This is a genomic window from Pseudomonas sp. AB6 (assembly GCF_034314105.1).
Classification (GTDB): Bacteria; Pseudomonadota; Gammaproteobacteria; order Pseudomonadales; family Pseudomonadaceae; genus Aquipseudomonas.
Genome location: NZ_JAVIWJ010000001.1, coordinates 57,880 through 113,571 on the forward strand (window position 1 = coordinate 57,880; position 55,692 = coordinate 113,571).

57 protein-coding genes, 1 tRNA gene, 2 pseudogenes and 1 riboswitch (2 of these 61 cut by a window edge) are annotated in these 55,692 nt (G+C 55.0%); of the genes and pseudogenes, 26 read left to right on the forward strand and 34 right to left on the reverse strand.

Annotated features, from left to right (window positions below):
• From ychF to RGW60_RS00365, 8 genes are all read right to left on the reverse strand, one after another.
• On the reverse strand, positions 1-999 hold the 5' portion of the coding sequence (gene ychF / locus RGW60_RS00330) for a redox-regulated ATPase YchF (protein WP_322201080.1). 102 nt of this gene lie to the left of the window's left edge; the window shows 999 of its 1,101 coding nt (coding positions 1-999); the start codon lies at positions 997-999; its stop codon lies beyond the left edge, outside the window.
• A gap of 21 nt (positions 1,000-1,020) precedes the next feature.
• A complete protein-coding gene (pth, locus tag RGW60_RS00335) occupies positions 1,021-1,605 on the reverse strand; it encodes an aminoacyl-tRNA hydrolase (protein WP_322201082.1) in 585 nt (194 codons plus the stop codon).
• 165 nt (positions 1,606-1,770) lie between these two features.
• Positions 1,771-2,370 (reverse strand): 50S ribosomal protein L25/general stress protein Ctc, encoded by a 600-nt coding sequence (locus RGW60_RS00340; protein WP_322201084.1) that lies wholly within the window; start codon positions 2,368-2,370, stop codon positions 1,771-1,773.
• A gap of 137 nt (positions 2,371-2,507) precedes the next feature.
• Positions 2,508-3,449, reverse strand: a complete 942-nt coding sequence (locus RGW60_RS00345) for a ribose-phosphate pyrophosphokinase (RefSeq protein WP_297840316.1) — start codon at positions 3,447-3,449, stop codon at positions 2,508-2,510.
• Positions 3,450-3,495: 46 nt separating this feature from the next.
• A tRNA-Gln gene (locus RGW60_RS00350) sits at positions 3,496-3,570 on the reverse strand.
• 35 nt (positions 3,571-3,605) lie between these two features.
• On the reverse strand, positions 3,606-4,454 hold the full coding sequence (gene ispE, locus RGW60_RS00355; RefSeq protein WP_322206814.1) for a 4-(cytidine 5'-diphospho)-2-C-methyl-D-erythritol kinase: 849 nt from the start codon (positions 4,452-4,454) through the stop codon (positions 3,606-3,608).
• A 5-nt stretch (positions 4,455-4,459) separates the two neighbouring features.
• On the reverse strand, positions 4,460-5,077 hold the full coding sequence (lolB, locus tag RGW60_RS00360; protein ID WP_322201086.1) for a lipoprotein insertase outer membrane protein LolB: 618 nt from the start codon (positions 5,075-5,077) through the stop codon (positions 4,460-4,462).
• Positions 5,078-5,081: 4 nt separating this feature from the next.
• Positions 5,082-6,809 (reverse strand): tetratricopeptide repeat protein, encoded by a 1,728-nt coding sequence (locus RGW60_RS00365; protein ID WP_322201087.1) that lies wholly within the window; start codon positions 6,807-6,809, stop codon positions 5,082-5,084.
• Between the two features lie 228 nt (positions 6,810-7,037).
• Between RGW60_RS00365 and hemA the strand changes: the two genes are divergently transcribed.
• The 6 genes from hemA (at position 7,038) to RGW60_RS00395 (ending at position 12,411) form a co-directional block, all read left to right on the forward strand.
• Positions 7,038-8,315, forward strand: a complete 1,278-nt coding sequence (hemA, locus tag RGW60_RS00370; protein ID WP_322201089.1) for a glutamyl-tRNA reductase — start codon at positions 7,038-7,040, stop codon at positions 8,313-8,315.
• Positions 8,312-9,394, forward strand: coding sequence for a peptide chain release factor 1 (gene prfA / locus RGW60_RS00375; protein WP_322201091.1), 1,083 nt, complete (start codon positions 8,312-8,314; stop codon positions 9,392-9,394). The genes hemA and prfA overlap by 4 nt, the downstream gene beginning before the upstream one ends.
• Positions 9,395-10,237 (forward strand): peptide chain release factor N(5)-glutamine methyltransferase, encoded by an 843-nt coding sequence (gene prmC, locus RGW60_RS00380; RefSeq protein WP_322201093.1) that lies wholly within the window; start codon positions 9,395-9,397, stop codon positions 10,235-10,237.
• Positions 10,231-10,986 carry a molybdopterin-synthase adenylyltransferase MoeB gene (locus RGW60_RS00385; RefSeq protein WP_322201095.1) on the forward strand — a complete coding sequence of 252 codons (756 nt, stop codon included), beginning with the start codon at positions 10,231-10,233 and terminating at the stop codon, positions 10,984-10,986. Before prmC ends, RGW60_RS00385 begins: the two co-directional genes overlap by 7 nt.
• Positions 10,979-11,779 (forward strand): glutamate racemase, encoded by an 801-nt coding sequence (gene murI, locus RGW60_RS00390; RefSeq protein WP_322201097.1) that lies wholly within the window; start codon positions 10,979-10,981, stop codon positions 11,777-11,779. Before RGW60_RS00385 ends, murI begins: the two co-directional genes overlap by 8 nt.
• Positions 11,780-11,892: 113 nt before the next feature.
• On the forward strand, positions 11,893-12,411 hold the full coding sequence (locus RGW60_RS00395; protein ID WP_322201099.1) for an acyloxyacyl hydrolase: 519 nt from the start codon (positions 11,893-11,895) through the stop codon (positions 12,409-12,411).
• 247 nt (positions 12,412-12,658) lie between these two features.
• Here the strand turns inward: RGW60_RS00395 and RGW60_RS00400 are convergent, their stop codons facing one another.
• The 12 genes from RGW60_RS00400 to RGW60_RS00455 form a co-directional block, all read right to left on the reverse strand.
• On the reverse strand, positions 12,659-12,973 hold the full coding sequence (locus tag RGW60_RS00400; protein WP_322201101.1) for a YkgJ family cysteine cluster protein: 315 nt from the start codon (positions 12,971-12,973) through the stop codon (positions 12,659-12,661).
• 60 nt (positions 12,974-13,033) lie between these two features.
• A complete protein-coding gene (locus tag RGW60_RS00405; RefSeq protein ID WP_322201103.1) occupies positions 13,034-13,537 on the reverse strand; it encodes a DUF2878 domain-containing protein in 504 nt (167 codons plus the stop codon).
• Entirely contained in the window at positions 13,530-14,792 is a 1,263-nt protein-coding gene (locus tag RGW60_RS00410) for a cyclopropane-fatty-acyl-phospholipid synthase family protein (protein ID WP_322201105.1), read from the reverse strand. The genes RGW60_RS00405 and RGW60_RS00410 overlap by 8 nt, the downstream gene beginning before the upstream one ends.
• Positions 14,782-15,579 (reverse strand): DUF1365 domain-containing protein, encoded by a 798-nt coding sequence (locus RGW60_RS00415; protein WP_322201107.1) that lies wholly within the window; start codon positions 15,577-15,579, stop codon positions 14,782-14,784. The genes RGW60_RS00410 and RGW60_RS00415 overlap by 11 nt, the downstream gene beginning before the upstream one ends.
• The gene (locus RGW60_RS00420) at positions 15,576-16,823 is read right to left on the reverse strand and encodes an NAD(P)/FAD-dependent oxidoreductase (RefSeq protein WP_322201109.1); all 1,248 of its coding nucleotides are present in this window, start codon (positions 16,821-16,823) and stop codon (positions 15,576-15,578) included. Before RGW60_RS00420 ends, RGW60_RS00415 begins: the two co-directional genes overlap by 4 nt.
• Complete coding sequence (locus RGW60_RS00425; RefSeq protein WP_322201111.1) at positions 16,820-17,611, reverse strand: SDR family NAD(P)-dependent oxidoreductase; 792 nt, start codon at positions 17,609-17,611, stop codon at positions 16,820-16,822. The genes RGW60_RS00420 and RGW60_RS00425 overlap by 4 nt, the downstream gene beginning before the upstream one ends.
• Entirely contained in the window at positions 17,608-18,030 is a 423-nt protein-coding gene (locus RGW60_RS00430) for a nuclear transport factor 2 family protein (protein ID WP_322201113.1), read from the reverse strand. The genes RGW60_RS00425 and RGW60_RS00430 overlap by 4 nt, the downstream gene beginning before the upstream one ends.
• Positions 18,023-19,468: a deoxyribodipyrimidine photo-lyase gene (gene phrB / locus RGW60_RS00435; protein ID WP_322201115.1), complete on the reverse strand. Its 1,446-nt coding sequence runs from the start codon at positions 19,466-19,468 to the stop codon at positions 18,023-18,025. Before phrB ends, RGW60_RS00430 begins: the two co-directional genes overlap by 8 nt.
• A 9-nt stretch (positions 19,469-19,477) precedes the next feature.
• A complete protein-coding gene (locus RGW60_RS00440) occupies positions 19,478-20,428 on the reverse strand; it encodes a MerR family transcriptional regulator (RefSeq protein WP_322201117.1) in 951 nt (316 codons plus the stop codon).
• A gap of 3 nt (positions 20,429-20,431) precedes the next feature.
• On the reverse strand, positions 20,432-21,394 hold the full coding sequence (locus RGW60_RS00445; protein WP_322201119.1) for a DUF523 and DUF1722 domain-containing protein: 963 nt from the start codon (positions 21,392-21,394) through the stop codon (positions 20,432-20,434).
• A gap of 170 nt (positions 21,395-21,564) precedes the next feature.
• Positions 21,565-21,780 carry a TIGR02450 family Trp-rich protein gene (locus RGW60_RS00450; protein WP_322201121.1) on the reverse strand — a complete coding sequence of 72 codons (216 nt, stop codon included), beginning with the start codon at positions 21,778-21,780 and terminating at the stop codon, positions 21,565-21,567.
• Positions 21,777-22,763 carry an NAD(P)/FAD-dependent oxidoreductase gene (locus RGW60_RS00455; RefSeq protein WP_322201123.1) on the reverse strand — a complete coding sequence of 329 codons (987 nt, stop codon included), beginning with the start codon at positions 22,761-22,763 and terminating at the stop codon, positions 21,777-21,779. Before RGW60_RS00455 ends, RGW60_RS00450 begins: the two co-directional genes overlap by 4 nt.
• Before the next feature lie 310 nt (positions 22,764-23,073).
• On the opposite strand from RGW60_RS00455, the gene RGW60_RS00460 reads away from it, so the two are divergent.
• Positions 23,074-23,976: a TIGR01777 family oxidoreductase gene (locus tag RGW60_RS00460; RefSeq protein ID WP_322201125.1), complete on the forward strand. Its 903-nt coding sequence runs from the start codon at positions 23,074-23,076 to the stop codon at positions 23,974-23,976.
• Positions 23,977-23,989: 13 nt separating this feature from the next.
• Positions 23,990-25,015, forward strand: coding sequence for a ferrochelatase (gene hemH, locus RGW60_RS00465; RefSeq protein WP_322201127.1), 1,026 nt, complete (start codon positions 23,990-23,992; stop codon positions 25,013-25,015).
• A 62-nt stretch (positions 25,016-25,077) separates the two neighbouring features.
• Here the strand turns inward: hemH and RGW60_RS00470 are convergent, their stop codons facing one another.
• Together RGW60_RS00470 and upp are read right to left on the reverse strand one after the other, a co-directional pair.
• A complete protein-coding gene (locus tag RGW60_RS00470; RefSeq protein WP_322201129.1) occupies positions 25,078-26,355 on the reverse strand; it encodes a uracil-xanthine permease family protein in 1,278 nt (425 codons plus the stop codon).
• The gene (gene upp / locus RGW60_RS00475) at positions 26,355-26,993 is read right to left on the reverse strand and encodes a uracil phosphoribosyltransferase (RefSeq protein WP_322201131.1); all 639 of its coding nucleotides are present in this window, start codon (positions 26,991-26,993) and stop codon (positions 26,355-26,357) included. Before upp ends, RGW60_RS00470 begins: the two co-directional genes overlap by 1 nt.
• A gap of 150 nt (positions 26,994-27,143) precedes the next feature.
• Between upp and RGW60_RS00480 the strand changes: the two genes are divergently transcribed.
• Together RGW60_RS00480 and RGW60_RS00485 are read left to right on the forward strand one after the other, a co-directional pair.
• Entirely contained in the window at positions 27,144-27,701 is a 558-nt protein-coding gene (locus RGW60_RS00480; protein WP_322201133.1) for a hypoxanthine-guanine phosphoribosyltransferase, read from the forward strand.
• A gap of 218 nt (positions 27,702-27,919) precedes the next feature.
• Complete coding sequence (locus RGW60_RS00485) at positions 27,920-28,207, forward strand: PA4642 family protein (protein ID WP_322201135.1); 288 nt, start codon at positions 27,920-27,922, stop codon at positions 28,205-28,207.
• A 58-nt stretch (positions 28,208-28,265) separates the two neighbouring features.
• Here RGW60_RS00485 and mqo read toward each other — a convergent pair whose 3' ends face one another.
• A complete protein-coding gene (mqo, locus tag RGW60_RS00490) occupies positions 28,266-29,774 on the reverse strand; it encodes a malate dehydrogenase (quinone) (protein ID WP_322201137.1) in 1,509 nt (502 codons plus the stop codon).
• 1,106 nt (positions 29,775-30,880) lie between these two features.
• On the opposite strand from mqo, the gene RGW60_RS00495 reads away from it, so the two are divergent.
• On the forward strand, positions 30,881-31,465 hold the full coding sequence (locus tag RGW60_RS00495) for a YajG family lipoprotein (RefSeq protein WP_322201138.1): 585 nt from the start codon (positions 30,881-30,883) through the stop codon (positions 31,463-31,465).
• A gap of 45 nt (positions 31,466-31,510) precedes the next feature.
• Here the strand turns inward: RGW60_RS00495 and RGW60_RS00500 are convergent, their stop codons facing one another.
• Both RGW60_RS00500 and RGW60_RS00505 read right to left on the reverse strand, forming a co-directional pair.
• The gene (locus RGW60_RS00500; RefSeq protein ID WP_322167752.1) at positions 31,511-31,717 is read right to left on the reverse strand and encodes a hypothetical protein; all 207 of its coding nucleotides are present in this window, start codon (positions 31,715-31,717) and stop codon (positions 31,511-31,513) included.
• A gap of 267 nt (positions 31,718-31,984) precedes the next feature.
• Positions 31,985-33,148 (reverse strand): 1-acyl-sn-glycerol-3-phosphate acyltransferase, encoded by a 1,164-nt coding sequence (locus tag RGW60_RS00505; protein WP_322201140.1) that lies wholly within the window; start codon positions 33,146-33,148, stop codon positions 31,985-31,987.
• A gap of 131 nt (positions 33,149-33,279) precedes the next feature.
• On the opposite strand from RGW60_RS00505, the gene RGW60_RS00510 reads away from it, so the two are divergent.
• From RGW60_RS00510 to RGW60_RS00520, 3 genes are all read left to right on the forward strand, one after another.
• On the forward strand, positions 33,280-33,462 hold the full coding sequence (locus RGW60_RS00510) for a CPXCG motif-containing cysteine-rich protein (protein ID WP_322201143.1): 183 nt from the start codon (positions 33,280-33,282) through the stop codon (positions 33,460-33,462).
• A complete protein-coding gene (locus RGW60_RS00515) occupies positions 33,462-33,722 on the forward strand; it encodes a DUF2007 domain-containing protein (protein ID WP_322201145.1) in 261 nt (86 codons plus the stop codon). The genes RGW60_RS00510 and RGW60_RS00515 overlap by 1 nt, the downstream gene beginning before the upstream one ends.
• A gap of 71 nt (positions 33,723-33,793) precedes the next feature.
• Positions 33,794-34,414 (forward strand): SOS response-associated peptidase, encoded by a 621-nt coding sequence (locus RGW60_RS00520; RefSeq protein ID WP_322201147.1) that lies wholly within the window; start codon positions 33,794-33,796, stop codon positions 34,412-34,414.
• A gap of 103 nt (positions 34,415-34,517) precedes the next feature.
• Here RGW60_RS00520 and RGW60_RS23620 read toward each other — a convergent pair whose 3' ends face one another.
• The 5 genes and pseudogenes from RGW60_RS23620 to RGW60_RS00540 all read right to left on the reverse strand — a co-directional run bounded on the left by RGW60_RS23620 (position 34,518) and on the right by RGW60_RS00540 (position 39,718).
• The gene (locus RGW60_RS23620; RefSeq protein ID WP_407074081.1) at positions 34,518-35,363 is read right to left on the reverse strand and encodes a methyl-accepting chemotaxis protein; all 846 of its coding nucleotides are present in this window, start codon (positions 35,361-35,363) and stop codon (positions 34,518-34,520) included.
• Between the two features lie 12 nt (positions 35,364-35,375).
• Positions 35,376-36,707 (reverse strand): annotated as a pseudogene (locus RGW60_RS23625) (HAMP domain-containing protein); the annotation flags it as partial.
• Positions 36,708-36,870: 163 nt separating this feature from the next.
• A complete protein-coding gene (locus tag RGW60_RS00530; RefSeq protein ID WP_322201151.1) occupies positions 36,871-37,455 on the reverse strand; it encodes a TMEM165/GDT1 family protein in 585 nt (194 codons plus the stop codon).
• Positions 37,456-37,475: 20 nt separating this feature from the next.
• Positions 37,476-37,663, reverse strand: a riboswitch (yybP-ykoY riboswitch).
• Between the two features lie 39 nt (positions 37,664-37,702).
• Positions 37,703-38,701 (reverse strand): class I SAM-dependent methyltransferase, encoded by a 999-nt coding sequence (locus tag RGW60_RS00535; RefSeq protein ID WP_322201153.1) that lies wholly within the window; start codon positions 38,699-38,701, stop codon positions 37,703-37,705.
• Between the two features lie 51 nt (positions 38,702-38,752).
• The gene (locus tag RGW60_RS00540) at positions 38,753-39,718 is read right to left on the reverse strand and encodes a 2-hydroxyacid dehydrogenase (RefSeq protein ID WP_322201155.1); all 966 of its coding nucleotides are present in this window, start codon (positions 39,716-39,718) and stop codon (positions 38,753-38,755) included.
• A 422-nt stretch (positions 39,719-40,140) separates the two neighbouring features.
• Here RGW60_RS00540 and RGW60_RS00545 point away from each other — a divergent pair, with 422 nt between their 5' ends.
• The 7 genes from RGW60_RS00545 to RGW60_RS00575 all read left to right on the forward strand — a co-directional run bounded on the left by RGW60_RS00545 (position 40,141) and on the right by RGW60_RS00575 (position 46,795).
• Positions 40,141-40,998 carry a transporter substrate-binding domain-containing protein gene (locus tag RGW60_RS00545; protein ID WP_322201157.1) on the forward strand — a complete coding sequence of 286 codons (858 nt, stop codon included), beginning with the start codon at positions 40,141-40,143 and terminating at the stop codon, positions 40,996-40,998.
• Positions 40,999-41,062: 64 nt separating this feature from the next.
• Positions 41,063-41,785, forward strand: coding sequence for an ABC transporter permease (locus RGW60_RS00550; RefSeq protein WP_322201158.1), 723 nt, complete (start codon positions 41,063-41,065; stop codon positions 41,783-41,785).
• A 16-nt stretch (positions 41,786-41,801) separates the two neighbouring features.
• Entirely contained in the window at positions 41,802-42,545 is a 744-nt protein-coding gene (locus RGW60_RS00555; RefSeq protein ID WP_322201160.1) for an ABC transporter permease, read from the forward strand.
• 17 nt (positions 42,546-42,562) lie between these two features.
• A complete protein-coding gene (locus RGW60_RS00560) occupies positions 42,563-43,354 on the forward strand; it encodes an ABC transporter ATP-binding protein (protein WP_322201162.1) in 792 nt (263 codons plus the stop codon).
• A 150-nt stretch (positions 43,355-43,504) separates the two neighbouring features.
• Positions 43,505-44,134 (forward strand): LysE family translocator, encoded by a 630-nt coding sequence (locus RGW60_RS00565; protein ID WP_322201164.1) that lies wholly within the window; start codon positions 43,505-43,507, stop codon positions 44,132-44,134.
• 233 nt (positions 44,135-44,367) lie between these two features.
• On the forward strand, positions 44,368-44,907 hold the full coding sequence (locus tag RGW60_RS00570) for a hypothetical protein (RefSeq protein WP_322201166.1): 540 nt from the start codon (positions 44,368-44,370) through the stop codon (positions 44,905-44,907).
• A 205-nt stretch (positions 44,908-45,112) separates the two neighbouring features.
• A complete protein-coding gene (locus RGW60_RS00575) occupies positions 45,113-46,795 on the forward strand; it encodes a fatty acid--CoA ligase (protein ID WP_322201168.1) in 1,683 nt (560 codons plus the stop codon).
• Positions 46,796-46,966: 171 nt separating this feature from the next.
• Here the strand turns inward: RGW60_RS00575 and RGW60_RS00580 are convergent, their stop codons facing one another.
• Positions 46,967-48,169, reverse strand: coding sequence for an HD-GYP domain-containing protein (locus RGW60_RS00580; protein WP_322201170.1), 1,203 nt, complete (start codon positions 48,167-48,169; stop codon positions 46,967-46,969).
• A gap of 435 nt (positions 48,170-48,604) precedes the next feature.
• On the opposite strand from RGW60_RS00580, the gene RGW60_RS00585 reads away from it, so the two are divergent.
• On the forward strand, positions 48,605-49,300 hold the full coding sequence (locus tag RGW60_RS00585; RefSeq protein ID WP_322201172.1) for an OmpA family protein: 696 nt from the start codon (positions 48,605-48,607) through the stop codon (positions 49,298-49,300).
• Between the two features lie 104 nt (positions 49,301-49,404).
• Here RGW60_RS00585 and RGW60_RS00590 read toward each other — a convergent pair whose 3' ends face one another.
• The 3 genes and pseudogenes from RGW60_RS00590 to RGW60_RS00600 form a co-directional block, all read right to left on the reverse strand.
• Positions 49,405-50,313: an acyltransferase gene (locus RGW60_RS00590; protein ID WP_322201174.1), complete on the reverse strand. Its 909-nt coding sequence runs from the start codon at positions 50,311-50,313 to the stop codon at positions 49,405-49,407.
• 76 nt (positions 50,314-50,389) lie between these two features.
• The gene (gene pta / locus RGW60_RS00595) at positions 50,390-52,480 is read right to left on the reverse strand and encodes a phosphate acetyltransferase (protein ID WP_322201176.1); all 2,091 of its coding nucleotides are present in this window, start codon (positions 52,478-52,480) and stop codon (positions 50,390-50,392) included.
• A gap of 112 nt (positions 52,481-52,592) precedes the next feature.
• Positions 52,593-52,902, reverse strand: a pseudogene (locus RGW60_RS00600) (DUF3565 domain-containing protein).
• On the opposite strand from RGW60_RS00600, the gene RGW60_RS00605 reads away from it, so the two are divergent.
• The 4 genes from RGW60_RS00605 to RGW60_RS00620 all read left to right on the forward strand — a co-directional run.
• Positions 52,901-53,386, forward strand: coding sequence for a peptidylprolyl isomerase (locus RGW60_RS00605; RefSeq protein ID WP_322201178.1), 486 nt, complete (start codon positions 52,901-52,903; stop codon positions 53,384-53,386). The pseudogene RGW60_RS00600 and the gene RGW60_RS00605 sit on opposite strands and share 2 nt — an antisense overlap.
• A 121-nt stretch (positions 53,387-53,507) precedes the next feature.
• The gene (locus RGW60_RS00610; RefSeq protein ID WP_322201180.1) at positions 53,508-53,990 is read left to right on the forward strand and encodes a glutathione peroxidase; all 483 of its coding nucleotides are present in this window, start codon (positions 53,508-53,510) and stop codon (positions 53,988-53,990) included.
• A 158-nt stretch (positions 53,991-54,148) separates the two neighbouring features.
• Positions 54,149-54,787 (forward strand): TetR/AcrR family transcriptional regulator, encoded by a 639-nt coding sequence (locus RGW60_RS00615; protein WP_407074080.1) that lies wholly within the window; start codon positions 54,149-54,151, stop codon positions 54,785-54,787.
• Positions 54,777-55,692 carry the 5' portion of an NADH:flavin oxidoreductase gene (locus RGW60_RS00620; RefSeq protein ID WP_322201184.1) on the forward strand. Its footprint extends 188 nt past the window's final position, so 916 of the gene's 1,104 nt are visible here — the first part of the coding sequence; the start codon lies at positions 54,777-54,779; the stop codon falls past the right edge of the window. Before RGW60_RS00615 ends, RGW60_RS00620 begins: the two co-directional genes overlap by 11 nt.

Here is a 55,692-nt window from a genome sequence, read left to right on the forward strand (position 1 = left end):
GTACTGAATGAAGTCGTCATAGGCGATGACTTCGGCGCGGATGAAGCCTTTTTCGAAGTCGGTGTGAATTACGCCTGCAGCTTGAGGACCGGTGGCGCCGACGCGGACGGTCCACGCACGGACTTCTTCAACGCCAGCGGTGAAGTAGGTTTGCAGGTGCAGCATCTCGTAACCAGCACGAATTACCCTGTTCAAACCGGGTTCTTCAAGGCCTAGGGCTTCGAGAAACATGTCTTTTTCTTCGCCATCATCAAGTTCGGCAATTTCTGCTTCGATCTTGTTACAAACCGGCACCACAATCGCGCCTTCTTCTTTGGCAATGGCGCGAACCACGTCCAGCAGCGGGTTGTTTTCGAAGCCGTCTTCGGCAACGTTGGCGATGTACATGACTGGCTTCGTGGTCAACAGGTGGAAGCCGCGAATGGCTGCCTTCTCATCGGTGCTCATGTTCTTCATCAGGCTGCGCGCTGGCTTGCCTTCGGTGAAGTGAGTGATGAGTTGTTCCAGCAAGCCTTTCTGAATGACTGCGTCCTTGTCACCGCCTTTGGCATTGCGCGTGACTTTCTGCAGTTGTTTTTCACAGCTGTCGAGGTCGGCGAAGATCAATTCCAGGTCAATGATCTCGATATCACGTTTGGGGTCAACGCTGTTGGAAACGTGAATAACGTTCTCGTCTTCGAAGCAGCGGACGACGTGAGCGATTGCATCGGTTTCACGGATGTTGGCGAGGAACTTGTTGCCCAGCCCTTCACCTTTCGATGCGCCCGCGACTAGGCCAGCGATATCGACGAACTCCATGGTAGTCGGCAAGATACGCTTTGGTTTGACAATGGCTGCCAAGGCATCAAGGCGTACGTCAGGCATCGCCACAATGCCGGTGTTCGGCTCAATGGTGCAGAAGGGAAAGTTCTCTGCCGCAATGCCGGATTTAGTCAGGGCGTTGAAAAGAGTGGACTTGCCGACGTTAGGTAGGCCGACGATGCCGCAGTTAAATCCCATGATATTTCCCCTCGGAGTTAGTCAAGCCTTCTGGCTGTGCAGGTTCTTCATCGCACGGTTCCATTCACCGGCGAAGATATCCGGCAGCACGCCGAGGGCAAAATCGATACTGGTGTCCAGTTTTTCCTGCTCGGCGCGAGGCGCTCGACTCAAGACAAATCCAGAGACCTTACTGGCATCACCCGGGTGGCCAATGCCAAGCCGCAGGCGGTGGAATGTATTTTGATTGCCGAGTTGCGCGATGATGTCGCGTAACCCGTTATGACCGCCATGGCCGCCGCCTTGCTTGAGCTTGGCAACGCCGGGTGGCAGATCAAGTTCATCGTGAGCCACCAGTATGGCGTCTACCGGGATACGATAAAAGCCAGCAAGCGCCGCGACTGATTGTCCGCTGCGGTTCATGAACGTGGTGGGAATCAGCAGACGAACATCCTGACCCAAGTGACTAAAGCGCCCGGTCAGGCCAAAAAATTTGCGCTCGGCAACTAGATTGATGTGGTGTGCCGCAGCAATGCGCTCAACAAAAAAAGCCCCTGCGTTATGCCGGGTCTGTTCGTATTCGGCGCCTGGATTTCCCAGGCCAACGATCAGTTGTATGGCAGTCACGACAGGGGCTCTTCCTTGGAGTTGTGGATAACACCGATATAGACAGTGGCAGCAATAGGCGAAATTAGCTCATTTACCATGATGTAAACTCCGCGATCTCGCCCACTTTGCCTGACTATCGCTCCCGGTGTTTTCTGAGCAACTCCGACGTTGCCAAGTAATGAATTACTCGGCTGCGGTTGCGTCTTCAGTCGGCGCTACACGTGGCGCGTGAACGTTGGCTACGGCCAAGTTGTTACCGTGCACGAGTGCGACAAACTCAACACCTTTAGGTGCATTCAGGTCTGACAAGTGTACGATCGAACCGACTTCGGCGTTACCCAGGTCGACTTCGATGAACTCAGGCAGATCTTTTGGCAGGCAAGTCACTTCAACTTCAGAAATAACGTGCGAGATTTCGCCGCCTTTCTTGATAGGAGCTTCTTCATTGATGAAGTGCACTGGTACGTGGGCGGTCAGTTTCTGACCGGCAATTACACGCACAAAGTCAGCGTGAAGCACGTGACCTTTAGCTGGGTGACGTTGCAGTGCCTTGATAACGACGTTCTGCTTGGCGCCGGCAATATTCAATTCGATAACGTGGCTGAAAGCAGCTTCGTTTTCTAGCAGCTTGGCAACTTCTTTGGCGGTCATGCTGATGGATTCAGGGGCTTTTTCGCCACCGTAAACTACAGCTGGAACCAGGCTCGCGAGACGACGCAGGCGGCGGCTCGCACCTTTCCCCAGGTCAGAACGCAGTTCAGCATTTAAAGTAAATTCATTCATGGTGTTTCTCCAAAATAACCACATTCGCCCAGCGTTTGCGACCGGCGCCAAGGCGATATGGGCAAAAAAGCCCCGCTCCAACAATAGGTTGGGGCGGGGCGCTTTTCGACAACTAGATGTAGCGTAGGGCAGAGCCCTTAGCGGAACATCGCGCTGATCGATTCTTCGTTGCTGATGCGGCGAACCGCCTCGGCGACTACCGGTGCGATATCCAATTGACGGATACGTGAACAGGCTTGAGCAGCAGCGGACAATGGGATGGTGTTAGTTACCACCAATTCGTCCAGCATGGAATTTTCAATATTCTCGATCGCCCGACCCGACAGCACAGGGTGTGTGCAGTAAGCGAAAACCTTGGAAGCGCCATGCTCTTTAAGGGCCTTTGCCGCGTGGCACAAAGTGCCGGCGGTATCGACCATGTCATCGACCAAAATACAGGTACGCCCTTCAACATCGCCGATGATATGCATCACTTCCGAGTGATTAGCTTTTTCACGGCGCTTGTCGATGATCCCGAGATCGACGCCCAGAGATTTAGCAACAGCACGTGCACGCACGACGCCGCCAATATCCGGAGATACGATCATCAGGTTTTCGAAGCGTTGATCTTCAATGTCATCCACCAATACTGGGGAGCCGTAGATGTTATCTACCGGAATATCGAAAAATCCCTGAATTTGGTCAGCATGCAGATCAACCGTTAGAACACGATCAATCCCGACTACCGTCAGCATGTCAGCCACAACTTTTGCGCTGATTGCTACACGTGCGGAGCGCGGACGGCGATCCTGACGGGCATAACCAAAGTATGGGATTACCGCAGTGATACGAGAAGCCGAGGAGCGGCGGAAGGCGTCTGCCATCACTACCAGTTCCATCAGGTTATCGTTCGTTGGGGCACAAGTCGGCTGAATAATGAACACGTCTTTACCGCGAACGTTTTCGTTAATCTCAGCGCTGATTTCACCATCGGAGAACTTACCGACGGAGATATCACCTAGTGGGATATGTAGCTGACGTACTACACGTCGAGCTAGATCGGGGTTGGCGTTCCCCGTAAAAACCATCATCTTGGACACGCGCACTACCTGCCGGCTGAGGGTATACCTGGATGAGTATAGAAAATGGCAGGGGCGGCTGGATTCGAACCAACGCATGGCAGGATCAAAACCTGCTGCCTTACCGCTTGGCGACGCCCCTGTAATTGTTGCATCTGAGTGCCCAGCACTCAGTTCTTAGAACAGCTCTTGCAGCTTGCGGTGCAACATCGAAACGTTGCTCCCCTTCGCTACAAACCCTGTAAGGGTCTCTGTTAGAAGGGCCGAGACTTTATCAGCTTCAGCTTTGTTTGGGAAGGCCCCAAACACACAACTTCCAGTACCAGTTAATTTTGCGTCGGCATATTTGCCCAGCAAATTCAAAGCGTTACGAACGGCTGGATAACGCCTCTCTACAACTGGTTGACAGTCATTTCGACTGTTTCCCTCAAGAACGGGGCGCACTTTAATTGGAGGAGTGTCACGTGTCAACAGCGGATCTGAAAAAATTTCTGCTGTACTTACAGATACTTGCGGCACAAGCACCAGATACCACGGTTCTTCGGGGTCTACAGGGGTCAATATTTCTCCGACACCTTCGGCAAAAGCTGCGTGGCCACGTACGAAAACCGGGACGTCTGCGCCCAGTGTAAGGCCTAGAGCGGCCAAACGATCTTCTTCCCAGCCGAGTTTCCACAGGTGATTTAGGCCCAGCAAAGTAGTAGCTGCATCGGAGCTTCCACCGCCGATTCCCCCTCCAATGGGCAGGCGTTTTTCCAGCCAAATGTCTGCGCCAAGGCTACTGCCAGCCTGTTTTTGCAGTGCGCGAGCGGCTCTGACGATCAGATTGGAGTCGTGGGAGACATTTGGAATGTCAGTTTGTAGCTGGATGCGGCCGTCATCGCGTATTGCAAAACTGAGTTCGTCGCCGTAATCGAGAAACTGAAATAGTGTTTGCAGTTCGTGGTAGCCATCAGCGCGGCGGCCGAGAATATGTAGCATAAGGTTGAGCTTGGCCGGCGCGGGCAGCGTCAAGCGTTCAGTCATCATGCTCACTGCCCCAATTTGCGCGGCTGCCAGTCCTTGATCACCAGGGTGACATCAAGGTCTTGCCCATGCAGCTTGATGCGCTCGGGCAACCAGTAGCCGTTCTGTTCCGAATAGCTGAGGTATTGGACTTGCCAATTATCTTGTTCAAGGCTGGCAAGGCGACTGTCACCGTCGAGCGTCAGTTTGCTTTTGCTGTCCGGGGCAGGAAGGCCACGCACCCACCACACCAAATGCGAGACCGGTAACTTCCAGCCTAACTGCGCTTGTAGGAGGTCTTCGGGGTTGGAGGCCTCGAAGCGTCCCTGGTTGGCGACTTCTAGCGCCACGGTGCCTGGACGACCTGTCAATCGTGCTGCGCCGCGTCCCAAGGGACCAGATAGTCGGATGTCGTAATAGTCTTGTCGCTGTAACCAGAACAAGGTGCCGCTCCCCGAATCCTTGGGCGCACGAATACCCACCTTGCCGCTAATTTGCCAGCCGTCCAGGCTGCTCAGTTGTGCTTTATGTTCGCGCCATTGCGCGGGGCTGCCTTGGCCCTGCACGGCTTCGCGGTTAGTAAAACCGGCGCAGCCGGCGAGCAGGGTGATCAAGCTAAAAACTATAACGTGGCGCAAAAACATAAAATTAAAGAGTCTCAGATCCGGTCAGGCGCCGCAGAGTGCTGCGCAGAATTGGGCTGTCAGGTTGTTGTTCAAGGGCCTTGCCCCAGACTTTGCGAGCTTCGCGCTGGTTGCCTTTGGCCCATAAGACTTCGCCCAAGTGAGCGGCTACTTCATGGTCGGGGAAGCGTTTCAGGGCTTGTCGCAGTAGGCGTTCAGCTTCATCAAGGTTGCCCAAGCGGTAGTTCACCCAGCCGAGGCTGTCGAGGACTGCCGGGTCTTCCGGGTTAAGGTGATGGGCGCGTTCGATCAGCTCTCTAGCTTCGGCGTAGCGCGTTGTACGGTCTGAAAGCGTGTAACCCAATGCGTTCAGCGCCATGGCATTGTCTGGTTCGCGCTTCAGGATGGCGCGAAGGTCTTTTTCCATCTGCACCAGATCGTTGCGTTTTTCCGCCAGCATGGCGCGGGTATAGAGCAAGTTCAGGTCATCAGGAAATTGCTTCAGCGCCAGTTCCAACACGCGCGATGACTGATCAAATTGCTTGCTGTTTTCCAGTGTCTGCGCTTCGATCAAATACAACTGGACCGCGTAATCGGGCTGAGCATCACGTGCCGAAGCCAGAAGTTTGGACGCTTCAGCGGTACGGCCGTGACTCATCAAAATATCTGCCTGACGTAACTGTGCGGCCAAGTAATCGTTGCCGGGGCCAACTTGGGCATATTCAATCAGGGCTTTGTCAGCAGCGTTGCGTTCTTCGTCAACACGACCGAGGTTCAGGTGCGCCGAATCAACGTGACTGCCGCGACCGATCAAGTCTTCGAGGTAACCGACGGCTTCGTCCCAAGCTTTGGCCTCAAGGCAGACAAGCGCCAGTGAATAACGCAGTTCGTCGTCGTCCGGGAATTGCTGCACCAGACTTGAGAACTCGATCTTGGCCTCATCTATGCGATTCTGCTCGACCAGCATCCGTGCGTATGTCAAGCGCAGACGTTTATCATCAGGGTATTTTTTGATGTTTTTTTGCAGGATGGGCAGGGCTTCTTTGCCACGGTCCATTCCTTGAAGAATGCGTGCTCGCAACAGAATAGGTGCAACCTCACCGTCAGTCGGCGGATTGTCTTCCAGCAACTTCAAGGCCGCTTCGGTATCACCGTTTTGCTGAAGGAGTAAGGCTTTACCAAATATCAGTTGGCCGTTCTTCGGATATTTCTTAAGCAGACGGTCAAAGCTTTTCAACAGACCATTGCGCGTATCTACATCGGTTTCTGCAGCAGACAGTGCCAAGAAGTCGAAATGCGTATCGCCTTGCCCTTGAAGTACCTTCTCCATATCCGCCATGGATTCGTCGTAGCGTCCGGCGCGGGCCAGTTGAATTGCTGCAGCGCGTTGAGCTTCAAGATTGGTGGGGTCGTTTTTCGCCCAGATTAACGATGTTTCCAGTGCAGCCTGATCGGCGCCCAGGTACTCGGCAATCCGGAAAGCTCGCTCGGAAACCCCGGGGTCCTGGGTGTTGACCGCCTGAGTGACGTAATTATCCAGGGCGATGTCGAAGCGATTGCGCTGGCCAGCCAGCTCCGCTGCCAACAGGCTGACAACCGTGTCTTGAGAAAATGAGCTATAGACCTGCGGCTTGGCGACAGGCGCGGGTGTTGTGTCTAAGGCCGGAGCGGTTGCGTCCGGAGAAACGGGAGCCAAGGCTTGGCAGCCGTTTAAAAAGACAAAGGCGAGAAATAACGCGGAGGATCTATTCATATATAGGGAAAGGACGACTTACCTGCGGTCAGATCATCATGACACAAGCCTTGGAGCAAACCCACAGCCGGTGCGAAAACTACTCGGCTTGCCCGATTCCTGGATGAAAACACCCCAGATTATCGGTATCAAGTGAGCATCCCTATTAGGACAATAGTCTGCGGTAGTTGTTCTGAATCAGGCGAAGTAGGACAATTGCCGGCTTCACGTCACCATCAGCGACCTTGAATGGCCTTCCTTGCACTCGGTATTAACCATAAGACTGCCTCAGTCGATGTCCGCGAGCGCGTGGCATTTACGCCTGAGCTGTTGGTAGAGGCGTTGCAGCAGCTTTGCCGTCTCACCGATAGCCGCGAAGCTGCAATCCTCTCGACCTGCAATCGCAGTGAGCTTTACATCGAACACGACAACATTGCTGCCGACTCGGTTCTGCGTTGGTTGGCCGATTATCATCATTTGAGCCTGGAAGAGCTGCGGGCCAGCGCTTATGTGCACGAAGATGATGCGGCAGTTCGTCACATGATGCGGGTGGCCTCGGGGCTTGACTCACTGATATTGGGCGAGCCACAGATTCTTGGCCAAATGAAATCCGCGTACGCCGTTGCACGGGAAGCAGGGACCATCGGCCCACTGCTCGGTCGACTGTTTCAGGCCACGTTCAACGCAGCCAAACAGGTGCGTACTGAAACGGCCATCGGTGAAAACCCGGTATCGGTTGCGTTTGCCGCGGTAAGTTTGGCGAAACAGATTTTCAGCGACTTGCAACGCAGTCAGGCGTTGCTGATTGGCGCAGGTGAAACCATTACATTGGTCGCCCGACACCTGCACGAACTGGGCGTGAAGCGTATTGTAGTGGCCAATCGCACGCTGGAACGCGCCAGTATCCTGGCTGCCGAATTTGGCGCGCACGCGGTGTTGCTTTCAGACATTCCCGCAGAGCTGGTCAACAGCGACATCGTTATCAGTTCTACTGCCAGTCAGTTGCCGATTTTGGGCAAGGGTGCGGTGGAAAGCGCCTTGAAGCTGCGTAAGCACAAACCGATTTTCATGGTGGATATCGCTGTTCCTCGGGACATTGAGCCTGAAGTCGGTGAATTGGACGACGTTTACCTTTATAGCGTCGATGACCTGCACGAAGTGGTTGCTGAAAACCTCAAGAGTCGCCAAGGCGCCGCGCAAGCAGCTGAAGAACTGGTGATGATTGGCGCCAACGATTTTATGCTGCGCCTGCGCGAATTGGCGGCGGTGGATGTGCTTAAAGCCTACCGCCAGCAAAGCGAGCGCCTGCGAGATGACGAACTGCTCAAAGCACAGCGGATGCTGGCCAACGGCGGCAGTGCTGAAGACGTGCTGATGCAGCTGGCTCGCGGCCTAACGAACAAACTGATGCATGCACCTAGTGTGCAACTGAAAAAGCTGACAGCCGAGGGCCGCCTTGATGCGCTGGCCATGGCCCAGGAACTTTTTGCCCTTGATGAGGGCTCGACGGATAAACCCCCGCAATGAAAGCTTCACTGCTCAATAAGCTGGACATCCTCAATGACCGCTACGAGGAATTGACCGCACTGCTGGGCGATGCCGAAGTCATTTCCGAGCAAAATAAATTTCGCGCCTATTCCCGCGAATACGCTGAAGTAGAACCGATTGTCGTGACTTACATTCAGTTGCTCAAAGTCGTGAGCGATATGGAAGCCGCGCAGGCATTGCTCAAAGACAGCGACCCGGATATGCGTGAAATGGCCAGCGAGGAAGTTCGTGAAGCCAAAGCCCGGTTAATTGACCTCGAAGGTCAATTGCAACGCATGTTGCTGCCAAAAGACCCAAATGACGGCCGCAATGTCTTTCTGGAAATTCGTGCTGGCACCGGTGGTGATGAAGCAGCGATATTCTCCGGCGATTTGTTCCGTATGTATTCGCGTTATGCCGAGCGCCGTGGCTGGCGCGTGGAAATTCTCTCTGAGAATATTGGCGAGCATGGCGGCTTTAAAGAAGTCATTGCTCGTGTCGAAGGCGAAAACGTCTATGGCAAATTGAAATTCGAATCCGGCGCGCATCGAGTACAACGCGTTCCAGAGACCGAATCCCAGGGCCGAATCCATACGTCTGCTTGCACCGTGGCGGTCTTGCCAGAACCTGATGAGCAGCAATTAATTGAAATCAATTCCTCCGACCTGCGGGTGGATACTTATAAGTCTTCAGGCGCAGGCGGCCAGCATGTCAACAAGACCGACTCGGCAGTGCGTATAACTCACTTGCCGACCGGTATTGTCGTTGAGTGCCAAGAGGAGCGTTCCCAGCACAAAAACCGCGCGCGGGCGATGTCTTGGCTATCAGCAAAACTCAATGATCAGCAAACCAGCGCGGCAGCCAATGCTATCGCCAGCGAGCGTAAACTGTTGGTGGGCTCGGGCGACCGATCCGAACGAATTCGCACGTACAACTTCCCTCAGGGGCGGGTGACGGATCACCGTGTCAACTTGACGCTGTATTCTCTTGATGAAGTTTTGGCGGGCGGAGTCGATGCAGTGATAGAGCCACTTCTAGCTGAGTATCAGGCCGATCAACTTGCAGCATTGGGTGAATAAATGACGATTATCGCCAGCTTGTTAAGAGGCGCCGAGCTTCCTGATTCGCCGACTGCGCGTCTGGATGTGGAGTTACTGTTGGCAGCAGCTCTGGGAAAGCCTCGAAGCTTTTTGCACACATGGCCAGAACGAATAGTCAGCACCGAAGCGGCGCTGATGTTCGCGTCCTACTTGGCGCGGCGGCGAACAGGTGAACCGGTGGCTTATATTCTGGGCCAGCAAGGTTTCTGGAAGCTTGACCTGGAAGTCGCACCGCACACGCTGATTCCTCGGCCTGACACTGAGCTGTTGGTTGAGGCAGCGCTGGAATTGCATGCAGCAACGCCGACATTGGCGCCGGTGACGGTGCTCGACCTCGGTACCGGCACCGGAGCAATTGCCTTGGCGCTGGCAAATGAGCGTCCAGCCTGGGTTGTGACCGCTGTAGACCGCGTGCCGGAAGCCGTGGCCTTGGCGGAGCGCAATCGTCATCGGCTGCACCTGGATAACGCCATCGTCCTGAAAAGCCACTGGTTCAGCGCCCTCCAGGGGCAGCGTTTCGATCTGATCATTAGCAATCCTCCTTATATAGCGGCTGCCGATCCCCACCTGTCAGTGGGTGATGTGCGTTTTGAGCCGAGCAGCGCGCTGGTGGCGGGGGTTGATGGCCTGGATGACATACGTCTGATTATTGCGCAGGCGCCTGAACATCTCGAGGCGGGTGGGTGGTTGCTGCTTGAGCACGGTTACGATCAGGCTGCTGCCGTGCGTGACCTGCTGGCTGGCGAAGGGTTCGAACGTATTCATAGCCGCATGGACTTGGGCAGCCATGAACGAATTACCCTGGGCCGCCGTCCATGCTGACTGACTCGGAACTGTTGCGTTACAGCCGACAGATTTTGTTGCAGTACGTTGATATCGAGGGTCAGTTACGTCTCAAAAACAGCCGTGCACTGATCGTTGGCCTTGGTGGTCTTGGTTCTCCGGTGGCTTTGTACTTGGCGGCGGCCGGGGTCGGTGAACTGCATTTGGCCGACTTCGACACCGTGGACCTGACCAATCTGCAACGGCAGATCATTCATGACAGCCGCAGCGTGGGGCAGAGTAAAGTCGATTCGGCCATCGAACGTCTTACGGCCCTCAACCCGGAATTGAAATTAATTGCCCATCGCAGTGCTCTCGACGCCGACAGCCTGGCGGCAGTCGTTGCGTCAGTGGATCTGGTCCTCGATTGCTCCGACAACTTTGGCACTCGCGAAGCGGTAAATGCGGCCTGTGTCGCCGCCCGCAAACCGTTGGTCAGTGGTGCAGCGATTCGCCTTGAAGGCCAGTTATCGGTATTCGATCCCCGGCGTGCCGAGAGCCCTTGCTATCACTGCCTTTACGGTCACGGCAACGAAGACGAATTGACGTGCAGCGAAGCGGGCGTGATTGGCCCCTTGGTTGGGGTGGTCGGCAGTTTACAGGCGTTGGAAGCATTGAAGCTGCTTGCCGGCTTTGGAGAGCCTATGGTGGGGCGGCTATTGTTGGTTGATGCCTTGACCAGCCGCTTTCGGGAAATCAGGGTCAAACGAGATCCTGCGTGCAGTGTCTGTGCCTGCGCGCATGACTAAAAAAAATGAAGCGGCCATCGGAGTATTCGATTCCGGGGTGGGTGGATTATCGGTTTTAGGTGAGATTCGCAGCCTGTTGCCCAACGAATCATTACTGTACGTGGCTGACTGCGGTCACATTCCCTATGGCGAGAAAACCACCGAGTTCATTCGTCAACGCTGTGCGGTCATCGCTGATTTTTTCCATGTACAAGGTGCTAAAGCGCTGGTGCTGGCGTGCAATACCGCCACGGTGGCAGGGGTCGCCGATTTGCGCCAGCGTTATCCAGACTGGCCCATCGTCGGCATGGAGCCCGCCGTCAAACCGGCTGCAGCGGCGACTCGAAGCGGCGTGATCGGGGTATTGGCAACCACGGGCACGCTACAAAGCGCAAAATTCGCAGCGTTACTTGATCGATTCGCCATTGATGTGCAGGTGATTACTCAGCCGTGCCCGGGCCTGGTCGAGTTGATCGAAACCGGAGACTTGGTCAGCCCTGTTATTCACACTTTGCTGCGCAGTTACGTCGAACCTTTGCTGGCTGCGGGCTGCGACACCATTATTTTGGGTTGCACGCACTATCCCTTCCTCAAACCGCTGCTGCGCGAAATGATCCCGAAGTCCATTAGTCTGATCGACACTGGTGGCGCTGTAGCGCGTCAGCTTCAACGTTTACTTGGCCAGCGCAACTTGCTGGCGCAAGGCCCCGCTCAAGAAACGCACTTCTGGACCAGCGCCTCTCCAGAGGTTTTTAAAAACATATTGCCATTGCTATGGAATAAATCTGGCGATGTGCGATTCTTCGCAATGTAAAAAATGTGTCAAAGGCGCAGAGTTGGGCTGGAACTTAAGCGGGCGTCGGGATTTCTATAAAAAGTCTGTGATTAAAAAAATTCCTGAAACGTTATGTAAATAGGGTGTTTCTGATGAAGCGACTGTTTTGTTTGGCTGCGATTGCGGCCGCATTAATGGGGCAAAGTTTTATTGCTCAAGCAGCGGGTCTTGAGTTGTCAGTCGGGGAGACAGGGGAGTCGACGCAGACTTACCGATTGGGCGTGCAGTTTGATTGGGATAAAAGCTGGTTCCAGACAGACGTTGGGCGACTGACGGGCTATTGGAACGGTGCTTATACCTATTGGACCGGAAACAAGACATCAGGCAATAACAGCTTGTCGTTTTCGCCAGTTTTTGTTTATGAGTTCGGTTCGGCAAGCATTAAGCCTTATCTGGAAGCGGGTATTGGCGTGGCGGTATTTTCCAGTACACGTGTGGAAGGGCAGAATCTAAGCACCGCTTTTCTATTCGAAGACCGCGTCGGGTTTGGTTTGCGTTTTGCCGGTGGGCATGAAGTGGGTATTCGTGCGATGCATTATTCCAACGGCGGCATCAAAGAGCCAAATGCGGGTATAGAGACTTACGCGCTGCACTACACGGTTCCGTTCTAGGTTTGAACGACGGCGGGAGATGACCTCAATCCTTGTTGCTTGAAATGCGCCCCAGAGATTGGATCTATGTCCAACTTTTGGGGCTCCGTTCAGCTCTCTGTAGGCGCGAGCGTGTTAGCGAGGTGGCGTGACTGACTCCCCGCGAGATTCCTTTGCCAACAAGTCGGCTCCAGAAATTTAGGTTTCTCGGATTGCGTGTCTCCTGGCACCGTTCGTTGGCTTCGCCGGAACCTGGCGGCAGAAATAATTACCGATACGCCGTAGCTATACCGCGGCGTTCGTTCAGGCAATCTTCAGCACCTGCCTCGAACTCGCGACAAATCAATGGGCGTTTTTCGTAGATGGTGCACAGCATGGTGTTGCGATCCAAGGCTGCACACCAGCCGTCATCCAACCGCAGCATGACCTCGCCACCCCAATCGTCGTTATCGATGTAACGCTCAGGCACGCCAGTGTCAGTGATCAGCATCACTTCCAGTTGGCAGCAGCAGGCTGCGCAGGTCGAACACGTGATGGCCGGTTCTGCGGGGAGTTGAGTCAGCGGAATATTGGTGGTTGTCATAGGCGCGCAGTGTATGCCGTTGCGTCGCACTCGTGTGACCGTAGCGACAAAACACCATCTTTATATCCAGGCATGTTGCTTATAAATTTTTGCCAACTTCTGTAAGAGCGGAAACAACACCGCCCAGATAATACCCAGCAACAGCATGCTCGGCCAAAGTCCCAGTGGCAGATAAACCCCAGCCATCTTTGACCCCGCGTAATACGACATCGGACCGCCGATTGCGCCCAGCACACTGGCGCGCCACCACGGTGTGGCGGTCCAATCCAAACAGTGGTTGAGCGTGGTGGCCAAAACAGCCCATAGCACCATCAGCCACAGGGGAATCAACAGCCCTTCGCTGGCGAAACTGAAAACACCTGATTTCAGCAACAGGCTGTCGATCAACGTACCTATAAGTGCCACGCTAACTACCAGCGGACCTTCCGTGCGCCACGAACTTATCCACAACAGATGCACCGCCAGTACCACCCCAGCCAACAATAGCCAAAGACTATTGCCGCCCAGTACGCAGGCAAACCAACCGATTTGGAACAATAACGCGTTGGCTAGGCGCTTACGCATCAAACCGTCCAAGCAGCGGTTGTGGCATGGCGTCGGGTTTGGCTAGCAGCAATTGCGCGGTGCCGATGGTGCGTTCGAGAAACCCCCCTTCGCAGTAGCACAGGTAGAATTCCCAAAGCCGCAAGAAATAATCATCGTAGCCTAACTCCATCAAATAGCCGTGAGCGTGGCGAAAGTTGTCGTGCCACATCCGCAGCGTTCGTGCGTAATGTAAGCCAAAGTCTTCCATATGCATCAGGTTCATGTCGGTATCGCGCCCCACCACTTCCAGCATGCGCTGCACTGAGGGTAGGGCGCCCCCTGGAAAAATGTAACGTTGAATAAAATCGACGGTGTTCTTCGCCTGTTCGTAACGTTGCTCACGAATCGTAATGGCTTGAATAAGCATCAATCCGTTGCTCTTCAACAGGTGCGCGCACTGTTTGAAATAGGTCGGTAAAAATTGGTGACCCACAGCTTCGATCATTTCTATAGACACTAGCTTGTCGTATTCGCCAGTGAGGTCGCGATAATCCTCCAGCAGCAGTGTTACTTGATTCTGCAACCCGAGCTGGATGACGCGTTTTTCAGTGTAGGCAAATTGTTCTTTAGACAGCGTGGTAGTGGTCACGCGGCAACCGTACTTCTGTGCAGCGTAGATAGCCATGCTGCCCCAGCCCGTACCGATTTCCAATAAATGGTCCGACGGTTTGAGCACCAGTTTTTGGCAGATACGCTCGAGCTTGTTCAACTGCGCCTGCTCCAGCGTGTCATCGGCACTGAGAAATTGCGCGGCGGAATACATCATGGTCGGATCGAGAAACTGTTCGAACAGCTCGTTGCCGAGGTCGTAGTGCGCCGCAATATTTTTCTGCGAACCTTTGCGCGTATTGCGATTCAGCCAGTGCAAGCCATGAATGAATGGCCGACTGAGTTTAGCCAGTCCACCTTCCATCGCATCTAGTACTTCCAGGTTGCTGACCAATACCCGAATAACGGCAGTCAGGTCTGGGGTGGTCCAATAGCCATGAATAAACGCCTCCCCCGCCCCTATTGAACCGTTGCTGGCAACCATGCCCCAGGTGGCGGGATCAACCACCGTGATTTGCCCTTGCAACACTGCGCCGGCTGCGCCAAATACCTGGCGATCATTGCCTTCAGTGACTACCAGCTGCCCGCGTTGCAGTCGTGCCAGTTGACGCAGAACACCGCGTCGAAGGAGGTTCGTCGTCAGGCTGTTAGTGCTGATATTTGCCGTTACGCTGCTACTTTTCATGGCGAGAATCCTTGGGTTGCACGGCGGCAATACGAAAGGCGGCGTCAGCAGCCTGATGGGAAAAAATTGGCATTCGTTTGATTAGCAAACGCAACGCTTGCCAATAAATTGCCAGACACGTCTTGGCCGTCATCCAGGGGTATTGGAGCAAATAACGGTGCAGGCTGGCGCGGTTCAGGTCTAGTCGTTCCAGGTTCAGCGTTGCGTCGAACACTTTGAGTTCGCCTTGCCAGTCAGCCATGTGCACTCCTAACTTTTCCGCCGGCGGGCTAAAACTCATTCGGTACTCCAGGTCCCGTGGCAAAAACGGCGAGACATGAAAAGCCTTGGCGACCGCAAAATGTTGATGCGTATCACCTTCAGCGGGTAGCACGTAGTGGTAATGCTCGCCCCACGGCGTATTGGTGACTTCGCACACAATGGCTGCCAGCTGGCCGTCGCTCTCGTAACAATAAAAGAAACTGACCGGGTTGAACGACAGACCCCAACTGCGGGCTTGGGTTAGCAGGCAGATTTTGCCCAGAGGTGTATGACTGAGCGCTGCGCCGACCAGCTCACGCACCGCGTCCATCAGTGGAACTCCACGCTGGGTATAGGTCTTTAGATAATCAGTTTGGCGAAATGAAAAGGGCGCAAACCGACTACTGCCGGCCAGTGGCGACAACGCAAGTACCTCTTCTTGTTCGGCGAGGTCCAAGTACAGCAGGCCAATCCGATACCGAAAGTCGTGGGCTTTAGGCGAGAACCGCCTATGAGCGATCCAGCCGCAGTAAAGGGCGCTATTCACAGCAGTTCCCCAAACGCTTGGGCAACTCGCAGGCCGCTGACTACGCCGTCTTCATGAAAGCCGTTAGCCCAATAGGCGCCGCAGTAATAAGAGTGCTGAGCACCAAACAGTTCTTCCCAGCGCGCTTGTGCCGCAACGGCCGTCAGGCTGTATTGAGGATGGGAATAGCGGTAGCGGGCGAGGATTTTGCTCGGGTCTATGGCCGCTGTCTGGTTAAGACTGACGCAAAAGCGCGTGTTGGATTTAAGCCCCTGCAGGATGTTCATGTCATAGGTAACTGCCGCTAAATGCTGCTCATCACCGCCTAGGCGATAGTTCCAACTGGCCCAGGCCAAAGGGCGTTTGGGCAATAACTGGATGTCGGTGTGCAGTACCACGTCGTTGTCGGCGTAGAGCAGGGCTCCCAGAATTTCTTGCTCGGCTGCGCTCGGTTTCGTCAGCATTTTTAAGGCTTGGTCGCTGTGGCAAGCGAACACTACTTTGTCAAAGCGCTCACTGCCCGCTGCGCTGTGAATCACCACGCCCTGATCATCGCGCTCGACCCGATCCACCGGGCAGTTAAGCCGAATTTTGTCGCGGAACGAAGCGATCAACGGGTCTATATAGCGGCTGGAGCCACCTTCTACTACGCACCATTGCGGTCGGTTACTGACCGAAAGCAAACCGTGGTTTTTGAAGAAACGTACAAAAAATTGCAGCGGAAAGCTCAGCATGTCGGCGAGAGACATCGACCAGATCGCCGCGCCCATAGGCACGATGTAGTGTTCTGTAAAACGTCGTCCGTATCCGCCACTTTTCAGGTACGCACCCAAAGTGGTATTCACGGCAATGCGCTGACTTTGGAGGTCATCTAGCGCCTCACGATTGAAGCGTAGGATGTCGCGTAGCATTAACCAAAATGAGGGTGAGCAAAGGTTGCTGCGCTGAGCAAACAGGCTGTTAAGGGAATTACCGTTGTACTCAATGCCGGCGCTGGGGTCGCAGACTGAGAAACTCATTTCTGTGGCTTTAAACGAGACACCTAGGGTGCCCAGCAGCCGAATAAAATTGGGGTAGGTCCAGTCGTTAAACACGATAAAACCGGTATCAATGGCGTGGCTTGTGCCGTCAACCGTGACATTCACGGTGTGCGTGTGACCGCCCACCCAGTCAGCGGCCTCGAAGACGCTGATGTCATTACGGCGGTTGAGTAAATACGCCGTGGTCAGCCCGGATATACCGCTGCCAATGATCGCGATTTTCATGGAGTTACCTTCTCCGTGCTCGATGTGCGGGCCAAGTGTTTGCCGAGCAAAAGTTGCAGGCGTTTGGGCAGCATCGCTATCAGCCGTAGGCTGAGAATAAAGGCGGTGGGGAAGGCTATCTCCAGCGGACGGTGTGAGCGCTGCAAACGCTCGGCGATGTGCCGGGCGGCTTTGTCTACAGGCCAGCGCATAGGCATCGGAAAGTCGTTACTTGCGGTCAGTGGTGTGTCGACGAAACCGGGGCTGACGATGGTTACGTCAATGCCTTCATGAGCCAGGTCGATGCGCAAAGCCTCGAACAGGTATCGCAAGCCTGCTTTGGAGGCGCCATAGGCTTCAGCCCGGGTCAGGGGCAGGTAAGTCACCGAACTGGCAACGGCCACTAGATGCGGTTTTTTTCCGCTACGCAGCAAGGGCAGGGCTTCCTGCACGCAATAGCTGCTGGCGATTAAATTAGTTCGGATTACCCGCTCGATCATGGCAGCATCGAAATTTCTACTGTCAACGTATTCGCAGGTGCCAGCGTTTAAAATTGCGGAGTCAAGAGCGCCCCAAATTTGAGCGATACGCTCGCCAATTTGTTTGACCTGTTCGCTGTCAGTGAGGTCGCCAGGTGCCAGCAGGACTTGTTGGGGATAGCGTTTATCCAGTATTTCCAATGGCCCAACCGTGCGCGCAGTTAATGCAACGCGATGTCCGGCTTTGAGCAGTTCTTCTGCCAACGCCAAGCCTATTCCACTGCTAGCGCCGGTCAGCCAAATTCGGCGAACGTTTGGATTGGGCGTCATGCAACTCTCCCCTTTAACCACAATATGGCTCGGCCCAAGATCGGCACGTGTTCGTAAAGCATGGCGCCCGCATCGAAAAAATCGCGGTGTTGATAAACCTTGTCGTTCCACAGCAGATGCGAACACCCCTCAACGCGGATCAGCTGCCCGGCGTTTAGCCGTGGATGACGAAAACTCATGGTCCAGCGCAGATAACCTTTGCCTTCGCGCACCTGATCGAACGCGTAAAACTCGAAGCGCAGCTGGCTGACATTGCCGTACAGCTCTTCGAAGTAACGCTTTACGTTACTGAGGCCGGTGACCTCGTGAAGAGGGTCGGTAAAGACCACGTCATCGCTATAGAGCTCGCCAAGTTGATCCATCGAATCTTTGTCCAGAGCTGCGAAGCTGTGAGCAAAGCGACGTAGATAATCACTCACTTAGATTTTCCCCTTGCTGGCGATGGGGCAGGCTCTTGAAGGCAGCCAGTGCTCTTAGGCGGCTTAGACCTAAATCCACGATGGGTTTGGGGTAGTTGGCGACGCCGAACAAGCCGCCTGCCGTAGCCGGGTTATGAACTTCTTTTTTATTCAGATTTGCCAGCTCCGGCAGCCAGTGCTTAAGAAAGAGGCCTTCGCTGTCGAATCGTTCCGATTGGCTTAGCGGGTTGAAAATTCGAAAGTACGGGGCGGAATCAGTGCCCGTCGATGAGCTCCATTGCCAGCCACCATTATTGGCTGCCAAGTCGCCGTCGATCAGGTGCTGCATAAAAAATCGTTCGCCAAGGCGCCAGTCGATCAATAGATTTTTAGTTAAAAACATCGCGACAACCATCCGTAGACGGTTATGCATCCAGCCGGTATCCAGCAGTTGGCGCATGGCGGCGTCAATGATCGGCAGGCCAGTGCGCGCTTCTTGCCATGCGGCCAGGTCGGCAGGCGCGTCACGCCATTGCACCGCTTCGGTCTCAGGGCGAAACGCACAGTGACGCGAAACCCGTGGATAACCGACCAGAATATGTTTGTAAAACTCTCGCCACAGCAACTCGTTTATCCAAGTGACTGCGCCGATATTACCGGTGTCGAATTCACCGTGATTACTTCGCAAGGCTGCATGGAGGCACTGGCGAGGTGATATAACGCCTGCGGCGAGGTATGCCGATAGTTGGCTTGTGCCAGGTTTCGCCGGAAAATCGCGCTCGCTTTCGTAATAGTTGATCTGTTCGTCGGTGAACAATTCCAGGCGCCGTCGGGCTTCCTCTTCTCCCGCCGGCCACAGCCCGCGCACGGCTTCAGTAGAAGGCGTAAAGCCTGCAACGCTGGTTGGCACGGTGTCACTGTTAATAGACAGTTCTGGCTGGGCGGTTAGGCGCTGAACCAGCGGCGGTATTGATAGGTTCAGGCGTGAGTAACACGCTTTGCGAAACTGACTATAAACCTGAAAATAGTTACCTGATTTGGTCAGCACGCTGCCGGGCTTGAAGAACAGCTGATCTAAATGGTTATAAACATGAATCCCTGCATCTTGCAGCGTTTCACTAACGGCCCGGTCTCGCGTCATCTCGTGGATGCCATATTCGTCGTTAAGGTGCAGGGCTTCTACATTGTGCTGCTTGCAGAGCTCAAGCAGCACGCTTGGCGCTTGGTTCCAGGTATCCGCGTAGCGAATCAATAGCGGTACATTTATTTTTTTCAGCGATTGGCTTAGTTCGGACAAATTCCGCAGCCAGAAATCAACCTTGCAGGCTGCGTCGTCATGGGCTTGCCATTGCCCTGGGCTGATCAGGTAAACAGCGATCGTCGGACCGCGTTGCATCGCAGCGGTTATCGCAGTGTTGTCATGTGAGCGCAGATCGCTGCGCAGCCAAACCAGTTGCATATTCACACCTTAAATAAGCCCGAGTTTGTGCAGTATGGTCTGGGCAGCAAGCGGATCTTCGGCCAGTGTCAGTCCGTCAATCTCGGTAGTAGATACGGACAGCTCGGCGCAATGGATGCATACCGTTGGTCCGACAATCAGTTTGGGGCAGGCTATGTTGGCCAAGAGTTTGGGCAACAGATTCACGCTCAACGCCTTACTGGAATACAGCAGCAGCCCCCGGGCTTGTAGGTATTCGACGGCCAACGCCAACTCACCGACGGGCACGGGCCAATCGAATACTTCCACCGGACAATCGCTGCTACTGATTAACCAAGCGGTTAGCCAAAGATGCGGTTCTAGAGGTAAGTCAGACTGATTGACCAGCAGCAGGGGCGTGCCATTGAGTTGACGATTGTTGTAGTAGATCCGTGCGCCCAACTTGCTACGAAGCCATGAGTAGAAAAAAATTCGCTCCAGTTGCGCGCCGAATTGTCCCTGCCAACGCTGTTCCAGTTCGGTTAGCAATGGCAAAAGAAGTTGTTCGCAAAGGGTGCGCGGTGGGTACAGCGCCATCGCCTGATTAATAGTTTCATCAACTTTGCGTTCAGCCAGTTGGCCAATGGCAATTAGCAATGTCTGACGTAGATTGTCCCAATCGTTTGCGGGGTCATGGGTGATCGGTTGCGGCATATCAATCAGTTGCTTGACCTGACTGACAGACACTCCACGATTGAGCCAAGTGAGAATCAAAAAAATTCGTTGCACATGTTCGGCGCAATACAGCCGATGACCTTTAGCCGTGCGCTGAGGTATCACCAATCCATAGCGCCGTTCCCACGCCCGAAGCGTTACCGGATTGACTCCGGTTTGCCGAGCAACTTCGCGAATAGGCAGCCAGCCGTGTTCCAGCGCCAATTGGTATTCGGCGCGCCTCGATTCCGGCTGTGCGTTGTGCGCTTGATCGGTTAGATTTTTCATGAGTCAGATCGCATTGCGCAAACCGAGATTTTCCGGATGCGGTTGGAGGTAAACCTGCTGTGCCAGGTAGGCATCCGGATGCTGTCGCAAGTGGTGTTTGAGCAGGGTCAGTGGCACCACCAGTGGCACCACGCCGCGTCGATATTGGCCGATCAGTCGCTGCATTTCCTCTCGGTCGTCCTGGCTCATGGTTTTTTTGAAATACCCATTGAGGTGTTGCAGGACATTTGTGTGGGTGCCGCGTGTGGCGCATTTTTTCAACGCGTCCATCAATTCACTGAAATACCGTGGTCCAATTTCATTCGGATCTGACTTGGCCATGGAGCCCAGCATTTTACCCAGTGCTCGGTATTGAGCAGGGTTGTTCGCCATGAGTTGGTATTTGTAGCGCGAGTGGAATTCAGTCAGGCTGCGGCGGCTCAATCCGCTACTCAGTAGTGCTTGCCAATCGGCGTAGGCATACACCCGAGTGATAAAGTTTTCTCGTAATACGGGATCATTTAGTCGACCGTCTTCTTCAACCGGCAGGTTCGGTTGTTGCGCACAAAAGGCTCGGGCGTAGATCCCTCGGCCTACCGGGGCTGGGAGACCGTTGTCTTTGTACACCTTCACTCGTTCGAGACCGCACGAAGGTGACTTCTGCATAAAAATATAGCCGCACACATCGCTCATCTGCGTGGCCATGTGCACGCCGTAGTCAGCTAACGCCTGGGTCACGTTCAACTCACTATGAACACTCCCGATTGCCTGAGGTGAGTCTGGATCGCCGATCAGTCGAATGGCTTCCCGTGGAATGCCCATGCCAATGGCGACCTCGGGGCAAACAGGCACGAAATCAAAATACTCTTTCAGGGTTTGGGTACACAGGTGTGATTCTTTATGGCCGCCGTTGAATCGCACCTCAACGCCCATCAAGCAGGCGCTGATGCCGAGTTTGGGTTTGCTGAGGGCGGTAACGCTAGACATGACAAACCTCTGATTTTTTGTTGTACAGACATGGGCTTCTGTACAACTTTAAATCATCATAGGTTCGATACTGTACAAGTCAATTTATTTGTACAATATTTGTCGCGAATTGAGCGGGTAACTACCGGCAGTGGTTTGAACGCAATAGCCCTGAGGATGAAGGCTGTCTGCTATTTCCAGCCCATGTGCCAAGCGTCGCTGTTTTGCAGGCTTAGCCACGGTAGACGTTCGGTGCGCCGAGTGAGGACGGCCTGTAATTCAATCTCCAGCACTATGCCTTGCTCATCGCAAAACAGTTCGGTCACCAGAAAATGTTTTTCTCGGAGTTCGGGATGGGCTGCTGTCCATTTCGACAGCAGCAACTTGTGGGGGTTAAGTCGGTTCACTCTAAGTGCTCCATCAGTCGGCGTGCAGCTTCTTGTCCGCTAAGCCATGCACCTTCAACGCGGCCAGACAGGCACCAATCGCCACACACATAAACACCTAAATCCGAGTCGGACAATGAGCCCCATTCATGAGCCCCAGCCGGCCGCGCATAGAGCCAGCGATGGGCAAGAGTGAATGCAGGAGCAGGCATGGCGCAACCGACCAACTCGGCGAAAGCGCCGTGCAAGTGCTCAATGACCGCTTCTTTGGGCAGGTCCAAATGTTGTTTGCTCCACGCGCTGGTGGCATGCAGGACCCACGTGTCAAGGGCGCTTGAACGTCCCGGTTTACTTCGATTTCGGGCTAGCCAGTCAAGGGGGCTGTCTTGTACGAAGCAGCCTTCCATGGGCGTTTTTAGAGGTGTGTCAAAAGCCAGTGCCACGGCCCAGGTAGGTTCCATTTGAACCCCCGCTACAACACTGGCGAGTTTCGGCGCGGCGGCGAGCAGGGTAGTTGCTTGCGGGGCGGGTAAGGCGATCACGACATGGCTGAATGGACCGTGAGTGACGCCGTCAGCATCTTGCAAACTCCAGTGGTGTTTACCGCGATACACTTCGGTGATTCGGCATGAAAAGGTCACGGGAAGGTCGGCGCGCATGGCTCGGGTTATCGCACTCATACGTGGGCTGCCAACCCAGCGAGTCTGCTCATCCGGCGACGGGCTGAGCTTGCCTGCGTGATAGTTATAGAGCTGAGGGGCCCATACTGCGACGTACCCACTCAATTGCCATTGCTGTACAACTTCAACGAAGCGCCTGTCACGGGCAGTGAAGTATTGAGCGCCCAAGTCCAGAGCGCCCGCATCACTGCGTTTGCTGGACATTCGGCCGCCACTGCCGTTGCTTTTATCAAAAAGATGAACGGAATGCCCGGCGCTGTGGAGCGCTTGGGCAGCTGAGAGTCCGGCGATGCCGGTACCGATGATTGCGATGGGTACAGTCATAGGGGCCTCGTTACCTTATTTGTACAGACTACGCCGTAGTTAAAACCTGTACAATCTTGTTTTTCGGTATAACTTGCTGCTCGTGCGAATTATGCGACTCGCTTATCTGAGTTTGGCCCCTGATCGGGTTTGCTCAACTACCCATCCGGATTGTGTACGGCTAGGCAAAGATCGATAAGAGCCGCTATGACCTATGGTTAAGGCGGACGGCAGAATCAGTAGCTGCCTGGCATCCCACTGCTGCACGAAGGTTGAGTGTGGTAATCAATAGACTAACGATTTGCGACGAACGCCACGCGAGGAGCATTTCATGCACATATTGCTGACCGGCGGTACTGGTTTGATAGGACGCCAGCTGTGCAAAAGCTGGCGGTCACAGGGTCATCAGCTCACGGTCTTGAGCCGCAGGCCTGATGAGGTTCGTAGATTGTGCGGAGATTCAGTGCGAGGTATTGCCCGGCTGGATGATGTAGGCGCTGACCCGGTCGATGCGGTTGTCAACCTGGCGGGCGCACCTATCGCAGACAGGCCTTGGACGCGTAAACGCAAAGCGTTGTTATGGGAAAGTCGCGTAGGCCTCACGGAGCAGTTGCTGGCGTGGCTGGAACGTCGCGAACATAAACCGCGGGTATTGATCTCCGGGTCTGCCGTTGGCTGGTACGGCGATGGTGGTGAGCGTGAACTGAACGAAGACGCAGCGCCGGTCGCCTTGGATTTCGCCAGCCGCCTGTGCGATGCGTGGGAGGAGACTGCGCAGCGCGCCGAGGCACTGGGCATACGTGTCGTCATTGTGCGTACGGGCTTGGTCTTGGCTGACGGCGGCGGGTTTTTGCAGCGTCTTTTGTTGCCGTTCAAACTCGGTGTTGGTGGCCCGATTGGCAGCGGTCGACAATGGATGCCATGGATTCACATTCAGGACCAAGTCGCACTGATTGATTTTTTGTTGAACCGGACCCAAGCCCAAGGTCTTTATAATGCCTGCGCGCCTTACCCGGTTCGCAATCGAGAGTTCGCTAAAACGCTGGGCACTGTTTTACACCGTCCTGCGTTCATGCCATTGCCAGCGTTTGCACTGAGAGCACTGCTGGGGGAGATGTCTGTATTGTTACTGGGCGGCCAGCGCGCGCAACCGGCTCGACTTCAGGAAGCAGGCTTTACTTTTTCATTTACTGATTTAAACGCGGCCCTGAATGATGTCTTGGGCCGCCACTGACAAAGGATGCTGCATGACCGATCACGCGCTGTTGCTGGTCAACTTGGGTTCGCCGGCCTCGACCAAGGTGGCAGATGTCCGAAGCTACTTGAATCAATTTTTGATGGACCCCTATGTCATTGACGTACCGTGGCCGGTTAGGCGGCTTCTGGTATCGCTGATTTTGATTAAGCGCCCCGAGCAGTCGGCGCACGCTTATGCGTCCATTTGGTGGGACGAGGGTTCTCCGCTGGTGGTGCTGAGTCAGCGCTTGCAGCAAGCGATGGTCAAGGAGTGGAGGCAGGGCCCTGTCGAGTTGGCAATGCGTTATGGCGAGCCTTCTATCGAGACCGTACTGACCCGTTTGGCCGCACAGGGTATTCAGAAAGTGACCCTGGCGCCGTTATACCCACAGTTTGCCGACAGCACCGTGACCACGGTGATCGAGGAGGCAAAGCGGGTGGTGAAGGCGAAGTCATTGAACATCCGGTTTTCGTTGCTACAGCCGTTCTACGATCAGCCGGAATACCTTGATGCGTTGGTGGAAAACGCTCGACCACAGCTTCAGCAACCCCATGATCATTTATTGTTAAGTTTTCACGGCTTGCCCGAGCGGCACCTGCACAAGCTAGACCCCACCGGTAATCATTGTCTGAAGGGAGCCGAATGCTGCAAGACGGCGTCTGCGCAGGTGATCGCAACGTGTTACCGGGCGCAGTGTTTGCGCACGGCGGCACTATTTGCCGAACGGCTGGGCTTGGCCGATGGCAAATGGTCGGTGTCGTTCCAGTCACGCTTGGGGCGTGCGAAATGGATCGAGCCCTACACCGAAGCGCGTCTCGCTGCACTGGCGAAAGACGGCGCGAAAAAAATCCTGGTGATGTGCCCGGCATTTGTTGCCGATTGCATCGAGACCCTAGAGGAAATAGGCGATCGGGGCAAAGAGCAATTCCGCGAAGCGGGAGGGGAGGAGTTGGTACTGATTCCTTGCCTGAACGATGACCCGAATTGGGCTGCCGCGCTCAAAACGCTGTGTGAGCGAGCGCCAGTAATGTTGTAGTTTTCTAAGTTGCCTCGCCAACAATTTGTTGGCGAGGCACCCTAGAAGAGAGCCAACTAGCGTTACAACATCTCTTCCAGTTTTTTCTTGTGCTTCCAGCTGTCATTGCCCGGCAGCAGCAGGTTCAAGCCAATCGCAACCACCGCACACAGCGCAATGCCTTTGAGACCAAAGTCGTTAGGGCCGGTGCCGGTGCCGATCAAGACGCCACCAATACCGAACACCAACGTTACCGACACAATCACCAGATTGCGCGCCTCGGCGAGGTCGACTTTATGGCGGATTAAAGTGTTCATCCCCACCGCAGCAATCGAGCCGAACAACAGGCACAGAATTCCGCCCATGACGGGGATCGGGATGCTTTGCAGCAGCGCGCCGAACTTGCCGATGAAAGCCAGGCTGATGGCGAATATCGCCGCCCACGTCATGATTTTAGGGTTGTAGTTTTTGGTCAACATCACCGCGCCGGTTACTTCGGCGTAGGTGGTGTTCGGCGGTCCGCCAAACAAACCTGCCACGGTAGTAGCGATACCGTCACCGAGTAGCGTGCGATGCAGCCCTGGTTTTTTCAGGTAATCGCGACCGGTCACACTGCCCACTGCAATCACGCCGCCGATGTGTTCAATGGCGGGTGCCAACGCGACCGGGACAATAAACAAGATCGCCTGCCAGTTGAATTCCGGGGCCGTGAAGTTAGGCAGCGCCAGCCAAGGCGCAGCGGCGATTTTTGCGACGTCGACCACGCCGAAATAAAACGCCAGGGCGAAACCGATCAACACACCGGAAATGATCGGCACCAGACGGAAAATTCCGCGCCCGAACACCGCTACGACCACCGTTGTCAGCAGCGCCGGCATCGAGATCCACATGGCGATGTGATACGGAATCAACTGCGCACCGTCTCCACCTTTACCCATGGCCATATTGGCGGCAATCGGCGCCATGGCGAGACCGATAGAGATGATCACCGGGCCAATGACCACGGGCGGCAATAATCGGTCGATGAACCCCGTGCCCTTGATCTTCACCGCAAGGCCGAGAAAAGTGTAAACAAACCCTGCCGCCATGATCCCGCCCATGGTCGCGGCCAGACCGAACTGGCTTTTGGCGAGGATAATCGGCGTAATAAACGCGAAGCTTGAGGCCAGGAATACCGGCACCTGACGGCCCGTAACCACCTGAAAACACAAGGTGCCAAGCCCGGCGGTGAACAGCGCGACGTTCGGGTCGAGGCCGGTGATCAATGGCATAAGGACCAAGGCGCCAAAAGCCACGAAAAGCATCTGAGCGCCTGAGAGCACGGTGCGCCAGAGTGGATCGTTGAATTCATCCGGCTTCATCAGGCTTCCTTCTGCTTGGTACCGAATATCTTGTCGCCGGCGTCGCCCAAGCCTGGAATGATGTAACCGTGTTCGTTCAAGCGCTCATCGATGGATGCGGTGTAAATCATCACATCGGGGTGAGCTTTCTCCACTGCGGCAATGCCTTCGGGCGCTGCGACCAACACCATGGCGCGGATTTCCTTGCAACCTGCGCGCTTGAGCAGGTCAATGGCCGCAACCATTGAGTTACCGGTCGCCAGCATTGGATCAATGATCATAGCCAGTCGCTCATTGATCTCAGGAACCAGCTTTTCCAGATAGGTGTGGGCTTGCAGTGTCGCTTCATTGCGAGCCAAGCCGACGGCGCTGACCTTGGCACCGGGGATCAGGCTGAGCACGCCATCGAGCATGCCGATACCTGCCCGCAAAATCGGGACAACAGTAATTTTCTTGCCGGCGATTTTTTCGACCTGCACTGTACCTGCCCAACCCTGGATTTCGTAGGTTTCCAAGGGCAGATCGGCGGTTGCTTCATAGGTCAGTAGCGCACCGACCTCCTGAGCCAGTTCACGAAAATTCTTGGTGCTGATGTCCGCTCGGCGCATTAAACCGAGCTTGTGGCGGATCAGCGGATGGCGGATCTCACGGATGGGCATAAGGAAAGACTCCGACGGGGGCAAAAAAACGGCCTAGATTAATCTATCCAACTGTTACTGTCCGAACGTTAGTCCAGAAATGCTTGCTCTGACCGAAGCGGATGCGTACCTTTGCCCGCTTTTCTTCCACCGCACCCAATGGAGAGCGCCATGTCTGCTGATCTCGAGCATATCCGCCAAATCATGCGCGAAGCTGATTGCCTGTACACAGAAGCTGAAGTCGAGGCAGCCATCGCTCGTCTTGGCGCCGAGATCAATGCCGCGCTGGCTGACACCAATCCCGTGGTGTTTTGCGTTATGAATGGTGGCCTGATCTTCACCGGAAAACTATTGACGCACCTCAACTTCCCGCTGGAAGCGTCCTACTTGCACGCCACCCGCTATCGCAATGAAACCACCGGCGGTGACCTGTTTTGGAAGGCTAAGCCGGAAGTCTCGTTTATCGACCGCGATGTGTTGATCATCGATGACATTCTCGACGAAGGTCACACCCTCGGCGCGATCGTCGACTTCTGTAAGCACGCAGGCGCTCGGGCGGTTCACACCGCCGTGCTGATCGATAAAGAACACGACCGCAAAGCGCGGCCAGACCTCAAAGCCGACTTCGTAGGTTTGCCATGCATCGACCGCTATATCTTTGGTTACGGTATGGACTACAAGGGCTACTGGCGCAATGCAGCCGGTATTTATGCGGTTAAAGGGATGTAAAGCGGCCTACATGCCTGAGTTCACGCCAGTTTTCGGGAACACTTGCACATGACGTTGTTGATCGCTCGGCTGCCTTGCTTCCACTGGTGTTGAGCAACCTTGATGGCCATGTATGGGCCGGTTTACACACCATCGGGCTACATGTGCGTTGAGCGCCGAGGCGGGGGAGGGTTAAACTGCCCGCCCGTGATATCGCGAATCAGTTGGAGTCAGCAGTAATGCGTAAAGATAAAAGGCAGGTGATTGGCGATGAAATCGGCGATGAACAAATCAAATTGTTCCTCGATTTCGAACCGGTTGATGCTACCTCGCCGTCACTGCACAAGCTGATCAAGGCCTACCGTGGTCTGCGGATTAACGATTTTGAGCGATTTTTGGTATTTTTTCTCGCGGCGGGTTTGGACCTTGATGGCAAAAATGAGTACGGTCAGGATTTCGTTACGTTGATCAAAGACCAGCGTAACGCCGAGGAATACATTGACCTGATTGAACAGGCTCGCGGCTGATACTGTTGTTTAGCCCAAAAAAAACGCCCCTCAGGGGCGTTTTTAATAGCGGATACGATCAAGCGAAGCTTTCGGACTCGTTGCTGATCACAACCAAATCCAGGCTTTCGTTGCACTGGTCGTTGATCCGCCGATACAGCTGCGCATCGTTTTCCAGCTCTTTTTCTCTTGCCGGGAAAATTTCATTGAGCTTGGCAGCCCATTCGCCACGGGCCTTGTCCGGGAAGCAGCGGTCAATCAGGTCGAGCATGATTGACACCGTCACCGAGGCACCTGGAGAGGCGCCGAGGAGGGCCGCCAGCGAACCGTCTTTGGACGATACCAGCTCAGTGCCGAACTGCAGCACGCCGCCTTTTTTTGCGTCTTTCTTGATGATCTGAACCCGTTGACCGGCGACTTCAAGACGCCAGTCCTCAGCCTTGGCTTGCGGGTAGAAGCGGCGCAGCGATTCAAGACGTTGTTCCATCGACTGCATCACTTCGCTGACCAAGTACTTGGTCAGGTCCATGTTGTCACGGGCGACAGCCAGCATCGGGCCAATATTGGCGGCGCGAACCGAAAGCGGCAGATCCATGAAGGAGCCGTGTTTCAGAAACTTGGTGGTGAAACCCGCGTAGGGTCCAAACAATAACGAGGTTTGACCGTCGACGACGCGGGTGTCCAAGTGCGGCACCGACATCGGCGGCGAACCCACGGCGGCCTGGCTATACACCTTGGCTTGGTGGTGTTTGACCACTTCTGGATTATCGCAACGCAGCCATTGGCCGCTGACCGGGAAGCCACCGAAACCTTTGCTTTCTTCAACGCCAGACATCTGCAACAACGGCAATGCCGCGCCGCCTGCACCGAGAAATACGAATTTGGCATCTACTTCGCGGGTGTTGCCGGTATTGACGTCTTTGATGCTAACGCTCCAGCCTTGGCCGTTTCGGGTCAGACCGGTGACGCGCTTACAGTATTTGACCTGCGCATCCGGCGTGCTGGACAAGTGTTTGAGCAGCTGATTAGTCAATGCACCAAAATTGACATCGGTGCCATTCATGACGCGGGTTGCGGCGATAGGCTCATCTATTGGCCGACCCGGCATCATCAGGGGCATCCACTCGGCCAATTTGGCTTTGTCTTCGGTGTATTCCATGGCCGAGAAAGCATGATGCGTATGCATCGCTTCGAAACGCGCTTTGAGGAACGACACGCCGTCGGTGCCCTGGACAAAACTCAGGTGCGGGACTGGACTGATAAACGATTTTGAAGAACCAAAGGAGCCTTTCTTGGTCATGTATGACCAGAACTGCTTCGAGACCTCAAACTGGGTGTTGATATGCACCGCTTTTTTGATAGATATAGAGCCATCAGCCGCTTGCGGTGTGTAATTGAGCTCACACAGGCCCGCGTGGCCGGTGCCGGCGTTGTTCCACGGATTGGAACTCTCCGCAGCACCGGAATCCATCAGCTCAACGACTTCCAGCGTGAGGCTGGGGTCGAGCTCTTTAAGCAGCACCGCCAGGGTGGCACTCATGATGCCCGCCCCAACCAGTACCACATCAACTGTTTCGTTATGCGCCATTAACGCGTCTCCAAAATCTGCAGCACCAAATTGACGGCATACGATCCCGAGCTAAGCTGCCGGTTGTTGCCGAGGCCTGAATCCGAGAGAGCCCCAGGTAACCTATGGCCAGGATCGCCATGTCCGATTCTTCGCAATTTTTTGCATCTTCAGCGGACGCCACCCTTCGGGCTTTGAGTGCTTATGAACTCACTTTCAGGCTCGACTGGCAATTCGACTATCGTCAAGGCGTCCGTTTGTGCAACCAAATCCGTAGTGGACAGGCTTCAGGCTCCGGTCATGGAGACTGCGCAGCAGTGTTGGGCCCCATTTAACAGGGCTGGATCAGACGTTAACGGTGCATGTAAGAACGCAAAACTATTCATTTGCTCGCCACACTCTTATGAAGTAGTGAAAACCCGTTTTTTCACGCTCTTTTGAAGACGTGAACCTCAAAAAGAACCGACGTTAACGCAGGTTCTGGCAGGCAGGATGCAAAACAAGAGTGACGCTGACGGGTGAGTACTCTCGAAACAATTCGAACGATTCGACCCGGATCGGCGAGCACGAGTGCTTGCAAATAACCTGTGTGGGCGACTCTCTGTGGGGCGGTGCGGGGAGCTAATAAAGAGCATTAGCGATGCTGCGAGGCCCGATCAGGAGACGTCCTTATAATCGGGGCAAGATTATAGCGATGAAACGCTATGAATTGATCGTATTTACTGACTTTAATTAGCCGCCGAATCAGTGAGTCAAAGTGTGGCGGCGACTAACGCATGGTTGGGGCTTGGCGGTGCGGGCGTTATCGGGCAAAAGGGTGACTGCCATTGTGGACAAATTTTGTCTGTTTCTCTCTATCCAGCAGCCCTAGGCGGCGAAGCGCCATGATGATGGCTGCGGCGCAAAACGCGTAATGACAATAAAAAGCCTTGCATTGCTCCAGTGAGCGTCAGCAAGAGCTTCCTTACTACATCACATGCCTTTTTGCAGCTGAAAAGGAGTTTCGACAGGGCATAGGGCAAGGAACTGATGCAGAGCGTGTCAGGTCTGATTTTCAGCTAGTGAGCCGACTATCGGCACCGCTATACTGCTGGCCATTTATGTTTTTGGCCTCTGGAGAGATGAGTATGTTGCATCGCCTGTTGTTCGGTTTAATTGCTGTAAGCAGTTTGACGTTGGTCGGCTGTGCCAACAGCCCGCAACAACTTAGCCCGCAACCCAAACTCACGAGTCAACTCGCTGCGGTAGGTCATGGCCAGCCGGTAGTGGTTCGTGTCGTTGACGGTCGCGCCTCGCCCACCCTGGGCACGCGCGGTGGTTTGTATCCGGAAACCAGTGCTGTCAGCGTCCAGCCAAATGACATCCTGCCTAAATTGCAGCAACAAGCCGAAGCCGCTGTGCGTTTGCTTGGCTACACCCCGAGTGGCAATAGCGGTAACGTGCCTCAGTTGACCGTGACCCTCGCTGACCTGAAGTATCAATCGCCTAAAGAAGGCCTGTACGTGACTGAAGCAACGATCTCCGCGACCTTTCGCGCTGACGTAGTCAACAACGGGAAAAGCTACAACGGTCGTTATGCGGCGTCGCTTGATCAGCGTTTCGGTATGGCGCCGAATCAAGAGACCAACACCAAGCTTGTCAGCGATGTATTAAGTGATGCCCTGACCCGCTTGTTCCAAGACCCGACCGTCGGGCAAATGCTCGGTCAGTAATGCTGAGTGTGTAGGGGCGGCCTAGCGCGCTCCTACACACTGCTCTCACGCTGCTTCTTGGCAAAAACCCAGAAAATTTAAACCGGCTTGCAGGTCCAGGTCCGGTAGGTCGTGGTGCTGGTGCCCGCCCAAGGCGCAGTAGACCAGCCAATGGCGGTCCTGCACGTTGAAGGCAAGGGCGTCGATCAGCGCTTCTTGTTCATCACTTTGAGCGATCAGGTACAAGCGATCCTGGTTTTGTGCATGCAACATATCGGGCTCACTGTAGGTGTCTAGTCAGGTATCGAGGTGCCATACAGTGGTCGGTTCACGTTACGTTACGGTGACCTGTTCTAAATTAATTTCAAGAATCTATCGTCGTCCCACGCTGTCGCCGTGTAAATCAAGAGACGCATCGACTTGAGTCGCTTGAGGTGAAGCATTTAGATCAGTCGACCGAACAGATTCAAATGCATGATCCGTTCATCGGCTCATAAAAATGGCGCCCCATAGGGCGCCATTTTGTTATCGGCGAAAGGCTTAAAGCGCCAAGCCCGCCTTAACCCGGTATTGGTTGCGTACCGGGGCGGCGTATTGCAACACCAAGAACGGCCGGTGCTCGACAGGGCAGGTATCCAGGCGGCGCTGCCATTCTGCTTGGGCGCGGGCCAATTCGTCTGCCGGGAAAATCTGCGCCGCCGCTGGCACCGCGAGCGTCGGGTCCGAATCTGCCCATTGCGCATATGCCAGATAGTGCGCAGGAAACAGGCGATACCCTCCGAGGATTTGACGATCCATTTCGATTGCCAATTGCTTGGTGTCGTCGAACGGCTCGGAGATAGGCGCTGCGAAACTCACGTGCACCCGGCCTTTATAACCCGTTATACCAAGGGCGATGCTGACATCATCTTCGCCGGGCACCTTGGTGTAGGTGCCAGTGGTTGCGCGAATATACAGCTCGCGGGCCTTGGCGCGGTCGCACGGATCGTACTCGTAACTGATCGACACTGGCGTCAGGTTCAGCGATTGGATCACGTCGCAGAACGGCTCGTCTTTGCGGCTCATATGGAACATTTTCAAGATCGCTGATTCGGTGCGGTCGTCACCGTCCTTGGCGCGGCCTTCGGCCTGAGCGATCCAGATCGATTGGCAATCGCTACGAATCGAGTGATTGATATACGCCGACAGCAGTAGGTAGGCCGCCATTTTTTCCCGACGCCCGGCAATCGAGCGGTGAACGATAAAGCTTTTGTTTAATCGCATCAGGTCGCTGACGTAGGGCTTTTGCAGCAGGTTGTCACCGATGGCAATTCGCGGCGTTGGCAGACCGGCGTGGTACACCGCGTAATTGACAAAGGCCGGGTCCATAACGATGTCGCGATGATTGGCCAAGAACAAATAGGCGCTCCCGGACTTAAGCTGCTCAACGCCGGTATAAGTCACACCATCGGTTGCCCGCTCAATGGTATGGTCGATATAAACCTCGACCTTGTCCTGCAGCGTTGCGACCGAATGCACCCCGTCGAACTCGCGGCGCAGCCGATGAGCTATAAGAGGTCGGAGTATCCAACCGAATGCGCTGGCGAGGCGGGGAAACCGAAAGTGAGTCAAGATTTCAAGAAGTGCTTTGTCGCTAAGCAGACGCGCCAGTACAGCTGGGACCTCGGCGTCGTCGTAAGGTCGGATGGCATCGAATTCGCCCATCATGCTCTCTTGTTGAAAATCGCTAATGTAGAGGTAGGCTGGGTCTGAAAAGTGCCGTCAAACCCGCTGATTAAAAGAACCAGCCTTCAAATTGAGCGCGATTATACGCATAACTCTTCTCGGAGACCGTGATGCAGGAAATACAGGCTTACGACTGCCCTTACTGCGGCGAATCGGTGGAGGCCGTGCTGGATTTATCCGGCGGCGATCAGCGTTATATTGAAGATTGCCCGGTGTGCTGCCGACCGATTGTGTTCGATCTGCAAACCGACGGCGAAGAATGGAACCTAGACGTACGCAGCGAGAATGAATGATGCAAAAAGTCTACGAACCGGAGAACTTGATGGAGGGCGAACTGCTGCAGGGCATGCTCGCCAGTGAAGGGGTCAAAGCTCATCTAACGGGGGGGCATTTGCTCGGCGGCGTCGGCGAGTTGCCCGTATTTGGTTTGCTGGGGCTGTCAGTGGACAACGATCAGGCTGATCAGGCACGGCAACTGATCACCGCGTACAATGCTGCCATGCCGCTGTCGGGAGACGAACCTGACACTTTTCCTGACGTCTTGATTTGCTGACAGGCGTCGGGTTCCGCTTTCAGAAATCTGCTACTGAAGCAGATTTTTTCAAACGAGAATCTACTGCCCTCATGTGTGGACGTTATGCGCTGTTTCGCTGGAATCCCGCGTTTGCGGCTTTGCCCGGTTTTCCTGCTGACCAAAAGGCGCAATGGAATATCTCCCCAGCCGACTCGGTATTGATGCTGCGGGGTGCTGATAGTCAGCGCCAGTTGGCCCGAGCGCGTTGGGGTCTGACGCCGCCATGGTTAACAGATCTTTCCCGTACGCCGGCCCATGCCCGCGCTGAAACCTTGGCTGAGCAGCCGATGTTTCGCCAAGCATTCAGAGAGCGACGCTGCCTGTTACCCGCCAATGGCTTTTACGAATGGCGCGGCACCACCCGCAAGCGGCCGTTCTGGCTGACACCGAGTGAGGGCTCGACATTATTTTTCGCCGGAATTTGGGAAGCGTATCCGGTTCAAGAACACACCTACCTGAGTGTCGCCGTTGTTACGCAGGCCGCTGCCAGTCAGCGTCGGCCGCTGATCCTCGATGCGCAGGGGCAAGCCGCCTGGCTTAATCCGGAAACTCCGATCCAGATCCTGCAAGCGCTACTGGCCAGCCCTCAATCAGCGTTGCGCGAACGCGAGTTGGCCAATCTGGTCAACGACCCCAAGCTCAACGCCCCCGAGTGTTTAACGCCGCTTTGATGCATCCGAATCTGTAGCCAACTGGTTGGTGATATGAGCAACGCCTTGGTGTGTCAGGCATTTCGCATAACATCTTCGCCAACAAGTTAGCTCCTGGGTTTGCTCAAACCCTGAATTGATTAATCAACCGCCGTTGTTGCTCGGCCAATTGGGTCAATTTCGCGCTGGCTTTGCTGGATTCATCGGCACCGCCTGCGACTTCGTGGGCTACCTGACCAATGTTGATCACGTTGCGGTTGATGTCTTCCGCTACCGCGCTTTGTTCTTCGGCCGCGCTGGCAATTTGGGTGTTCATGTCGTTGATCACCGACACGGCCTTGGTGATAGTTTCCAGGGCTTCAGCCGCAAGCGCCGCGTGGCCCACGCTTTCGTCGGTTTTGGCTTGGCTGTCTTCCATGACCTTGACTACTTGGCGGGTGCCCGACTGCAACTGCTGGATCATGGTCTGGATTTCTTCGGTAGCTTTTTGAGTTTTCTGTGCCAAGTTGCGCACCTCGTCGGCCACCACCGCAAAACCACGGCCCTGTTCACCGGCGCGAGCTGCTTCAATGGCCGCGTTCAACGCCAGCAGGTTTGTCTGCTCGGCGATCCCGCGAATCGCGACCAGAATCGCGTTGATGTTTTCGCTGTCCTTGGCCAAGGTTTGCACCACACCTACCGCTCTTCCGATTTCTACCGCCAGCGAGCTGATCGATTGCGAGGTGTCCCGCACGATTTGCATGCCCTTGTGCGCCGCTTCATCGGCATGGTTGGCGGCGGACGCTGCGTGAGTGGCGTTGCGAGCAACATCGTGGGCGGTTGAGGTCATTTCATGGACGGCAGTGGCGACCAAGTCGATTTCGCTAATTTGTTTATGTACCCCTTGATGAGTGCGGATGGCGATATCGGCAGTGTGCTCAGAGGAGTCGCTGACCTGCTGAACCGAGGTCACCACTTGGGTGATCATCATCTGCAATTTGCCGAGAAAAGTGTTGAACCCCTTCGCTATGGCGCCCAGTTCATCGGCGCGGTCACTGTTCAAACGACGTGTCAGATCGCCTTCGCCTTGGGCGATGTCATCAAGCATCGTCACCATTTGTTTCAGTGGTCGGGCAATGCCGCGGCCTACCAGCCAGATGACCAGCAAGCCCAGGCCTGCGATCAGCAACCCGACCATTGTCATACCGAAAATATCTGTTTTGCGTTGGGCGGCGAGATCGCTTTGCAGCTTCTGCAAGTCGGCCATGACGGCGTCCAGCGGCAGTTGCAGCATCAGTGTCCATCGCGCGTCGGTCGAACCGATACCGAACGGCAGGTACAGTGAGATGCGGCTGTGCTCCTTGTCGAGTTCGTAGCGCACCTGGCCCAGCCCGATCTGGCCGAGGCTGGCCATTTTGCTCGCATCCAGAATATCGCTGGCTTTTTCGCCGAGCTTGCTGACGTCCTTGGTGTACGCCACCAAGCGGCCGTTACTGGCGATCAAGGCCATATCACCCGCGCCGTTGTAGAGCTTTTGATCGGCGAGGTTGAGCATGTCCTGGATGAAGTTCACGGACAGGTCAGCACCGACAATGCCCTGAAACGAGCCATCGACGAGGATCGGTTGAATGAACGAAGACAGCATCACCATTTTGTCGCCGACGCGGTAAGGCGCAGGGTCGATGACGCAGGCTTTGCGGGTATCTTTTGAGCACAGGTAGTACTCGCTGGCACGAATGCCGGTGGACAACAATTTTTGATCTGTTACATCGGCCAGCGCTTCCAGCGCCAGGCTGCCGTCCTGCTTGCGGTACCACCACGGCAACATTCTTCCGCTCTTATCCATGCCGAGCAACGGAGGATCAACATAGGCTCCATCGTTATGTTCCAGCGCGCCGGGCTCCCAGGCGATGTACGAACCGAGAATCTTGGGATTCTGAACCACGGTCTCGTGGAGCATATTCATTAGCTGTTCACGGCTAATGTTCAACTGCGGCTGACCTTTGCCGTCCTTCATACCGATCAGGGCGTTGACCCGGGCTAGACCCGCGGCGATTTGCAATGGCGATTCCAATTCGCGCTTGATTTCACTGGTCTCTGTTTGAGCCAGAGCGGTGAGGCGCTGTTCGACGGCTTGTTCGAACTGAGCTTGGGTGCGTTGATCCACCAGTGCCTGAGTGCGGGCCCCGGAAAACAGCGCATATAACACAAGCGTCGCCACCACGCTGAGAACAATGGCGCCGGCGAGTGCAGCCACGGAAGACTGGATTGACTTGAACTTCATAAGGGCTCCCGACGTGACATTACGCCTGTATTGCCTTATCGGCCCATGCATTGAAAAACCTGAGCGGAAGGTGACAAAAGGACTGTATTTAGTGAGTACGCGTCGTTATTGAGCATGGAGATGCCTTTTATGATGCTCTTGGCTGGGTGGCGTGGGGTATTGAGTGAGTCGGGTTGTCGCTGACAACCTAACTCCCAGGTTGCTGGAGGAGGTGTCAAATCCAGCCGCTGACCTGCATGGCCTTGTAAACGGCGACCACAGCCAAGACGAAAAACGCAAAAGCCGCCAAGCGACGAATCAGGGTGAGAGGTAGTTTGTCGGCGGCGAAGTTACCGGCCAACACCACCGGCACGTTGGCGATCAACATGCCTGCCGTGGTACCCAGAATGACCAGCCACAGGTGGGAATACTGCGCGGCGAGCATCACCGTCGCGATCTGAGTCTTGTCGCCGATTTCAGCGATGAAGAACGCAATCAGCGTCGTGACGAAGGGGCCGAACTTGCGGGCTGAGTTGCCTTCGTCGTCGTCCATCTTGTCCGGGACCAAAGTCCAGAGCGCGGTGGCGACGAAACTGGCGGCCAGAATCCAATGCAATGTGGCATCTGAAAAGAGACTGCCGAACCATGCGCCTATTGCACCGGCTGCGGCGTGGTTAACCAGAGTGGCAGCGACAATGCCGCCGATGATGGGCCAAGGCTTGCGAAAGCGCGCTGCGAGAATCAGGGCGAGCAGTTGCGTCTTGTCACCGATTTCGGCCAAGGCAACAACAGCGGTGGGGACCAGCAGGGATTCCAGCATCAGGTTTTTCCTAAGGGCGGGTAGACACGGCTATGACACGTACAACCTCCCCGCCCTGGGTAAGGTGTTCGTGTCATAGGTCTGGTCAAACCACCGATTCGCCTGAGCGGATCTGGGTCGCACGCACCATGGTCTGCTGACCAAGTATGTTGATACGTGCCGGGCGAGCATGAAGGCTCGCGGGAGACTACTCCCCTAGGACGGTGCGGATTCTGCCTACACGATTGAGATTCGGCAAGTGCTTATTTCAAGCGCGTTTGGCGCGGTAGATGCGAAAACCCTGGCCTTCTGCCTTTACTGCGCAAACCCCTAAATGCTCTTCGATCAACGGCTGGTAGCGCAGGAAACTATTCGCAACCAAGCGCAGTTCGCCGCCGGTTTTCAGATGAAGACGTGCTTTTCGCAGCAAATTTTCCGTGGCTTGGTAGTCCGTATGGACGCCCACATGGAACGGCGGGTTGCTCAGAATAGTACTCAACCCCATCGGTGCGGCGTCGATTCCGTCACCGGTTAATACATCAGCTTCCAGTCCATTGGCTGTCAAAGTCAGACGGCTGCTGGCGGTCGCGAATGCATCGACGTCCAACAAAGTGACGGTGTTGTGTGGGTAGCGGCGTTTGACGGCGGCCCCCAAAACACCGGCGCCACACCCGAAATCTAGGACGTTGCCGCTGGGAAGTTTGTCCAGATGCTGGAGCAGCAGCGCAGACCCGCGATCCAATCGACCGTGACTGAATACGCCCGGCAAACTGACAACTTTGAGTGGGCCGTCTTCCATCTCGACCTCGTAATGCTGGGCAAGACTTTCCAGTTCGACGGCTTGCGGGGCGTTGTCTACCGTGACCAGCCATAGCTGGCAGTGGCGAGCGCTGTCGAGCTTGCGTGGTTTGCCGAAGGGGCTTAATTGCTTGGCGGCGGCTTCGATTCCGCTGCGCTTCTCACCGACCAAGTACAACTCGCGTCCGGCCAGGCGCGACGCCAACGCATTCAAAACGTAATCGGCCAGATCGCGGGCTTTGGGCAAAAAAACCACGGCGGCGTCGAATGGTTGCTCCGGCGCTTGAACGCCAAAGTGAGTGCGACCTTCAAAACTTGCATTGAGGCTCGCTTGGTCGCCTGCATGCCAGCACCAACCATGGGCGTTCGGTAATTTCCCGAGCAGATCGTCGGCAGGCAAACCCGCCAGAAGCAACGAGCCCTGAAACAAATCGGCCTGACGGAGTAGTACTTCGCTGCGCGGGTCCATTTTTAGCTCCTGCAAAAGAGGCGAAGTCTAAACGTTTCGTCGGCGAGCGTGTCAGCTGACAACGCGTCGAGGGGTTCCAGCGCGATACGCCTCAACGTTTTCGCTGAGCTGGCCGACGATCCGTTGCCGCGCTTCGCGACTGCCCCAGGCATTGTGTGGCGTCACAATTAATCGAGGAATATCACCCGCCAATAACGGATTGCCGTCGACCGGTGGCTCGACCGTCAAGACGTCGGTGGCGGCTCCGCCGAGATGCCCGTTGCGTAGCGCATCGGCCAGCGCCTGCTCATTGATCAGGCCGCCACGTGCGGTGTTGATGACGAACGCATGGGGCTTGAGCAATGCCAGTTCGTGAGCGCCGATCATGTTCTGAGTGTGCTCGTTGAGTGGACAGTGCAAGGTCAATGCATCCACTTGCGGCAGCAGCTCATTCAATGGCACGCGGTCCGGGCGGGCAGGGCGGCCGGGGATTTGCCCGAGCAGAACGCGCATACCAAAGGCTTCAGCCAGTTTCGCCACAGCACCGCCTAACTCGCCATGGCCCAACAGGCCCAAGGTTTTGCCTTCCAGTTCGATGATGGGGAAGTCCAGCAGGCAAAACTGTTTCGCTTGCTGCCAACGACCGTGCTGCACAGCGTTTTGATAATCCGGCAGGCGTGTGGCCAGCGCGAGCAGCAACATTAAGGTGTGTTGTGCCACCGACGGCGTGCCATAACCCTGGCAATTACACACCACCACCCCGTGTTTCCGAGCCGCGGCCAAGTCGACGTTATTAGTGCCGGTGGCGGTAATCAACACCAGTTTCAGGTCCGGGCACGAGGCGAATGCGTGGGCGTCGATCACGGTCTTGTTGGTAATCGCGACCTGCGCACCCTGCAAGCGCTCAATGATCTGTTGTGGCGTGCTGCTGCTGTGCAATTGCAAATCACTGAAGTTTTCCCGCAGTGCGCTGAAGTCCAGGTCGCCAAGGTCCAGGGACGTGTGGTCGAGAAAAACTGCTGTGTACGGGCTGCTCATCTGCGCTGGGCTCCTGTGAAAAGCTAAAAAGAGTGAAGAAACGGCATCGGCAACCTTACCTGAAACCCCGTAGGACCCCGTAGGAATAATCCCGCACTGTTTCGACGCCGGGCTGCGTCCCATGCGCAACGCCTGCGTTCGGCAGCTCTTTCAAAATGAGAGCGACTCATCCCCACTGCACACTTTTGGTTCGGAAAGTAACGTTCGGTCCTTAATTCAGTGCGCTGACGAGCATCGTTCAGAACGAACCACCGTCAAATTCTGTCTCAAAACCTGTCAGGCTGCGGCCTGGTTACTTTTTGAGAAGGGTTTCCAGAGTTGGCGTTTAAATTGCTAGTACTTGTATGTACAAGCATAGGGGACCACGTTTAGTGGCTTTTTATACACCACGTTCTTATTTGGCTTAGGCGGGAAGGATGACGATGTCGAAGAAAATCAGTTGGTTTGGATTTGTAGCGGTGAGTGCAGCAGCGCTGGCGTTTATACCGGTTGTGCATGCCAAAGACTGGACGTCGGTGAACATCGCCACCGAAGGCGCTTACGAACCGTGGAACCTGACGTTGCCAGGCGGCAAAATCGGCGGCTTTGAGCCTGAGTTGATGGACATCCTCTGCCAGCGCATGAAACTGAAATGCAACGTAGTGGTGCAGAACTGGGACGGAATGATTGCCAGCCTGAACTCGGGCAAATTCGACGTGCTGATGGACGCGATCGTGATCACCCCAGAGCGCCAACAAGTCATGGCGTTCTCGATTCCTTACGCCAGCACCCCCGCGAGTTTTGTCGCGCTCGACGCGAAATTACTGCCGGGTAAAACCGGTCAGGCGGATGGCATTACGCTGGGCACCGATGCGAAAAAAGTTCGCGCCAGTGTCGAGGATTTGCGTGCCGCGCTGAAGGGCAAAACCATCGGTATTGCATCGGGCACGGTCTACACCCCGTTCATCGATGAACAGTTCAAAGACGTCGCCACCGTTCGTGAATACAGCAGCTCGGCAGAAGCTATTCTCGACTTGCAGGCTGGCCGAATCGATGTGGATTTTGACGACGTGACCTTCTTGAACTCGTTGATGGACAAGCCGGAAAACAAAAACCTGGCGTACACCGGACCACAGATCGCCGGTCCGATCTGGGGCCACGGCGAGGCGTTGGGTTTCCGTCAGAAAGATGCAGATTTGAAAGCCAAGTTTGATGCCGCGCTGAAAGAAGCATTGGCTGACGGCACGGTTAAAAAACTCAGCGAAAAGTGGTTCAAGCTGGATTTGACTCCGAAATCGTGAGGCTGGCATACCTGGCGCCTTAACGGCGCCGGGATTCAAATAAGCTACTCGCAGGAACCTGTATATGAATCTCTTGCAGATGCTGAGCTTCGGTGACACGGGTTGGGGCATGGCGCTGCTCAAGGCTGCTGGCACCACACTGTTGTTGACGCTGGCGGCGTTGTTGATCGGCGCACTGATCGGCGGCGTGATTGCAGCGGCGAAGTTATCCCGTCGACGCTTATTTCGAGGCTTGGGGGATCTGTATTCAATTCTGTTCCGCGGCATCCCCGAGCTGTTGGTTATCTATCTGTTCTATTTCGGTGGCGCCACCGTGGTGTCTGCGGTCGGCCACTGGTTTGGGGCCGATGGTTACATTGATGTCCCACCGTTTTTAGTGGGTGCCATAGCGGTAGGACTGATCTCTGCGTCATATCAGGCGGAAGTCTATCGCGGCGCTTTCATTGCGGTGCCCAAGGGCGAGCTGGAGGCCGCGCTGGCCATCGGCATGACCAAAGCCATGCGCATCAGGCGGGTATTGATTCCGCAAATCATGCGTTACGCGCTGCCAGGTTTGGGCAATGTGATGCAGATGAGTCTGAAAGATTCGGCACTGATTTCGGTGATTGGTCTGGTGGAATTGATGCGTGCCAGTCAGGTGGCGGCCGGCTCGACCCGACAATATTTTACGTTCTATATCGTTGGCGGCGTGTTGTACCTGGTCCTTACCGGGCTCTCGGGGCGCATTTTCAATATCGCTGAAGCTCGGGTGCGCCGCACTCAGCGTCGCAGCCCTACACAGTCTTGAGACAGGAGAATAGCCCATGATCGATTTCGCCTTTCTCGCCGATACCATGCTCAAATTGTTGGCCGCTCTGCCTACCACGCTGACCTTGTTTTTTTGCTCGCTGGTGTTGGGCTTGACCCTTTCCCTGGGCATCGTCGCCATGCGGGTAAGCCGCTGGGCCATCCTCAGTTACCCGGCGCGTTTCTACATCATGATCTTTCGCGGTACGCCGCTGCTGATCCAGATGTTTCTGATCTATTACGGCCTCGGTCAATTCCCGGCGATTCGCGACAGTTTCATGTGGGTGGTGCTGAAATCTCCCTACGGGTGCGCGGTGCTTTCCCTCGCCATGTGTACGGCCGGCTACACCGCTGAAATCATCCGAGGCGGGTTGCTCAGCGTGCCCCATGGGCAAATCGAAGCGGGGCAGGCCATTGGTATGTCGCCGTGGGCCTTGTTGTACCGGATTATTGCGCCGGTGACGTTGCGTCAGGCGCTGCCAGCGTATTCAACGGAAGCGATTCTGCTGGTCAAATCCACCGCCTTGGCCAGTTTGGTCACGGTGTGGGACGTCACCGGCGTCGCCCAGCAAATCATCCAGCGCACGTACCGGACCATGGAAGTGTTCCTCTGCGCCGCGTTGATTTACCTGGTGCTGAATTTTCTGGTGGTGCGCGCGGTGGCCTGGATCGAGCACCGTCTTTCGCCTCATCTTCGTGAGCGACCTGCGGGGGCTTCTTCGAAAACCAAAACGCCCGTTACGTCACCTACTAATCCTTGATCCCTGCGGAGCTGGTCATGACTTCTCAATCAAACACCGCCCTGTCGGTGAGCAATATTCAAAAATCCTACGGCTCGGCGCACGTGCTCAAAGGCATTTCCCTGGACGCACACAAAGGCGATGTCATCTCGATTCTCGGCGCCAGCGGCTCGGGCAAAAGTACCTTTCTGCGCTGCATCAATCTGCTGGAAACCCCGGACGAAGGCTCCATCAGCCTGGACGGCGAAGCCATCGAGATGGCCCGTCATCGTGATGGTCGCCTGCTGCCAAGCAACGCGCGCCAGGTTGAACGGATGCGCAGCCGCTTAGGCATGGTGTTTCAGAACTTCAACCTGTGGTCGCACATGACCGTGCTGCAAAACGTCATCGAAGGCCCGATGCGTGTGCTCAAACGCCCGCGTGCCGAGTGCATCGAAGATGCCGAACAACTGCTGCACAAAGTCGGCCTGTACGAGCACCGCGATTACTACCCCGCGCATTTGTCCGGCGGCCAGCAACAGCGCGTCGCCATCGCCCGGGCCTTGGCGATGAACCCGCAAGTCATGCTGTTCGACGAGCCCACCTCAGCCCTAGACCCGGAACTGGTGGGCGAAGTGCTGCGGGTAATGCGCTCATTGGCCGAAGAAGGCCGGACGATGTTAGTGGTGACCCATGAAATGGGCTTTGCACGCCATGTGTCGAACCGCGTCATCTACATGCACGGCGGGTTGGTTGACGCACAAGGCACACCGGTTGAGCTGTTTGAAGGCTTGCCGACCGAGCGTTTCCGTCAGTTTGTTTCCAGCCACAACCAACGCAACACCGACTGAGCTGCACATCGTGGCGCGGGGTGGCATTGCCCGCGCCTGCTTCGCTCCATTGCTCGGCAACTGTACCTATGGCGCAACGCGGTGAAGGCGTACTGTGGCGAACGCCTTAATGTTTGCTCACAACAATTTACGCCCGATGCGGAGGCTCCCATGTACTGGACGGAATTTCTAACCGTTGCCCTGATTCACCTGCTCGCCGTCGCCAGCCCCGGCCCGGATTTCGCCGTCGTGGTCCGCGAAAGTGTGACCCACGGTCGCAAAGCCGGCACCTGGACCGCCTTGGGCGTCGGCACCGCGATTTTCCTGCACGTGGGTTATTCGCTATTGGGCATTGGCCTGATCGTTTCGCAATCCATCGTCTTGTTCAACGCCCTCAAATGGGCCGCCGCCGCCTACCTGCTGTACATCGGCATCAAAGCCCTGCGCGCCAAACCCGCCAGCGCCACCGACGCGCCGGTCAAATTACCCGTGGGCGAACGCACCGCTCGCGGCGCCTTCACCAGCGGTTTCGTCACCAACGGCCTCAACCCCAAAGCAACGTTGTTCTTCCTTTCATTGTTCACCGTCGTGATCAACCCGCACACGCCGCTGCTGATGCAGGCGGGTTACGGCATCTACCTCGCCCTCGCCACCGGGGTCTGGTTTTGCCTCGTGGCGCGGCTGTTCAGCCAGGAACGCGTGCGCGCAGGGTTTGCGCGGATGGGCCACTGGTTTGATCGGACTATGGGGGTGGTCTTGGTCGCGTTGGGGGTGAAGTTGGCGTTTACTTCGGTGCATTGAGGGATGTTATTAATGACTGATAATGGCTGAAGGACTTTTTATTGTTTCCATTTAACTTCTAATACCGTGTTCTGTTAACTCTAAAACCGCCGCGTTCACGCCGGCGGTTTTTTATTAAATGGCGTTTGGGAAATTTCCTAACGGGGTCGCGGACGCGTCCTACATACGGCAACGGCCGACCTGAGCAAGCATGTGCGCCAGCGCATTCTTGGCTTACAAAAAGAGGGTCGTCCATGCCGATTTTAAACACTCAGAAAAGATTTACCCTGACCGTCGCCCAGCTAAAACAAACCTACAACCTCCAGGTTTTCGAATTCTCCGGACGCGAATCCCTTAACCAACCCGACTATAAAGCGCAACGACCCACGTTACCTGATTGGGCTGATATTCCATCGCTGGGGATTACGGCGTTTCGCGGCAAGCTCAACCTGCTGGACACGCCGGAAGTGCGAGCAGTTGACCCTGTCACGAAAATCGACCTGCCAATGCAGGACGTTGGCGCCCTCAGGACGTTTACCAAAAACACGGGCGATGTGCTGAGGCTGGCCAAGGCATTGCCGTTGCCTGATGCCCTCAGCGAAGAAACCGCCACCACGCCGGAGCTTAAAACCCTGCTCAACGCCCACAAAACGGCGAAGGTCGCAAAAATGGCCAAAGACTTGTTCGACAGCCTGCCCGCCGAGGAGAAAACCAGTTGGTTGGACCAGATCAAGGCGTGGTGGGTGGCTAATCCACCCACCTGTGGGAGCCAACGTGTTGGCCAAGGGGCTTGACGTGGTAGGGCTGACAAAACGCCTCGCGAACACGTTCGCTTCTACAGAGATGTGTGCGAAGCCAACAATCCGCCATCAACAGTGGCCACATGCGGTCATTCACGTCAGCCATCAAATCATCCCTTCGGCTGATTTAGCTGGCGAGCAACGTGTCTACAGTGCATATTTTTCAGCCACGCCTGTGCACTTATAAAAAGGAACTCGTATGTTGCAGACTCGCGTCATTCCGCCAGCTGATGGTGCTTATCAATACCCGCTGTTGATCAAGCGGTTGTTGATGTCGGGCAGCCGTTACGAAAAAACTCGAGAAATTGTCTACCGCGATACCGTGCGCTATAGCTATCTAACCCTTAATGAACGTATTGCGCGTCTGGCCAATGTGTTGACGAATGCTGGGGTAAAGGCTGGCGATACGGTTGCGGTGATGGATTGGGACAGCCACCGGTACTTGGAGTGCATGTTTGCTATTCCGATGATTGGCGCGGTGATCCACACGGTTAACGTGCGGCTGTCGCCGGAACAAATTCTCTACACCATTAACCATGCGGAGGATAAGTTCGTGCTGGTCAACAGCGAGTTTGTTGAACTCTACAACGCGCTTGCGCCGCAGCTGACCACCGTCGAAAAAACACTGCTGCTGACCGATGCACCCGAAAAAACTGCTGGCTTGCCCAATCTGGTCGGTGAATACGAAGAGTTACTGGCGGCGGCCAGTACCCAGTATGAATTCGAGGATTTTGACGAAAACTCCGTCGCGACCTTGTTCTACACCACGGGCACGACCGGTAACCCCAAGGGCGTGTATTTCTCGCACCGGCAGTTGGTCCTGCACAGCATGGGGGTGGCGACGATCATGGGCTGCATCGACAGCGTGCGTTTGCTCGGCACCAACGACATCTACATGCCCATCACCCCGATGTTCCACGTGCATGCGTGGGGCGTGCCGTATGCCGCGACCATGCTCGGGCTCAAGCAGGTTTATCCGGGTCGGTACGATCCTGAGTTGCTGGTGGCCTTGTGGCGCAAGGAAAAGGTGACCTTTTCCCATTGTGTGCCAACCATTCTGCAAATGGTCCTCAATGCCAAGTCAGCTCAGGACGTCGACTTCTCCGGCTGGAAAATTATCATTGGCGGCAGTGCGCTCAATCGCACCCTGTATGACGCGGCCAAAGCCAAAGGGATTCAACTGACAGCCGCTTACGGTATGTCTGAAACTTGCCCAATGGTGTCCGTGGCGCATTTGAACGAAGAAATGCTCGCGGGCAGCGACGACGAGCGCACCATGTACCGAATAAAGGCTGGCGTGCCGGGGGTGTTGGTCGACGCGGCAATCATCGACGAAGAGGGTAATTTCCTGCCTGCTGATGGCGAGTCCCAAGGTGAGTTGGTCCTGCGTGCGCCGTGGCTGACTGAGGGCTATTACCGTGAGCCGGAAAAAGGTGCAGAGCTGTGGGCCGGGGGCTGGCTACACACCGGCGACGTTGCTACGCTGGACAGCATGGGGGTGATCGATATCCGTGACCGGATCAAAGACGTGATCAAGACCGGTGGGGAATGGGTGTCGTCATTGGCGCTCGAAGACCTGGTCAGCCGTCACCCGGCGATACGTGAAGTTGCGGTAGTGGGAATTGCTGATCCGCAATGGGGCGAGCGGCCGTTTGCATTGTTGGTCATCCGCGATGGACATAGTATTTGCGCCAAGCAGTTGAAGGATCACTTGAAACCTTTCGTCGAGTTGGGGCACATCAACAAGTGGGCGATCCCCAGTGAGATTGCTCTGGTTACTGAAATTCCCAAGACCAGCGTTGGCAAGCTCGACAAGAAACGTATCCGCCTGGACATTATCGAGTGGAAAAAAACTAACAGTACTTTTCTCTCGACACTGTAAGCACTCTCAGGTGCCGCGCTCTCCGGGCACGGCACATTACTCAAGCAAAATCTTGGCGTGCTAATTCTATTGGTCACGCCATTTAGCTTGCTTGAAATTGACCGCAGGGTAGGAGGTGCTCTCGGTGGTCCGCAATATTTGTATTCATTGGATTGGTTTTATTAGAGAAGACTATTCATTTGAATTGTTATTGTTTACTAGTGAGATACCTGACCACAATGTTTCGGTGTTGCTTATACCCAGATCTTCTGCAGATTCGATCTGAACTATTTTATCGCGCTGGTCGATGTAGGCTAAATCGATAATTTCATGTGAGATGGGTGTTTTGTTGTGTATTAACATGAACACCTTAACTTTGGGTTTTAATAGCGAAACACCATTCTGTTCAACGACTACCCCCAAACGACCACTCTTCAGGCTCACCAGTGCGCCAATGGGGTAAATGCCTACGGTTTTAACGAAGTTCCGGAAAACGGTTTCGTCGAAGTGTCCTTTCCACGAGGCCATTTCACGAATGGAGTGTGCTGGCCCCCAACCCTTTTTATAGGGGCGTTCAGAAGTCACGGCGTCATACACATCACACACTGCGCCCATTTTCGCAAACAGGCTGATCTGGTCGCCAGCAAGACCGTGTGGGTAGCCTGTGCCGTCGATTTTTTCGTGATGATGCAGGCATACGTCCAGCACATCGGCGCTGAAGCTTGCAGTTTTCACCAGAATATTCAGCCCTTCTTGGGGATGATCTTTCATGCGTTTGAATTCTTCTGAGGTCAGCTTCCCGGCCTTATCGAGGATGGTGCTTGAGATCATCATTTTGCCGACATCGTGCATGAGCCCTGCTATCCCGGCTTCCTTGACCTGGTCCGGGGCCATCTTTAACTGACGGGCCAGGGCGATCATTAGTATGCAAACGGCTACGGAATGCATATAGGTGTAGTCATCGGAAGTCTTTAGACGCGACAGGCTAAGCAATGCGTGCGGATGCCGGAGAATCGAATCGGTAATTTCGTCTACCAGTAGCGAGCTTTGTTTTGGACTGATTGCCCGGCCTAGACGCGCGTCATTGAACATCGCGATCACGGCTGCTTTGGCCCGTGCGCAAATTTTTATTGCCTCGGTCAATTCCTCGTCCAGACTGATGGGGCTTGGGCCAGCTGAAGAGTCGATGCCGACGGGAACAGCGTCTACTAACGAGTTGCCTCTGCTGAGATCGATCCATACTTCTTTGATGGTTAAAAGCTGTATCCGCACTATATCCTGCGAATCTTTGACTTCAAAACTACCTTTCCAAGAGGGATGATTAATCCACGCGCCACAAAATTGATGGATGTACATGCCTACATTAAGGTCAGCGGTCAAAATTTTCCTGAGCATGTAGTTCTCTCTACTGCAATGCGTCCCTGCATCGGAACTGACTGTGTCACGACGTCTGTATTGTTATAAATGCTTCGATCATGCAGTCCTAAATCAGCGAGAGTGGTCAGAAGTCTCAGGCGAATGATTTCATTGTGCCACTATCATTGCCAGTCGGAAAGCTTTATACGAACGTCAAAATCGTCGACGAATTCGTAAAAACCCTTCTCTTCTAGCCCTCTGCTTTGCGGCATCCCGATCTTAAACAACACTACCACCATATAAGCATTTGCAGGGGATAACGGGAGAAGTGAGAAAAATATTCGTTTTTGGTGTGCGACCTCTCATCCCTTTCAAGGAATTTTTTCTTGAAGTGGTGTTCAAATTGCAGCGCGGTTGATGCCTGATGTTGGTTTTGGCCGCTAAGCTGCTTAGTGATAAACAGGAGTACCAAAAATGTTTACCTCGTATCGATCGGTGATTTTCGCTACTGCGGTTGCCTTAATGGCCGGTTGCGCGTCGCCGAACCCGTATAGCAATCAGCCTCAAAACAGCGATTCGAGCGGCGTGAGCAACACTGCTAAATACGGAGGTTTGGGCGCGTTAGCGGGTGCCGTTGCTGGCGCCGCGCTGAATCACGGCAACCGTGGCAAAGGCGCTTTGATTGGCGCTGCCGTAGTAGGCGCCGGTGCAGCCGGTTACGGTTACTACGCGGATAAGCAAGAAGCTGCGTTGCGTAAGAGCATGGCCAATACCGGAGTCGAGGTGCAGCGGCAAGGTGATCAAATCAAGCTGATCATGCCGGGTAATATTACGTTCGCCACGGACTCTTCAGCCATTGCTGCAAGCTTCTATGCGCCGCTGAATAACCTGGCGGGCTCGTTAAAGCAGTACAACCAAAACATGATTGAGATTGTTGGCTTTACCGATAGCACCGGCAGCCGTCAGCACAATATGGACTTGTCATTGCAGCGCGCGCAGAGCGTCAGTACTTACTTGACGTCGCAAGGCATTGATCCTTCTCACTTGGCAGTAGGCGGTATGGGGCCGGATCAACCGATTGCCAGCAATGCTGACGTTAACGGTCGGGCGCAGAACCGCCGGGTTGAGGTCAATCTGAAGCCGATTCCTGGACAACAGTATCAGCAGTAGGGGTTAGACCTTATAGGACACGAATTGTTGGCGAAGGTCGCTCGAACTTTATCGCAGCTTTCGCCAACGCCTACACAGGTCGTGTTGCTGCTGAATCCTGCCGTTTATTTCCTCGCTGGGTATTCTCGATGCATCGCCTCCAGCAATAAGTCCTTCTCTTCCCACAGCTTATTAATCCACTGCTGGAACTCCTGGCGGTACTGGTCATCCTGGTCGTAATTTTTGCCGATGAACTGCGAGGGAATTTTGATTTCTTCAAAATGCGCCACAATGGCTTCGACGTTGCCGCTCAGAAGATCCCAATAGCCAGGTTGTCCGCCGGGGTAATGAATCGTTACGTTGACGATGGACTCCAACTGCTCACCCATTGCGTCTAGCACAAAGGCGATACCGCCCGCTTTGGGCTTTAGCAAGTAGCGAAACGGTGACTTCTGCTGCGCATGCTTACTCTCGTTAAAACGAGTGCCTTCGACGAAGTTGAAAATGCCCACCGGGTTATGGCGAAACTTGTCGCAAGTGCGGCGAGTGGTTTCCAGGTCTTTGCCTTTTTTCTCCGGATGCTTTGCCAAGTACGCCTTGGAGTAGCGCTTCATGAACGGGAAGCCCAGTGCCCACCACGCCAGGCCAATTACCGGTACCCAAATCAATTCCTGCTTGAGAAAAAACTTCAGCGGGCGGATGCGTCGGTTAAGCACATATTGCAACACCATGATGTCGACCCAGCTTTGGTGGTTGCTGGTGATCAAGTACGAATGCTGATAGTCCAGCCCTTCAAGTCCGCTCAGGTGCCAGCGCGTGTTACGCAGCAAGTTCATCCAAGCTTTGTTGTTGCTGATCCAGGCTTCGTGAATATGGCTCATCAGCCAGTTGGTGAAGCGCTGTGCAGCCGGTATGGGCAAGCATAGCTTTACGATGGCGACGATGAATAACGGCGTGCAGCAAACAATGGTGTTCAGTGCCAATAGCAGCGAGGCAATGATGCCGCGCAGTGGAGCGGGTAAAAAATACAGCATATGGGCCGAGGCCTCCGCGAAAAAATCGGATGCCGTCGGGTGGTCCGGCGGCACTGGTTAGTGGGTAATAGGAGCGTTAGGACAAGTAGGCTGCTTGAATCGCTGTGAGAGCGATGGTGTAGACGATGTCGTCAACTTGAGCGCCTCGCGGCAGATCATTCACTGGTTTGCGCAGCCCCTGCAACATCGGGCCGAGACTGACGCAATCGGCGCTACGTTGCACCGCTTTGTACGTGGTGTTGCCGGTATTGAGATCCGGGAACACGAACACGGTGGCACGACCCGCGACTGGGCTGTTCGGCGCCAATTGACGGGCTACATCTTCGTTGGCGGCAGCATCGTACTGCAACGGGCCATCGATTTGCAGGTCGCTTTGTGCCCGATGGGCCAACTGAGTCGCTTCACGGACTTTTTCAACTTCCTCGCCGCTGGCCGATTCACCACTGGAGTAGCTGATCATCGCGACCCTCGGCGCAATCCCGAATGCCACCGCTGAGTCGGCGCTTTGCAGGGCAATTTCAGCCAGCTCGGTAGCGCTCGGGTGCGGGTTCATGATGCAGTCGCCATAGACCAGCACTTGCTCTGGAAACAACATGAAAAATACTGAGGACACTAACGTGCAGCCCGGTGCAGTCTTAATCAATTGTAATGCCGGGCGGATGGTATTCGCCGTGGAGTGACTAACTCCGGAGACCAGCCCGTCAACTTCATCCAGCGCGAGCATCATGGTGCCGATCACCACGGTGTCTTCAAGCTGCTGTTCGGCCATTGGCGCATTCAGGTTTTTATGTTTGCGCAGCTCTACCATTGGCGCGATGTAGCGCTCGCGAATCAGGTCGGGGTCAAGAATTTCAAGCCCTGGCGGCAGCTCAATGCCCTGCGCCTGCGCCACGGCGTAGACTTCTTCAGGTTTGGCCAGCAACACGCAGCGGGCGATTCCGCGCGCCTGACAAATAGCTGCGGCTTGAATGGTCAGCGGTTCACTGCCTTCTGGCAACACGATGCGTTTGTTAGCGTTCTGAGCACGCTGGATCAGTTGATAGCGGAATACTGCTGGCGACAGTCGCATCTCCCGTGGTGTACCACATCGCTGATGGAGCCATGTCGCGTCCAGATGTTCGGCGACAAAATCAGTAATGATTTCGGCGCGTTCGCGGTCATCAATAGGGATTTCTTTATTCAGTTGATTCAACTGGTTTGCGGTGTCGTACGAGCCGGTGCTTACCGATAGAACGGGCAAACCTGCCTGAAGCGCACCACGGCATAGCTCCATTATCCTAGGGTCCGGCACGGTGCCGCTGGTTAGCAACAACCCCGCCAACGGCACGCCATTTATGGCCGCAAGGCTGACAGCGAGAATAATGTCATCGCGGTCGCCGGGGGTGACCACTAGCACTCCGGGTTTGAGCAACGCCACTGTGTTAAGCACGGTACGGGCACAAATGATGACTTTTGACATGCGCCGTTGTTCGTAGTCGCCTGCATTTAAAACCTGCGCGCCGAGCAGATCGGCAACGTCGCGGGTGCGTGGAGCGTTCAGATCGGCTTGAAAGGGTATGCAGCCCAACAAGCGGAACTCACCGCTGCGCAATAACGGCGAATGCTCTTTAAGTCGGGCGGCGAAGGCTTCCATGCTCTCGTCGGTGCGCACTTTGTTCAAAATGACGCCAAGGACTTTCGGGTCTTTAGGACCACCAAACAGCTGCGCCTGCAATTCGACCCGGTCAGAGAGTTCGGTCAACACCTCATTTTCTGGCGCCGAGACGAGGATTACATCGGCATCCAGGCTTTTCGCTAGATGCAAATTGACCCTCGCCGCATAGCTGGCATGGCGGGTAGGGACCATGCCTTCAACGATCAGCACGTCTTTGCCAACGGCGGCTTGTTGATACAAATTTATGATTTCTTCCAGTAACTCATCCAACTGACCATCGCCCAGCATGCGCTCGACGTGCGCCAATCCCAGCGGTTTTGGTGGCTTCAGACCATGTGTACGGGCAATAAGCTCGGAGGAGCGTTCAGGGCCCAAATCACCTGGATGGGGTTGAGCGATAGGCTTGAAGAATCCAACTTTAAGGCCCGCGCGTTCGAGGGTGCGCACTAGGCCAAGGCTGATGGACGTCAAGCCCACACCAAAGTCAGTGGGTGCGATAAAAAAAGTTTGCATGCGGACATCTCGATTGAGCAGTACAAGGGCTGTACTAAGCAGCCAGGCAAAAATATCGGTTTACGTCGTGTGCGTTCAGTGCGGCTTGCCGCGAGCTTAGATTCGCCGCGATTCAGTAGGGCGTAAGGTTATCGTTATCCGGGCCCTGCGCGCACCAGCCGCAGGTAAAGCTTTTACCTATTTGTTGTTGGCGCTTCAACGGATCAAGCACCCAGGCCCTTGATTGCCAGGGTGGTTGATGGCGTAGATGCTGGGTATGCCCACAAGAAAGGAGGGCTATCCAATGGCCATCAGCGTCTTGGCGAAAATCAATGAGTGTGCTGCTGTGCAATGGGCCGTCCGTCAGAGTTGCGTTCGCTTTCGGGCGAGCGCTTGGTTAAACTTGTGCGTTATTCAATTCTCAAGCAAAGGTCTCGCCCCATGCCGATCGCCGCGAACAAGGCCGTCTCCATCGACTATACCCTGACCAACGACGCTGGTGAGGTCATTGACAGTTCTGCTGGCGGCGCGCCGCTGGTCTACTTGCAGGGTGCAGGTAATATCATTCCAGGTTTGGAAAAAGCACTGGATGGCAAAAACGTCGGCGATGCACTCAAAGTGTCCATCGAACCTGAAGATGCTTACGGCGAGTACCAGGCTGAACTGGTCAGCACCTTGAGCCGCAGCATGTTCGAAGGCGTCGACGAACTTGAAGTGGGTATGCAATTTCACGCATCCGGCCCCGATGGCAGCATGCAGATTGTGACAGTTCGTGATCTGGACGGCGACGACGTTACTGTTGACGGCAACCATCCGTTGGCCGGTCAGCGTCTGAATTTCGACGTCAAAATCATTGAAATTCGCGATGCCAGTCAGGAAGAAGTTGCTCACGGTCACGTGCATGGTGAAGGCGGCCATCACCACTGATTTGTGCTGCTAAGCTCAGTTAGCCGGCTAGGCGCCCCGACAGGAAGCGTGAAAACGACAGGCTCGTTTTCACCGCCTGATGCGGGCGCCTTTTTCGTCCGCTAGTTATTTGGAGTTCGTCATGAGTGCTTTTCACGACACTAATTTAAAAGCTCTGGATGGCCAGGATCTGCCTCTCAAGCCTCTCAAGGGCAAAGTAGTGTTGGTGGTCAACGTTGCGTCGAAGTGTGGCTTGACCCCGCAATATGCCGCCCTTGAAAAACTCTATCAGGAGTATCAGGGTCAAGGCTTCAGCGTCCTTGGCCTACCCTGCAACCAGTTTGCGGGTCAGGAACCGGGCTCCGAAGAAGAGATTCAGACATTCTGTGACGTCAACTACAATGTCACCTTCCCTCTGGGCAGCAAGCTGGAAGTGAACGGCGATCACCGTCACTCGCTTTACCGTTTGCTGGCAGGCGAAGGCGCTGAATTTCCGGGTGACATTACTTGGAATTTCGAGAAATTTCTGGTGGGAAAGGACGGTCGTGTGCTCGCCCGGTTTTCTCCTCGCACACCGCCGGATGATCCCACGGTGATCCACGCCATCGAAAAAGCGTTGAAGTAATTTAACTGTTGTTTGCGCTGGGTCGTTGCGTTTTCGACCCGGCAGTTCGTTTCATCCCTCCCCAGTAAATTAGCTTTTACTCGCCTGACTTTTTATTTGAAATCACTCCCATCAATAGTGCTGGCGAGGTCTAGACGACCGGTCATATGCTCGGCGCCATGAATACATCCTTTCGACTCGACAAGCGTGATCTGATTCTCGCCAAAGGTGCTCACCTGATGACCCGGCGGGGCTATCACGGAACCGGCGTGCTAGATATTGTTCAGGCCGCGGGCATTCCCAAGGGCTCGTTTTATCACTACTTCGCCAGCAAAGAAGACTTCGCCGTGCAAGCGCTTGAGTACTTGTACGGGCCAAGGCTGCTGCGTTATGAAGCTGTTCTGAATGACCCTGCACAGAGCCCGCGTGAACGGATTCTGGGTTACTACCGGGATGTGATTGTGCATTTTTCCCGTCAGGAAAAGCCTGAACACCATTGTTTTATCGGCAGTCTCAGTTTCGAAATGGCGGGGGAATGTGTGCCAATTGCCAGCCAGGTCGAAAGCATCTTACAGCGCTCGGTAGCCATTCTTGCCCAGAGCCTGAAAGTCGCACGGGATGCCGGCGAGTTACCGGAAAACACTGACTGCGCGGCGCTTGCCGAATTTGTCGCCAACGCCTGGGAAGGTGCGTTGATGCGCATGAAAGTAAGAAACAGCGCTGCATCCCTGAGTATTTTTCTGGCTCAGCTTGAACGTCTTCTGACGCCAGACCATCTGCTGTTGATCGATTCCCGAGGAACCTTACATGCCAGTTAAAGCTTTGTTCAGACCCTTCAGCCTGGGCACCTTGCAGTTGCCGTCTCGGGTAGTTATGGCGCCGATGACCCGTTCGTTTTCACCGGGCGGGGTGCCAAATTCGAAGGTCATTGAGTATTACCGTAGGCGGGCTGCCGCGGGGGTGGGGTTGATCATCACCGAGGGGACTACGGTCAATCACAAGGCTTCTAACGGTTACCCGAATGTTCCCCAGTTTTTTGGTGACGCGCCGTTGGCAGGCTGGAAAAAAGTCGTTGATGCCGTGCATGCTGAAGGCGGAAAAATAGTGCCCCAGTTATGGCACGTAGGGGCTGTGCGTCACCTTGGGACTGAGCCTGACGGTGATGTACCGGCTTACGGCCCGATGGAAAAACTCAAAGACGATAAAGTCTTGGTTCGCGGTATGTCCAAGCAGGATATTCAGGAGGTAATTGGAGCATTCGCTCAGGCTGCCCGGGACGCGAAAACCATCGGTATGGATGGCGTTGAAATTCACGGCGCCCACGGTTACATCGTTGATCAGTTTTTTTGGGAAGGCACCAACCAACGCACCGATGAATATGGAGGCGACTTGGCGGGCCGGTCGCGGTTTGCTATTGAGTTGATCGAGGCAGTGAGAGCTGCGGTCGGTCCTGACTTCCCGATCATCTTCCGATTCTCGCAATGGAAGCAGCAGGATTACGCCGCCCGTCTGGTTCTGACGCCGGAAGCATTGGGCGAATTTCTCAAGCCGTTGTCTGCCGCAGGCGTGGATATTTTCCATTGCTCGACACGTCGCTTCTGGGAGCCGGAGTTCGATGGTTCAGACCTCAATCTTGCAGGCTGGACGCGCAAGCTCACCGGTAAGCCAACCATCACCGTAGGCAGCGTCGGTCTGGATGGCGAGTTTTTGCAGTTCATGGTCA

Bases quoted from the DNA above. Each gene is read 5' to 3' on its own strand.
- RGW60_RS00530 (WP_322201151.1), bottom strand. From the start codon at position 37,455: ATGCTGGAATCCCTGCTGGTCCCCACCGCTGTTGTTGCCTTGGCCGAA.
- RGW60_RS00385 (WP_322201095.1), top strand. From the start codon at position 10,231: ATGCTGACTGACTCGGAACTGTTGCGTTACAGCCGACAGATTTTGTTG.
- RGW60_RS00560 (WP_322201162.1), top strand. From the start codon at position 42,563: ATGACTTCTCAATCAAACACCGCCCTGTCGGTGAGCAATATTCAAAAA.
- RGW60_RS00540 (WP_322201155.1), bottom strand. From the start codon at position 39,718: ATGAGCAGCCCGTACACAGCAGTTTTTCTCGACCACACGTCCCTGGAC.
- RGW60_RS00460 (WP_322201125.1), top strand. From the start codon at position 23,074: ATGCACATATTGCTGACCGGCGGTACTGGTTTGATAGGACGCCAGCTG.
- prfA (WP_322201091.1), top strand. From the start codon at position 8,312: ATGAAAGCTTCACTGCTCAATAAGCTGGACATCCTCAATGACCGCTAC.
- RGW60_RS00515 (WP_322201145.1), top strand. From the start codon at position 33,462: ATGCAAAAAGTCTACGAACCGGAGAACTTGATGGAGGGCGAACTGCTG.
- RGW60_RS00575 (WP_322201168.1), top strand. From the start codon at position 45,113: ATGTTGCAGACTCGCGTCATTCCGCCAGCTGATGGTGCTTATCAATAC.
- RGW60_RS00440 (WP_322201117.1), bottom strand. From the start codon at position 20,428: ATGAAAAATCTAACCGATCAAGCGCACAACGCACAGCCGGAATCGAGG.
- RGW60_RS00535 (WP_322201153.1), bottom strand. From the start codon at position 38,701: ATGGACCCGCGCAGCGAAGTACTACTCCGTCAGGCCGATTTGTTTCAG.
- RGW60_RS00480 (WP_322201133.1), top strand. From the start codon at position 27,144: ATGTCTGCTGATCTCGAGCATATCCGCCAAATCATGCGCGAAGCTGAT.
- hemA (WP_322201089.1), top strand. From the start codon at position 7,038: ATGGCCTTCCTTGCACTCGGTATTAACCATAAGACTGCCTCAGTCGAT.
- prmC (WP_322201093.1), top strand. From the start codon at position 9,395: ATGACGATTATCGCCAGCTTGTTAAGAGGCGCCGAGCTTCCTGATTCG.
- RGW60_RS00570 (WP_322201166.1), top strand. From the start codon at position 44,368: ATGCCGATTTTAAACACTCAGAAAAGATTTACCCTGACCGTCGCCCAG.
- phrB (WP_322201115.1), bottom strand. From the start codon at position 19,468: ATGCAACTGGTTTGGCTGCGCAGCGATCTGCGCTCACATGACAACACT.
- RGW60_RS00520 (WP_322201147.1), top strand. From the start codon at position 33,794: ATGTGTGGACGTTATGCGCTGTTTCGCTGGAATCCCGCGTTTGCGGCT.
- RGW60_RS00420 (WP_322201109.1), bottom strand. From the start codon at position 16,823: ATGAAAATCGCGATCATTGGCAGCGGTATATCCGGGCTGACCACGGCG.
- mqo (WP_322201137.1), bottom strand. From the start codon at position 29,774: ATGGCGCATAACGAAACAGTTGATGTGGTACTGGTTGGGGCGGGCATC.
- RGW60_RS00500 (WP_322167752.1), bottom strand. From the start codon at position 31,717: ATGTTGCATGCACAAAACCAGGATCGCTTGTACCTGATCGCTCAAAGT.
- RGW60_RS00580 (WP_322201170.1), bottom strand. From the start codon at position 48,169: ATGCTCAGGAAAATTTTGACCGCTGACCTTAATGTAGGCATGTACATC.
- RGW60_RS00425 (WP_322201111.1), bottom strand. From the start codon at position 17,611: ATGACGCCCAATCCAAACGTTCGCCGAATTTGGCTGACCGGCGCTAGC.
- ispE (WP_322206814.1), bottom strand. From the start codon at position 4,454: ATGACTGAACGCTTGACGCTGCCCGCGCCGGCCAAGCTCAACCTTATG.
- RGW60_RS00405 (WP_322201103.1), bottom strand. From the start codon at position 13,537: ATGCGTAAGCGCCTAGCCAACGCGTTATTGTTCCAAATCGGTTGGTTT.
- RGW60_RS00340 (WP_322201084.1), bottom strand. From the start codon at position 2,370: ATGAATGAATTTACTTTAAATGCTGAACTGCGTTCTGACCTGGGGAAA.
- hemH (WP_322201127.1), top strand. From the start codon at position 23,990: ATGACCGATCACGCGCTGTTGCTGGTCAACTTGGGTTCGCCGGCCTCG.
- RGW60_RS23620 (WP_407074081.1), bottom strand. From the start codon at position 35,363: ATGATGATCACCCAAGTGGTGACCTCGGTTCAGCAGGTCAGCGACTCC.
- RGW60_RS00505 (WP_322201140.1), bottom strand. From the start codon at position 33,148: ATGGGCGAATTCGATGCCATCCGACCTTACGACGACGCCGAGGTCCCA.
- pta (WP_322201176.1), bottom strand. From the start codon at position 52,480: ATGCAAACTTTTTTTATCGCACCCACTGACTTTGGTGTGGGCTTGACG.
- murI (WP_322201097.1), top strand. From the start codon at position 10,979: ATGACTAAAAAAAATGAAGCGGCCATCGGAGTATTCGATTCCGGGGTG.
- lolB (WP_322201086.1), bottom strand. From the start codon at position 5,077: ATGTTTTTGCGCCACGTTATAGTTTTTAGCTTGATCACCCTGCTCGCC.
- RGW60_RS00365 (WP_322201087.1), bottom strand. From the start codon at position 6,809: ATGAATAGATCCTCCGCGTTATTTCTCGCCTTTGTCTTTTTAAACGGC.
- RGW60_RS00605 (WP_322201178.1), top strand. From the start codon at position 52,901: ATGCCGATCGCCGCGAACAAGGCCGTCTCCATCGACTATACCCTGACC.
- RGW60_RS00565 (WP_322201164.1), top strand. From the start codon at position 43,505: ATGTACTGGACGGAATTTCTAACCGTTGCCCTGATTCACCTGCTCGCC.
- RGW60_RS00510 (WP_322201143.1), top strand. From the start codon at position 33,280: ATGCAGGAAATACAGGCTTACGACTGCCCTTACTGCGGCGAATCGGTG.
- RGW60_RS00485 (WP_322201135.1), top strand. From the start codon at position 27,920: ATGCGTAAAGATAAAAGGCAGGTGATTGGCGATGAAATCGGCGATGAA.
- RGW60_RS00585 (WP_322201172.1), top strand. From the start codon at position 48,605: ATGTTTACCTCGTATCGATCGGTGATTTTCGCTACTGCGGTTGCCTTA.
- RGW60_RS00495 (WP_322201138.1), top strand. From the start codon at position 30,881: ATGTTGCATCGCCTGTTGTTCGGTTTAATTGCTGTAAGCAGTTTGACG.
- RGW60_RS00400 (WP_322201101.1), bottom strand. From the start codon at position 12,973: ATGACAACCACCAATATTCCGCTGACTCAACTCCCCGCAGAACCGGCC.
- RGW60_RS00410 (WP_322201105.1), bottom strand. From the start codon at position 14,792: ATGAAAAGTAGCAGCGTAACGGCAAATATCAGCACTAACAGCCTGACG.
- RGW60_RS00550 (WP_322201158.1), top strand. From the start codon at position 41,063: ATGAATCTCTTGCAGATGCTGAGCTTCGGTGACACGGGTTGGGGCATG.
- RGW60_RS00615 (WP_407074080.1), top strand. From the start codon at position 54,149: ATGAATACATCCTTTCGACTCGACAAGCGTGATCTGATTCTCGCCAAA.
- RGW60_RS00610 (WP_322201180.1), top strand. From the start codon at position 53,508: ATGAGTGCTTTTCACGACACTAATTTAAAAGCTCTGGATGGCCAGGAT.
- RGW60_RS00455 (WP_322201123.1), bottom strand. From the start codon at position 22,763: ATGACTGTACCCATCGCAATCATCGGTACCGGCATCGCCGGACTCTCA.
- RGW60_RS00590 (WP_322201174.1), bottom strand. From the start codon at position 50,313: ATGCTGTATTTTTTACCCGCTCCACTGCGCGGCATCATTGCCTCGCTG.
- RGW60_RS00470 (WP_322201129.1), bottom strand. From the start codon at position 26,355: ATGAAGCCGGATGAATTCAACGATCCACTCTGGCGCACCGTGCTCTCA.
- RGW60_RS00395 (WP_322201099.1), top strand. From the start codon at position 11,893: ATGAAGCGACTGTTTTGTTTGGCTGCGATTGCGGCCGCATTAATGGGG.
- upp (WP_322201131.1), bottom strand. From the start codon at position 26,993: ATGCCCATCCGTGAGATCCGCCATCCGCTGATCCGCCACAAGCTCGGT.
- RGW60_RS00445 (WP_322201119.1), bottom strand. From the start codon at position 21,394: ATGTCTAGCGTTACCGCCCTCAGCAAACCCAAACTCGGCATCAGCGCC.
- RGW60_RS00555 (WP_322201160.1), top strand. From the start codon at position 41,802: ATGATCGATTTCGCCTTTCTCGCCGATACCATGCTCAAATTGTTGGCC.
- RGW60_RS00545 (WP_322201157.1), top strand. From the start codon at position 40,141: ATGTCGAAGAAAATCAGTTGGTTTGGATTTGTAGCGGTGAGTGCAGCA.